The organism is Mesobacillus sp., assembly GCF_057785455.1.
Map to the genome: position 1 here is coordinate 284,409 of NZ_JBYNSB010000012.1, position 57,671 is coordinate 342,079.

The following is a 57,671-nucleotide window of genomic DNA, read 5'->3' on the forward strand; positions in this document are numbered from 1 at the left end:
CAAGCGGGGATGTGACCGTGCCTCCATCCTCGAGCGCCCGCGACAGATTTTTCGGATGCAGGTTTTTATCTTCATATGCCTTTGTGTACATCCTTCCCGGCAATAAGATCGATACATATTGCTCCGCTGCTGCGACATTCGTGAGAAATGAGGTCGCCACCGTTGAAGCGACAAGGCTTCGTCCGGATCGGGCCAGCTTCAGTATTTTTTCAACAATCGAAGCAAGCATGCCTGTCCGCTCCATGATGCCCGCAAACGCCATCGCAATCATCGCGAGCGATACCGTATACATCATTGAATCAATTCCGCCGCGGGTAAAAAGGTCGTCCACCGCCTTATTGCCTGTTTCCAGCACATAACCGCCCTGCAGTGTATTGATTGCATCGGCCACTGTTCCGCCCTGTACCGTGAATTGGGCTATCCAGCCTAAGAAGACACCGACCATCAATGCCGGAAGGGCCGGCACCTTGAATGCTACCAGTAAAATCACCGCAGCCGGTACGAGCAGCAGCCATGGAGAAACAACAAACTTGTCCTGAATGATGTTCATGATCTCGAGTATTTGCTGGTTATCGACATCGGCATTGCTGAAATCCCTGCCTAGGTACCAGTAGACCCCCAGGGCAATCGCCAATGCCGGGAACGTTGTGTAAACCATATGGCGGATATGTTCAAATAGATCGGCACCGGTAATGCCAGCCGCCAGGTTTGTTGTATCTGATAATGGCGACATTTTATCGCCAAAATAGGAGCCGGAAATGATGGCGCCTGCCACCATCGGAGCGGGGATGCCCATACTCATGCCGATTCCCATCCCTGCAACGCCAATCGTCCCCATCGTTGACCAGGAGCTGCCGATTGCCAAAGTTACAATGGCTGTGATAGCACAAATTGAAACGAGAAACATCGATGGACTCAGGATTTTTAACCCATAAAAAACCATGGTCGCGACTACTCCCCCGCCAATCCATGAACCAATGATCATTCCTACTGTAATAATGATTAAAATAGCAGGCAGAGCCATTTTGATTCCTTTATAAATTCCCTCTTCGATAAAATTCCACTTAAAGCCTGCAAACCAGGCAACGAGACCCGCCGCAATCGTCCCGATGATCAGCGGGATATGAGGGCCTCCCTCAAATTTAATGATTGTCAGCGCCATTGCCGCGACCATGACCAAAATAGGAATCATCGCCAGTCCAAATGGCACCTTTTTCTCACCGTTTCGTTCCATTGTCTTCCTCCTTGCTGACTTGGTTGTTATCTATATCTACCCAAATTCCGGCAAAGTAGGCTTGGTTAAAGTTTGGAAATTTCACATAATTTACGTGGGAATTTTTAACTAACAGTCAATTTCTGTCTTATTTCTGTCCATTAAAGGGAATAGTAAAGCAAAAAGAAAGCAGGAGGGCTTGCGATGACATTCAATAACGGAGCCGGAAACAGCGGCAGTGGTGTCGGCGGCGGAATCATTCCACCGTATATTTTTAACGCTGACAATAGTGATAACAAGGTAAAGCTCAACGAGGACAGCTATGATGTCTATGTGAATGACGACCTTGTCGGCCAAAAAAGCCTGAAGAACGAGGGCGAGCATCTGTCCGATATCGATGACTTCCTGAAGCATCAGGGAATCAGCGAGTTCGCCTCCAGCCTCGATGGCGACCATTATCGAATCCGAACTGAAGGCCATGTCAATGACATCAAGGATGCACTGGAGGTTTATTTTAATAACAGATAAGGTGCGCTCTAATTTTTGGAACGCACCTTTTTCGTTTATTTTTTCATAACAGGGATCCAGATCTCGCTCCTGAATTTTTGAGACGAGACGTCCTTGCTTTCGTTCCATAAAATCTCCGGTCCCTTCACCTGTTCATAGCTGGATGATGGAAACCATTCCGAATAGATGCGTCCCCATACACCCTGAAGCGTTTCCGGAAATGGGCCGACCGCTTCGAATACCGCCCAGGTGGAGGCTGGTACCTCGAGGCGTGCCAAATTGTCCGGGCACTCCTTTGTCGTGGCTGCGCCAATAAAGTGGTCTAGCTGCCCTTTTTCCTCCATCCGCCCTTCGAAAAAGTTCACTGAGGCACTAATCAACCCTGCAGGATCCACATTCGAAAGTGCTTTTAATTGCTGGATTTTCGCTTCATCCAGGCTTTGCCACATCTGCGCGATTTCCGGATTGACTCCGTTAAAAATAATCGGAACCCTCTTCATGATCCCAGCAATGCGGAATGCTTCTTTTTCCAGAATTCGATAGTTCATTTCATTTCCTCCCTTAATCGTCAGCTGGAAGGTCATTCGAGGATATGACTTGAGCAAATGCACAGTTTGCCTTGCCTCCGTCGGGGTGACGCCGTGCAAATTCTGGAACGCGCGGGTAAAAGAATCCGGCGAATGATAGCCGTATTTCATGGCGATATCAATCACCTTCATGTCACTCGTCCGCAAATCAAACGCCGCAAGCGTCAGCCGGCGCCTCCTGATGTATTCGGAAAGCGGAACACCGGCAAGAAATGAAAACATCCTTTTAAAATGATATTCCGAACAAAGCGCGATCCGGGCAGCCTCTTTGGAATCAATTTCTTCATTAAGATGAGCCTCGATATAGTCAAGCGCTGCATTGATATTTTTCAGTACATCCATTTCATGACCTCCCTTCTTCTAGAGATTAACAGGATTTGAAGAGCATCATCCGACTATCCGTGCCCGATCCTGCAGGCTAGCTGATATCTCTTCCGAAATACGCCTTCGCCAGCTGCCTGTATCGTTCAGCGTCGATTTCTTCTTTTACCATCTCGCCCTTCTGCCATTGTGTAAAACTGGTCTCCGTCAGCACCATGCTGCCCTCTTCAGTCACTCTTGTCAGCAATGGCTTCTTATTAAAAGGCGAACGAGGGTGCTCGGTAATGATTCGTTTTGATTCATTCAGCTCCTGGATAGCGGAAACAGGCTGCTCCACATCGTATGCATAGCCCTTCTGCCAATCATAGTGCTTGTTTTTCAGCTTCATTTCCAGATAATAGCTCCCAAACTCACTTTCCTCACGGATAATTCGAAAATCCCCATTATAGCTGCTGACTTCTGTACCATCCAGCGGCACCGGCTTGAGCGGCAGATTCCCGCCAAACCCCGTATCGACAATATACTTTTTATCATCGTGAGTCAGGATGATCGCCACATGCGTATTGCCCGTCGGACTGAAACCGTCAATCTCAGGCACATACACCGCGCCGCGGACAAGCTGGACGTCAAACCCATTCTCCTGTAAAAAAAGATAGAAAATCGGATTCAAATCATAGCAGAGTCCGCCTTCATTGTTCACCAGGATTTTTTCCATCAGATTTGTTTCCGTGATTTCCGTCTGATCCCCGGCAATCGCGCAAAGATTCTCAAATGGAATTGCTGAAGCCGTTTTTTCAAGCAGAGTCCCCAGGGTGTTAAAAGAAATGCTTTCATGCTGCGGAAATCCAATCCGCTTGCGGAATAAAGTGTTTAAATCGTTCATATATGTACCTCCCAGACCAATCTTCATAACTTTAGTATACCTCTAAAATCCTTAGGCAAAATAAAGAAAAAACTCGGCGGAGTGTTGGCCGGTTTGGACGATAAAAGAGGCATAGCTGAGCGCCAAAAACCCTCCCTGCTAAAAAGTCAGGAAGGGTTTTCGGGATGCCATATTTTGAGTAATGACTACCTCCAGCATACACATCCAACAATAATCAACAGAATGAATAGAACGACAATCAAGGCGAAGCCTCCGCCATAGCCATAGCCACCGCCGTAGCCGCAGCCATAACCACCATATCCGTAAAAGCCCATAACATTCACCTCCTCGTCGTTACAAACCTTAAGGCCTATACCTATACATATGCAAAATACCCATAGATGTCTGGACACCCGCCTACCGCGCAAAGAAAATCCTGGAACATGGGGACGGTTCTCCTGTTCCATTCTGGAACGCGAGAACCGTCCCCATGTTCCAAAACTTTTTTAGAAAACGCTTGCAATTTTTCGGAATCGGATTTAATATACTTGTATACAAGTATACTTGATTAATAAGAAGGTGTAATAAATGAGTGAGAAGAATGATTTTCTTTATCCTCAAAAATGGCTTTCGAAGGCTTCGACTGGCGACCGGGTTGCGAGCGAGCTGAGAATGCAGATTATTTCAGGTTTGATTGAAAGCGGTGCCATTCTTTCAGAAAACAAGCTGGCTGCTGAATTCAATGTCAGCCGCTCACCGATCCGTGAGGCGCTGAAGATTCTCTCCGCGGAAAATCTGATTCGTCTTGAGCGTATGGGTGCCGTCGTCATCGGGCTGACTGAAAAGGATATCGAAGAAATTTATGATGTCCGCCTATTAATTGAATCATTTGTTTTTGAACGACTGACAAAAATAGATACAACCGAACTCGTAATGGAGCTCAGCAAAATCCTTGAGATGATGAAAATTGCCATCAAATACAAGGATGCCGACGAGTTCAGCCTGCAGGACGTTTTATTCCATGAAACGATCATCCGGGCGATCAACCATTCCTATATTAAGATGATCTGGGACAACACGAAGCCTGTAATGGAAGCTTTCATCCTTTTATCGATGCGCGCGCGGATCGTCGAAAAGTACGAAGACTTCCAGCGCATCATCGATAATCACGAGCTTTATATTGAAGCCATCAAAACGAAGAATCGCGAACTTATGATTAAATCCTTACACCAAAATTTTGATGATGTTCAAGGTAAAGTAGATGACCTTTGGATATCGCAGCAAACGCTTTCCAGGGGAGTTGAGAAAAGTGACTAATTATATGCTGGGTGTCGACATCGGCACCACAAGCACAAAGGCTGTTCTTTTCAGCGAAAAAGGCGAAGTCATCGCCCAGGAGAATATCGGCTACCCGCTTTACACGCCTGATATCTCAACCGCTGAACAGGACCCTGAAGAAATTTTCATGGCCGTCCTGACAGCCATCACAAAAATCATGAAGCATCATTCAAGCAAAAAGCTCAGCTTCGTTTCTTTCAGCAGCGCGATGCACAGCGTCATTGCCATCGATGAAAACGATGAACCGCTGACTCCTTGCATCACCTGGGCCGACAACCGCAGTGAAGCATGGGCTCACAAAATCAAGGATGAGCTGAATGGACATGAAATCTACAAGCGTACTGGAACGCCAATCCATCCGATGTCGCCTTTAAGCAAAATCGCCTGGATTGTGAACGACCGTCCTGAAATCGCCACTAAGGTGAAAAAATATATTGGCATCAAGGAATTCATTTTTAAAAAGCTTTTTGATGAATATGTCGTCGATCACTCGCTCGCCTCTGCGATGGGAATGATGAATCTGAAAAAACTGGCTTGGGATGAGGAAGCATTAAGCATTGCCGGAATCACACCAAATCAGCTGTCCAGGCTCGTTCCGACAACGGAAGTCTTCACGAACTGCAATCATGAGATCGCCAAACAGATTGGCATTGACCCGCAAACTCCTTTTGTCATCGGCGCAAGTGATGGAGTCCTTTCCAATCTCGGCGTCAACGCGATCGGCAAAGGTGAAATTGCCGTCACGATCGGGACAAGCGGTGCGATCCGAACGATCATCGACGAACCGCAGACCGATGAAAAAGGCCGGATTTTCTGCTACGCCTTGACGGAAAAGCACTGGGTCATCGGCGGCCCTGTCAATAATGGCGGCATGATCTTCCGCTGGATCCGTGATGAATTTGCCGCTTCCGAGGTCGAAACGGCGAAAAGGCTCGGCATCGATCCTTACAATGTGCTGACAAAAATCGCTGAGCGTGTCCGCCCTGGAGCGGATGGATTGCTATTCCACCCTTACCTCGCCGGTGAACGCGCGCCATTATGGAATCCGGATGTCAGAGGATCATTCTTCGGATTGACGATGTCCCATAAAAAAGAGCATATGATCCGCGCCGCGCTTGAAGGGGTTATTTTTAACCTGTACACGGTCTATCTGGCTTTGACAGAAGCGATGAAAGAGCCGGTTACACGAATCCAGGCAACAGGCGGTTTCGCAAGATCTGAAGTATGGCGCCAGATGATGTCCGATATTTTCGATGCGGACGTGGTCGTGCCGGAGAGCTATGAAAGCTCATGCCTCGGCGCTTGCATCCTTGGCCTTTACGCCACTGGAAAAATCGACTCATTCGAAGTCGCATCCGAGATGATCGGCAGCACGCATATGCACACACCAGATGAAGACGCAGCCAAAGAATACCGACAGCTCGTGCCCATCTTCATCAGCCTGTCGAGAGCATTGGAACAAGATTATACACGAATCGCAAACTATCAAAGAGGCTTGATAAAATAAGTCCTTTGAACGGGGGAAACCTTTTTCCCCGGCCATGAATGACAGCGCTTTATTTTTCACAAAAGGAACTGCCCCGCTACAAGCGGGAACAAATAAAAACACATCTTAGGGGGAAAACAAAATGCCATTGGTTATTGTCGCAATTGGTATCTTAGCCTTACTTTTACTCATCATGGGCTTAAAGCTGAACACATTCATTTCATTGATCATCGTTTCCTTCGGTGTCGCTCTGGCACTTGGAATGCCTTTGGATGCCATCGTTAAAACAATCGAAGCCGGCCTCGGCGGAACGCTTGGCCACCTGGCGCTGATCTTTGGTCTTGGCGCAATGCTTGGTAAATTGATCGCAGATTCCGGCGGTGCCCAGCGTATCGCGATGACTTTGGTCAACAAATTCGGTGAAAAGAACATCCAATGGGCAGTCGTAGCTGCTTCATTCATTATCGGTGTCGCTCTATTCTTTGAAGTTGGTCTAGTTCTATTAATCCCAATCGTATTCGCTATTTCAAAAGAATTGAAGATTTCTATTTTATACCTTGGTATTCCAATGACTGCCGCTTTATCTGTAACACACGGCTTCCTGCCTCCTCACCCAGGCCCAACAGTTATTGCTGGTGAGTATGGTGCAAACATTGGTGAAGTATTGCTTTATGGTTTCATCATCGCAATTCCAACTGTATTCCTTGCAGGACCAGTTTTCACGAAAATCGCTAAGAGACTTGTACCAGAATCATTCAATAAAACAGGAAACATCGCTTCTCTAGGCGAGCAAAAATCTTTCAAGCTTGAAGAAACACCTGGTTTCGGCATCAGCGTATTCACAGCACTTTTACCTGTAATCTTAATGTCAATCGCAACAATCATCACTTTGCTTCAAAAAACACTAGGTTTTGAAGATAATAGCTTGCTATTGGGAATCCGCTTCATCGGTGAAGCTGGAACAGCGATGCTGATCTCATTGCTTGTAGCTGTCTACACAATGGGTATTGCTCGTAAAATCCCGATCAAAACTGTTATGGACTCTTGTACAACAGCTATTTCGCACATCGGCATGATGCTTCTGATCATCGGCGGCGGCGGTGCCTTCAAGCAAGTCTTGATCGACGGCGGCGTAGGTGACTATGTAGCAGAGCTATTCAAAGGAACATCAATGTCACCAATCCTGCTTGCATGGATTATCGCAGCGATCCTTCGTATCTCTCTAGGATCTGCGACAGTAGCAGCACTAACAACCGCAGGTCTAGTTATCCCAATGCTTGGCCAGACTGACGTCAACCTTGCACTTGTCGTACTTGCAACAGGCGCAGGAAGCTTGATCGCTTCCCACGTAAACGACGCAGGCTTCTGGATGTTCAAAGAATACTTCGGCCTCAGCATGAAAGAAACATTCGCAACATGGACACTGCTCGAAACGATCATCTCTGTTGCCGGATTAGGATTCATCCTGCTGCTTAGCTTGTTTGTATAATTGGAAAAGGTCAGCCCCATTTGCGGGGCTGACCTTTTTTGGAACATGGGGACGGTTCTTGTGTTCCATTCTGGAACATGAGAACCGTCCCTGTGTTTCACCTGTGTTTCACCAGCATCTTTACTTCATACATGGAATTATCCGCCTTTATGAACAGCTCTTCCATTTTTCCCAGAGAGGTGGTGGAGAACGCGTACCCTGTTGACATCTGCATTTGGAATGCGGTTTTGCTGCTGATGTTGAAATAGATGATTTGTTTTTGCAGATCACTCAGCAGCGTTTCTATTTCAGCAGGCGTGGTATTCACAAGCATCACCGCGAATTCGTCACCGCCAAGCCTTGCCACAAACACCTCCTCATTTGAAAAACAATTCAGGAGTTTAGCAGTTTCGACGATCAGGCTGTCCCCTGCTTTATGGCCAAATTGGTCATTGACCGCCTTCAGCCCGTCAACATCACAAATAATGATCCCAATCGGTACATTTTCATCATGATTGTATTTCGCCATTTGATTCTCGAAATATTCTCGATTATAAACATCGGTAAGGGAGTCATGCGTAATTTTATACTCAAGCTGCCGCTGAAGCTCGACCTTTTCATTGATATTTCGAATGATCCCCTGCATCGCAATGATTTCACCATTTTCATAAAGCGGAGTTGCGTATTCCTCAAACCATATGTATTCCCCATCATCGTTTCTCCATCTCTGGATGATCGGTTTGCTGTAATCAACCTCACCAGATACTTTCGACATCAAAGTGTGAAGGTCAGCCGGATGGATTCTTTCATAAGCAGTATAGGCATTTCCCATACTTTCCTTCACCAAACCGGGACCCAGGACCTTTTCTATAGCAGGACTTAAATAGCGGTATTTAATATCCGGCTTTATTTCACAGTAATAAATAATATCCTTGGAGTTCTCTACCAGATTCAATATGGTGGTCAAATACCGATAGCGCAGTCTCAGCACATCCCAGATTCTTTTTATGAAAAAAAGCATGACTAAACCTGATATTAGCAAAATCACATTCACAAAGAAGACCCTTTCTTGTTTAGAACTATTAATAATATCGGCACCAAATTCCAATATTTTACTAAAAAAAGAAACATGGGGACGGTTCTTCTGTTCCATTCTGGAACATGAGAACCGTCCCCATGTTTCTAACCATTATATTTCACTCTTTACCGGCTTGGCCGATGCTGCTGATTTTTTCATCAAAGGCAGGAGCACCAGGATTCCGACCATCAGCATCACGGCGGATGCTTCATACATATAAACAATGGATGTGTGGGCTTTGATCCAGCCGGATGCTGACATCGTGACGACCATCGCGCCCATGAACAGCGGATTCAAGATCCCATTGACCCTTCCAATAAAAGATTCTTCGGTATTCTGCAGGATCATCGTGTTGATCCCAATGTGGATACATGGCATGAACAGGCCGGAGAAGAACTGCATCGTCAATGTCAGCCATAATGCGGTTGACAGCCCCATGCCGACAAAGCCGAACGCGCTTGCCGTCAAACCGATGGCCAGCAGCATTTGCGGTGACACCTTTCTCGAGATCGCAACAGTGATTCCGCCGCCAAGGATCATCCCGATTCCGAATGCCGCCATCAGCCATTGCAAGTCTTCCTTAGGAAGGCCAAGCCTTTCGGTGATTAAAAATACCCCAAGCGGCTGCGTCAAACCAATCGCAAGCCCTGCCGCCAGGAACGATCCGCCCAGCAGCGTTAAATGCCTGCTGTTCAACACATAGCGAAAACCGTCCTTCATTTCCTCACCCAGCGAGGTTTCCCGCTTCTCTTCCTCCACTTCCCTGTCTGCAGGAAGCATCAGCAAAACAGCTGCCGAGCATAGGAACGCCACACCCATGACCGCAACTGCGGCCATGATGCCGAACTGCTCGTAAACGAAGGTTCCAAGCACCGGTCCGAGGATCATGAACAGCGCAAACACCGTCTGGTACATCGACATCCCCATCTGGATCAGCTCAGCCGGCACATGCAGCTTGAACAGCTTCATGCCCGCAGGCTGTGAAAACTGCGACAAAATCGACGATACCAATGTCGCAAAGAAAATCACCTTCCAGCTGCCGAAAAACAATGTCAGCAGCACGATAAACACCGATACCGCACTCAATATATCACACCAGATCATTGTGCGCTTCGGCCGCCATCTGTCCGCAAACGTCCCGCCAATAAAAGAAAACAGAAAGATCGGAGCGAACTCAGCCACCGAAATCATCGAAACCGCAACCGGGTTCTCATTCGTTTTTTCAATTACATATAAAAGGATCGAGTAGTTGCGCACCCAAATTCCGATTTGCAAAAATAACACCGAAAGCAGGATCACCCGGATCACCCGGTTCTGAAACAAAGCACCCATGCCCACTTTTTGTTCATTCGTCATTTCCGACATAAAAAAAGCCCCCTATTCCATTTCTGGACAGGGAGCTGCTTAAATTTCGATTACAAAAGAACAGCACAGCCCAATCCAAGGCCGTACCATACATTCTCGTTTGTGATCAAAAGGCAAGCTAATCCCCATCCAGAAAAGTTACTCGTATTTACGATTCATTTTCTAAAAAACAGGATTAGTAGATCATCGCCTCAAGTCACCCTTTCGTCATAAGTATACTCATACTACACGAAACAAAAATGGAAAGCAATAACATATAGGGTATTTTTAGAACATGGGTGGAACATAGGGACGGTTCTTGTGTTCCATTCTGGAACACGAGAACCGTCCCCATGTTCCAGCGGTTTTACACGAACCAGCGGATGTAGACGCCAACTGCGGTGAAGGCTAATAAGATTACGACAATATAGATCATGGAAAGGTTTGTGGTGTTTTTCTTTGTGGCTCCGTCATACCCTTCATCGCTTTTGCCGGTCAGCATGACGGTAAAGAGCAATGCAGCGACGACGATCAGCCCCACTAATATCAATCCAACAGTCATTCAAGGCACCTCATTTTCTATTACATTACCATTATTATAATCGAATTCATGCAAGAAAGCAGGGGGACGGTTCTGCTGATTGAAAATTTCAGCCGAACCGTCCCCCTGCAATTTTTATATATTCGCGACGCGTTCTTTCCTCGCCCTTACAATGAAAATCGCCCCGCTGATGACAAGCATCGTAACGAGCGCAATCGGCACTAAGCCTTTTGGCAAATGGAAGCTTGTGATGTGCTTGATTAAGTAGTCAATACCAACCGCAACGAGAACCCCGGCGAGCGGAATCTGCAGTCCGATGTTTGTCATGTAGTTCGGCACAGAGCTTGAAATGACAGCGACAAGCAACAATACAGCAATCCCGATCACATACATGCTTACCACCGTTATAATGATGAATTGCAAAAACGTAAGATCATACCACGAAACAAAATGGCTAATAATCGAACTTACTTTTACATCAAAGAACTGTGCCGTATCATTGCCTCGATACAGCGTGAAAAAGATTGCCAGCTGTGCAGTAATCACTGTCATGACGGCAATAAAGGCAGCGATGAATTTTTTATAAAATAAGGACCTGCCTGTCTTCGTCGTATATTGCAGCAGTGTCATCCTGTTGCGGCGGTCTGCCATATACAGCGGCGTGACGACGATCATGACGCTGATGATGATCAAAATCGTCATGTTGCCCGACAGATTTTCATAATTCTCAAGGATTTCATGCGGAAAAATCGCATAGGCAGCGCGGCTTGACAGCAGTTCATCGACCCGAAGCTTCTGGCCGTTTCCGAGATCTCTTCCATAGGAACCATAATGTTCAGGATGTTCAAACCAATCAATCATCCAATCCCTTGCCTGCAGCTCCCAGAAGACATCAACACCATCTTCAAACATGACCTGCGAATGGAGCTGGGACTGTTTTTCATTCTGCTCCAATTTGGCACCCTTAAATTCTTCATATGTACCAAGGCCGGCAGCCTCTATTTCTGGATTTGATTGTAAGTAGGCGTCAGCATCTGCCACTCTTTCATCGTACGTTTTTTTAAAATCCTCAAGCTCTTCCTCATCAAGTGTATCGCCGTATTTCACGAGCATCTGTTCAGCGACTTTGAACGTATCGCCGGCCGGCCTTCCATTCGGGAAAAATTCAAAATCAAACACGATGAACAGCTGATAGAAAACGGCACTGACAATCAATAGTGAAAGCGCTATTTTCCATGTCAGGATTTTCTTCAGTTCGTTCCAGATGATCCTCATCGTCCCACTCCCTCCTATAAATTCCGTTGATAAAATCTTCTCATACTGAACCATGCGGCTAAAATGAAAACCAACAGCCACAGGCTGACCGTGATGACTTCATAGTATTTAAATGTGGTATAAGCGCCGCTTTCCATCCACCACTTTTTCACGCCCAGCACGAGCGAGGATGGGTTGAACACTGTATAGAGCGAAAGGTTCGAATCCATTGGCATTTTTCCTGGTAAAAGCAGCCCCAGTCCGAGCGCCACCGCAAAAATGATAAACACAAAATAGCTGTTCCGCACCCAGATCGACAGCACAAAAGTAATCAGCGTGAACAGCAGCTGTAAAACCAAAACCAGCCCGAGACTTAAAAACAGGTACTCAATGAATGTCAGCTTCCACCAGCTGATGAATGGGTTGCCGTCCGGTTCAATCATAAAACCAGTACTGATCGGCACATGCCAGAGCCGGGAGTAATCCACCGCAAGGAAATATGCGCCCAGCGTTCCTCCAACCAACACCCCAGTCAAAATCAACGAAGCAAGCAGCGCTGATGATAATTTATCCCACATCAGCCTCCTTCCCCTTCTGGTCGAGAACGCGACAAGGTCCGAGCCCTGGTCCTGTTCAAAGTGCGCAAGGAACGCCGTGAACAGCACAACGAGAATCATCGCCTCAAAAATCATCAAGCCAAACAGTGTCTTGAATACAAGCGAATGGGTCCTGAAAATCGTTCCCGGATGAAAAAGATGCAGATGCTCCTGTCCCTTTATAATTTCCTCCAGTCGTGACTCCAGGGATTTATATTGTTCGCGGATCGTTACCGCCGCTTTCCCGCTGAAGCCGTACAGCTTGATTTGAGTTTCCGCATTTTTCAAAAGGCTCAGGGTTTTATAATCGGCCTCTAGTCCCTCTGCCGTCGAAAACAGACTCTTTTGCACACTCAGCTCCACCATTTTTTCCATTTCCTTTTCCGGAAAAGCCTCTGGATTCGCTGCCGTCTGTTTGAAAAACTCTGATACATCCTTAAATTCCGTACCATTCCGCTCATTCCAGCTGGCCAATCCGCTTTCATAGGAGGCCTTCAGCTTTCCGCGGGTATCTTCGTCCATCAACGTGCCATACTCATCAATGACCTTATTCAGCAGCTGGACGTCCTCTTTAGGAGGTGTACTGCTATAAATGATGAAGATATTAAATCCGATAAAAAACAGCAGTAGCCCGACCACAATTGGCGAGGTCAGAACCTTTTTCAGCTCAAGTCGCAGAATCATAGGCTAAACCTGCGCCGCTTCATCTTGATAGGTATGGAGGAAAACGTCCTCGAGGTTCGGCCGGACTGCCCGCCACTCAGCCCGGGCAGGCTCTTCGGTCAGGAAGCGAATATACATTCTCCCGCCCTCCTGTTTTTCAGACAGGGAAAAATACTTCTTCCTGAACACAGCCGCATCCTCGTACTCAACCTCAGTTTCAAAGACGAGCCCATCAAGTTTTTTACAAATATTCGAGACAGTGTCCTGATAGAGCACCTGCTGGTCCTTGATCATGATGATTTCATTGGCGATCGACTCGACATCGGAAACGATATGCGTCGAGAGAATGACAATCCGGTCGCGCGCCAAATCTGTCAGCAGATTGCGGAAGCGGACGCGCTCCTTAGGGTCCAGGCCGGCCGTCGGTTCGTCGAGAATCAGGATTTTCGGGTCATTCAGCATCGCCTGGGCAATGCCGACGCGCTGGATCATCCCGCCAGAGAACTTCTTCATCTTTTTGTGAGCCACATCCTCAAGAGCCACCGTTTTCAGCAGCTCCTCCACCCTGCTTTTTGCCGTCTCACGCTCAATCCCTTTCAGAGCAGCAAGGTAAAGCAGGTAAGCTGTCGGACTATAATTCTTGTAATAGCCGAATTCCTGCGGCAGGAAGCCGAGAATTTCGCGGTACCCTTCGTCCAGCTTGATGATGTCCTTTCCGTTGTATAAAATCGATCCGCTTGTTGGAAAAAGCAAGGTAGTGAGCATCTTGATCAGCGTCGTTTTCCCGGCTCCATTCGGCGCGAGCAATCCATAGACGCCATTGCGGAATTCCAGATTGATATCTTTTAACGCATTGAACTTGCCAAAGTTCTTCGTCACATTTTGAACAAGCAGCATTACATGACCTCCTCGACATTACGCAATGTAATGAAAAATTTTAACCGGCGAACGTAAAGCACCAGGCAGCCGGCAGACACAGCGATATACACATACACCGGGATCTGGCTCAGCACCGCGTCGTACAATTCACTGTTAAAGTAAGCAAGCGCGACATTCGCCAGCACCCAGCCTGCCACCGCCGCATAACCTGAAACCCTCGATTTCACCTTCTGGATGATGTATAAAAACGCGGTTGAAAAAATACCTAGAGAACTAATTGAAATCAGCAAAGCTTCGACTATGCTGAAACTCTGGTAAAACAGGAACAAAATCAGGATTGAGGCGATGTTCAGCAGGATCGCCAGGATACTGAACACAAGCATCCGGAACGCCGCGAGCTGAAAAACATGGTATTTGCACGTCATCTCGACGGCAAAGGTGTCCCGGCTGCGCAGGTTCACGAGGAACAGCACCGCCACCAGCATGTAGAGGATCGGCGACATGATGAAAAGATAGGAATAAAGTTTGTCAGCTTCGACAGCACCTTCCATTACTTGAAAAAGTCCGAACACCATCGCAGCCGATGCCATCAGCATCGTAAAAATAATCTCGGTCGCGTCCCGGAACAGATAGCGGAAGCCAAGCTGCCTGTACATTTCCAGTAAATATTCGTGGAACTTCTTTGGTTTTACGAGACCGCTAGAAACGATGAATTGAATCTCACTTTTCATCGTCTGCTCATCAGGGTAGTCGACTTTCCATTTTTCATCCTTCAACTCGCTCCGCCTCCATTTCTTCCTTTAATTTTTTCATGACGGCATAATACCTCGTCTTCACCGATGACTCAGGCCTTTCCAGCAATCTCGCAATCTCCTGGAAGGTGTGATCGGCAAACAGCTTCAGGCGCATCACCTGCTGGGAGAAGGAATCCAGCCCATTGATGAACGCACCCGCCTTCTCGATCACTTCCCGATACTCGAGCTCCAGGGTAAAATCATGATCCTGCGGCACATCCACGTCCTCCATCGAGTCAACAATCCGCTCATACCGGTAGCTGCGCGAACGGAAATAATCGACCACATGATTCGTCGCAATTTTATACAACCACGTCTTGAAAGAAGCCCTGTCAGAGTCAAAGCCCTGGATCGACCGCAGCATCCCTATGAAAATTTCCTGTGTCAGGTCCAGAGACAGCTCCTTGTTGAACGTCTGCTTGTACACAAACGCATAAATCTGCTGATAGTAGAGCGAAACCAGCTCATTCGCCGCCCGCTCATCCCCCTTTCTCTGAACCCTCCGAATCCACGCCTTCTCCATAACCAACCTCATCCCAGTAAAAATCCCTTCAGCCATATATTCGTAATAACAAGAAAAATAGTTTTAAAGTTTTTGAAAAAAATTTTGGTGGAACATGGGGACGGTTCTTCTGTTCCATTCTGGAACACGAGAACCGTCCCCATGTTCCTGCCATGTTCCTGCCTTCCATTATAAAACAAATAAGGGACGGGTCCCCTGATTGTTTTTCAATCAGGAGAACCGTCCCCGTGCTTCAGAGCTCTATTATTCTTCGAATTTGATGACGATGCGGCCGTTGATTTTGCCTTGTTCGAGGTCATCGAATACTGTGTTGATTTCGTCCAAGGTTGCCGTTTCTACAATTGTTTTTACCTTGCCGTCTGCGGCAAAGTCCAATGCTTCCTGGAGGTCTTTTCTTGTGCCGACGATGGAGCCGACGATGCTGACGCCATTCAGGACTGTATCAAAAATCGGCACTTCCATCACTTCTGGCGGCAATCCGACAGCGACGCACTTACCGCCGCGTTTTACTGCCCGGTATGCTTCACCAAATGCCCGCTTGGATACGGCTGTACAAATCGATGCCTGGACACCGCCAACCTCGCTCTGGATGAACTCAGCAGAATCCTGCTCTTTAGGGTTCACCGTCAGGTCCGCCCCTAAATCCTTCGCCAGCTGCAATTTTTCGTCAAAAGTATCGACCGCAACGACTTTAAAGCCCATTGCCTTCGCATACTGGACTGCCACGTGGCCGAGTCCGCCGATGCCATAGATCGCAACCCAGTCACCCGGCTTAGCCTCGCCGACCTTCAGCGCTTTGTACGTTGTCACACCTGCGCAGAAGATTGGTGCGGCTTCGACATAATCAAGTGAATCCGGAACCTTTACGACATAGCGTGCATCCGCCAGGCAGTACTCTGCGTAGCCGCCATTCACGGAATATCCGGCATTTTGCTGCTGATGACATAATGTTTCGCGGCCTGTCAAACAATATTCACACTGGCCGCAGGCTGAATATAGCCATGGAACACCAACACGATCCCCAACTTTCAGGTGAGTGATGCCTTCGCCTACCTCGACGATTTCTCCAACGCCTTCATGGCCCGGGATGAGCGGCAGTGTCGGCTTGACCGGCCAGTCTCCGTGTGCGGCATGCAAATCTGTATGGCAAACGCCACAAGCTTTTATTTTAACAAGGATATCATTCTTTCCAACCTTCGGGATTTCTACATTCTCGATGGAAAGCTCCTGCTTGAATTCTTTTACAACTGCTGCTTTCATAACATTTTCAGTACCGCAATTTTGACACATGTGTTCCACCTCTATCTATGAAATGTGACTACGAGTACATTTTGCCGGATAAGGGTTATTTGGACAATGCTGCCCGGGAATGGTTCGAATATCTGACATGACTTTTCAACAGCTTATTGAACGGAGAATTATTCCGCTTGAAAAACTCTTCTCTTTGTGATTTTCGTCACACCTTAACCCGAAAAAAACTCCTGACTGAAAAATCAATCAGGAGAACCGTCCCTTTGCGAATTCGTCGGCTGGCACTGGCTTGCTGAAGTAGTAGCCTTGTGCCTCGTGGCATTTATGCTGTTTGAGCAGCTTGAGCTGTTCCTGTGTTTCGACTCCTTCGGCGATTACAGATAAGCCTAGGTTGTGCGCCATCAGGATGATGGTCGTGGCAATATTTTCATCACTCTTGTTCTTGGCGATATCCTGGATGAAGGAGCGGTCGATTTTTAAATAGTCGATTGGGAATCTCTTCAGATAGTTCAGCGAGCTGTAACCGGTGCCGAAATCATCAATCGAAATATTCACTCCGAGTTTTTTCAGCTCGTGTAAAACAAAGCTTGCCGCCTCAACATCCATTGTCATGCTTTCGGTCACTTCAATCGTCAGGCATTCAGGGTCGACACCTGTTTCCTGCAGCGCTTCCCTGACCATCTGGATGAGATTCGGCTGGTAAAACTGGCGGATGCTCAGGTTCACGGAAATCGACAAAGGATCCATGCCCTGTTCACGCCAGCTTTTCAGCTGCAGCAGGGCGGTCTTGAGAACCCACTCCCCAATTGGCACGATCAAGCCCGTCTCTTCGGCAATCGGGATGAATTGATTTGGCGGTATATTCCCGCACTTTTCATTGTTCCAGCGAAGCAGTGCCTCCGCCCCAATGACCTTATCCGCGCATAGATTGACGATTGGCTGATAATGCAGCTCGAACTCATTCCGCTCCAAAGCTTTCCTCAGCTCATTCTCAATTTGTAATTTTTCGAGGGCTTTTCTATCCAGCATTAAATCATAGGTCTGATAATTATTTCTTCCCTGCTTCTTCGCCTGGTACATCGCGACATCCGCTTTGCTCAGCAGGACTCCGACATCCTCCCCGTCATCCGGATAAAAGCTCATACCGACACTTGTGGTCATGTAGATCTCGGTGCCATCGATCACAAACAGCTCAGACATCGTATGTAAAATCCTTTCGGCCACCGCTTTCGCATTTTCCTTCGTCGTATGCTCGAGGAGAATCGCGAATTCGTCTCCTCCCTGCCTCGAAATCAGCGCTTCATCCCCAACGCATTTCTTAAGCTTCTCAGAAACATATTTTAATAACCTATCACCCATTGTATGGCCAAGCGAGTCGTTGACGATTTTGAACCGGTCAAGATCAAGGAACATCAAGCATAGCTTTTCACCTTGGTCTGCCTTTGTATCTCCCACGGCAGCCAGCACTCTCAAATCGAAAAGCCGGCGGTTTGGAAGGCCTGTCAGCGAATCATGGTAAGCCATGAAATTGATTTTTTCCTTGGCTCGATAATGCTGGATCGCCAGGCTGGTCAAATCTGTCGCTTTCTCAATGATCTCCCTGTCCTTTTCTCGTGGAGAGGTTGACTGACAATAATAGATCCCAAATGTCCCGATCACTCTTTTATCATCGTCAAACACCGGCGAGGACCAGCAGGCCTTCAAGCCATATGCTAACGCCAGATCACGGTAATCCTTCCAGAGCGGATCAGTCCCTATGTCGGTCACCACTACAGAACGCTTACGGAAAGCTGCCGCCCCGCAGGAGCCAATGTCCGGCCCAATCGGGATGCCATGAACTGCATCATTATAGGCCTGAGGCAGGTTGGGGGACGATCCATGCAACAGCCTTTTGCCTTCCTGGTCAGCAAGCATAATCGAACATTTTGCTCCATGCGTGAATTTCTCGATAAAGTGGATGATATGATCAAGGGTCGACTGAAAGGAATCGCCCCTTGCGATCATCTCAAGAATCCGGTTCTGTCCGCTTAAAAGAGCCTCAAGCTCCCTCGTCTTCGTGATATCCTGCGCGCAGCCAACCACTCCATGTATCTCATTGTTCACATTGATCGGAAGGGCAGTAAGCTGTAAATAGAGATGCTCTCCCTGTTTGCTGACAATCTTCGTCACGAAGCGTTCCCGTTCTCCCAGAGTCACACGCTTAAAATGCTCGACCGTATCCTCCAGGTAGTCCTCGTGAATGATCGATACGAAGTTCATTTGCAAAGCTTCCGCAACCGAATAACCCGTAATCGCAACTGCCTCATCATTGAACAAAGTAAAATTCCCATTCAAATCCAGCACATAACAGCCATCATGATTGTAATCAAACAGCGATCTATAAACATTAATAAAAGAATCATTATTTAAATCAGGCCTCATACCGCATCACCACCCCCACAAACAATCACACTTCACCGCACTAACGCACTGGGGGTCAGACCCCCGGTGCGTTAATGCGGTGAAGTTCAACAACATTAATAGATTAATATTTCCAATATCTATATATATCGGGTCATTAGTCCTGTTTCTACACTGGAATATGTTTACATATTGAGCTGCTGTTCATTTCTAAGCATAGGCGAAGGGGGAGCGGTGGCGGAACATGGGGACGGTTCTCGTGTTCCAGTTTTTCGCCGGGGAGCATGTGGGAGCATAGGGACGGTTCTCCTGCTTAAGTTTCCTGCCAATCTGCCAATCTTACTTTTTTGTGAATTTGCGTTTAGGCAGTTAGCTTGCCGGGTATATAAATATGTTATTAAATTTAGTTATCGAATTGAAAGTTAAGTTAGAAAGGAAATACATATGGGAATCCTGATTGTGGACGACAATGAAGCGAATTTATTCGTAATTGAGAAACTATTAAACAGGGCTGGCTATACAGACCTCCTTTCTTTTACCTCAGCACATGACTTGTTTGGCTACCTTGAATCGGACAACCCTTACATCGTCGCAGAGCAGGTCGATGTGATCCTGATGGACATCATGATGCCCGAGATTGACGGAATTGACGCTTGCAGGCGTCTTCAGCAAATCCCTCATATCAAAGACATTCCTATCATTTTTGTAACAGCACTCGAAGATTCCGCCAAGGTCGTGGAGGCACTCGATGCAGGCGGGATGGACTATTTAATGAAGCCGATCAATAAGACCGAGCTGCTGGCCCGGATCCGCGTTGCCTTAAGGCTAAAATATGAGAAAGACTGGCATAAGAAGCAGGAAGAGAAAATCGTCAATGAGCTTGAACTTTCAATGCAGGTGCAGACCAGCCTCCTTAGCGAGCCAGTCTATAAGGACAATCTCCTGATCAAGGCTTCCTATAAACCCGCCTTCAAGCTGGCCGGGGATCTGTATTACTGGCATAAAATCGACGAAGACCGGTACGCTGCCATCCAGCTGGACATGATGGGTCACGGGATATCATCGTCGCTTGTCTGCATGTTCATCTCCTCTGTCCTCCGTGATGCGATCAGGTCAAATCCAGATCCTGAGTATGTCATCGGCGAATTGAACAAATGGATGAACTCTTTGAATTTACATAATCAAAAAATACCTTATTATTTCACCGCTATATATTTAACGCTTGATACCTCTCAGCGAAAAATCGAATACATCAACGCCGGCCATCCGAGTGGGCATGCATTGATTGATGGCGGGGAAATTATTGAGCTGAAAAGCAATACATGTGCCGTCGGCTTTTTCCCAGAAATAAAGGCTGCGAAAAACACCATTCATTACAACGATTCGCTTCAGGTGCTGATTTGTACCGACGGTGTCCATGAAGCAATCGATAAATACGAAGAAGCAGGTACTGAATTCTTAAAAAGCATCTCACATACCTTAATCGCTGAAGCAAGAGATTCAGAGCCTCTCGATTTGATCCTGACTCCTGAGCAGAAGGACGAGGGGACGGATGATATGTGCATTGTGTTGATTCAGGTTACGTAGACTAGGGGAAGCTTTCAATCTCGTTTTGGATGCTTTTTTAATGGTTCGGGCCCATTGGAGTCCCTTTGGACAGCTTTTGTTCCTGGGGGGCTTTTACTGTCCGAATGATGTTTGCTTTCGGACAGTTTTTGTTTCTGGGGGGGGGTTTCCTTGTCTGAATGGCGCCTGCTTTTGGACAGTTTTTGTCATGCAGACCCTTTTCCTGTCCTTTTGACACCCTCTCACGGACAACTTCCCCAGTGTAAGCACTCTTCCTGTCCTTTTGAAGCCCCCTAAAAGACAGCTTCCCTAGCGTAAGCACTCTTCCTGTCCTTTTGAAGCCCCCTAAAAGACAGCTTCACCAGCGTAAGCACTTTCCCTGTCCTTTTGAAGCCCCATAAAAGACAGCTTCCCCAGCAAAAGCACTCTTCCTGTCCTTTTGGAGCCCCCCCTCAAGGACAGCTTCAGCCGTGCTCCCTCTTTCCTGCCCAAATAACCACCAGGATGCCAATTGTCATCATCAATTCCATCATTGAAACTAGACCCAAGTTCCATCTAAAAAAAAGCAGCAATCCTGATGTGACCCCTAAAAGTTAGAGTTTTATATTAAGCAGCTAATTGGCTGGTATGAATACGGTATTGAACCGGGCTCATGCCGGCCAATTTTTGCTTTATGCGTTTGTTATTATAATAATTGATATATTCTTCAATCCTCTTTTTTAAATCCTCAAATGGGCATAGTGCTTCCCCATAATACATTTCCTGTTTCATTAATCCGAAAAAGTTCTCCATGGGGGAATTATCTAAACAGTTTCCTTTTCGCGACATACTTTGGAATACCTTATGTTCCTTAAGCGTTTTAACCCATGTATTATGTTGATAATGCCAACCTTGATCGGAATGTACAGTAGTTCTGAACCTTGAATCTTTGACAATTTCTAGTGCTTCCTCGAGAGGTCTGAGGGCTAATTCTAAAGTAGGGCGCATACTCATCCCATACGAAAGAATTTCACCATTGAACATGTCCATAATTGGACTAAGGTATAGTTTCACACCGTCTGAACACTTAAATTCTGTAATATCTGTTGTCAATTTTTGATGGCACACGTTTGTGTGAAAACGGCGATTAATACGGTTCTTGGCAATAGTTCCTACAACTCCACTGTGGGAACTGTATTTTCTGGATTTCCTACTGAACTTTTCGCATTGGAGTCCAAGTTTATTCATGATGCGATAGACCTTCTTGTGGTTCACCTTTACCCCAGTATTCTTCAATTCTAATTTGATGCGTCTATAACCATAGTTTCCGTTATTTTCCTCAAAAATGGATTGAATAGTTTCCTCCAGCTGCTGGTTTGGATTTGTCCTCTTCATCATTTTTATATGATAATGGTACGAGGATTCAGGCATCCCAACTACCAGTAACACATCTTTTAGTTTGAAGGTTTCTTTGAGTTCGAATGATAACGCTGCTTGTGCTTTTCGAGATAGCCTTCCGGATCCATCTGAAAAGCTCGCAACTTTTTTAAGTATTCTACCTCTAAACGAAGAAGTTCGTTTTCCCGTTCTAATTTTTGTTCATATGTCATTTCTTTTTCTTCGATATGTTTACTTTTTTTATTCTTAGCTTTTTCAGACATGGATGGCCGTCCTTTCAGTCTATCCAGGGCTTCAGTACCACCCTCAAGAAGAGCTTTCTTCCATGAGGCGATCAAAGGAGGATTCGTTAACCCAAATTTGAGGGCCGTTTCCGTTTCTGAAGAACCTGTTCTCTTCATAAAGCTTAATACTTCAAGCTTGAATTGAACAGAATAAACTGTTTTATTTCTCTTTCTTCTTAATCCTTCCTCTCCGAATTTCTCATAAGATTTTACCCATCTCAGAATTGGTGTACTGTTCTTCATGCCATACTTTTTAGCTAAAAATTTATAACCTGATTTCCCACTTAGATACTCTTTAACTAACTTTAACTTAAATCCTTCGCTATATTTGACCACAAAAAACACCCCAAAAGTTAAATTTCACTCTAACTTTTGGGGTGCAGTACATCCTAAAATTCAGGATTGCTGCTTTTTTTACGGTAAATCTTTTCTTTTGTATTAAATCCTTCGAGGAAGGCCAGGTCTGTCCGGGGGGATTCCTTCGTGCCTAGGCCGAGGAAGCCGCCGGGGCTGAGGCTGGCATCGAACAGGCGAAACACCTGCTTCTGCAGCTCCTGATTGAAATAGATCAGGACATTGCGGCAAATGATGAGATGGAATTCGTTCAACGATCCATCGGTCACCAGGTTATGCTGCGCAAACACCAGGTTCTTTTTCAGGTCGTCGTTCAGATATGCAGCTTCACAATCGGCGCTGTAATATTCCGAGAACGACCTTGTCCCTCCGGCGAGCATATAGTTTTTCGTATATGCCTGCATTTTATGGAGCGGCATCGTGCCGGACTGTGCTTTTTTCAGGACAATCTCATTCATATCGGTAGCATAGATTTTCGCCCGGTCATACAGGCCCTCTTCCTCGAGGAGAATTGCCATGGAGTATACTTCCTCACCGGTTGAGCACCCCGCATGCCAGATGCGGATTTGAGGAAGGTCCTTCAAAAGCGGAATCACTTCCTCCCGCAGCGCTTTAAAAAAGCCAGGATCCCTGAACATTTCCGTCACATTGATGGAAAAATCCTTGAGTATTTCAGATAATACCCGTTCATCGCGGATAATTTTTTCTGTAAGGCTAGTGATGCTTGTCAGCTTCTCTGCATTCATTCGGTGATTTGCCCTCCTCAGGATCGAGGAGCGCATATAATTCCTGAAGTCATAGCCTGTCAGGCGATAGATGGCCAGCAAAAGCAGCTCAAGCTCTAAGTCTTCCTTATTCATGTTCGTCACTCACCATCCTGCTCTCACATGGCCTTATGAAAGCCAGACTCGCATCGCTGAAAGCAGCTGGTCCAGCTTCATCGGCTTGCTGATGTAATCATTCGCCCCTGCAGCGAGACACTTATCGCGGTCACCCTTCATCGCCTTCGCTGTCAGCGCGATGACCGGCAATTCGCTGTATTGCTCGCGGCTGCGGATTTTCCTGATCGTTTCGTATCCGTCCATGACTGGCATCATGATGTCCATCAGGACGATATCCACCTGCTCCAGTCCATTCATCATCTCAAGGCACTGCAAACCATTTTCTGCGGTAATGACATTCATGCCTTCCTTTTGAAGAGCGTTTTTCAGGGTAAAAATGTTCCGGTAATCGTCGTCTGTAACGATGACGGTTTTCCCAGTCAGAACGGTCGTCTTTCCGTCTTGCACTGCATTCCCTGCCTGCTGTTGTCCTTTGCCAGACTGCTGGTAGCCTTCCCCAGTCCGCTGTTCATCCTGTTGAAGTCCACCGTCAGCACCATAACTCTCCGACGCCAAACTAGCTAGCGGTTTTTGTTCCAAAGATGCCGCGACCTGGCTGTGGACCTCGTATTCGTTAACGGAAGGGTAGCCTTCAGGCAGGTTCGGAAGAATGACCGTGAACGTGCTTCCCTTTCCTTCCTGGCTTTCAACCTTGCAGAGGCCGCCGAGCAGCTGCGAAAATTCCCTGGAGATGGACAGACCAAGACCGGTCCCGCCATACTTCCTCATGGTTGCGCCATCCACCTGCTGGAATGCCTCGAAAATCATCTGCTGTTTTTCCTTTGGAATGCCTATGCCCGAATCGGTGACAGTGAACTTCACCCATGTATCCGAGTGGCCTGCAAGTGGGCAGCCAAGCGTTTCCCGTTCGTCCGCCTTCTCGATTTTTACAGACACCGAGCCTTTTTCGGTAAATTTGAACGCGTTGGACAGCAGGTTTTTCACGATCTGCTGGAGTCGCTGTTCATCCGAATAAATAATCGGCGTGATATTATCGGATAATGTCACGGTAAAATCGATTTGTTTATTCTTGGCGACCTGGTGGAATTGACGCTCCATGCGGTCGGCAAATTCAGTCAGGAATACTTCCTCAAAATTCACTTCAAGCTTTCCTGCCTCCACTTTTGACAGGTCAAGGATATCATTGATCAGATTCAATAGATCCTGTCCTGAAGAGTGGATGACCCTCGAAAACTCTTTTTGCTCCTCAGACAGTGCATTCTCCTCGTCGTCGAGCATCATTTCTGATAAAAGCAAGATACTGTTCAGAGGGGTCCGCAGCTCATGCGACATATTCGCCAGGAATTCCGATTTGTACGTTGAGCTTTGCTGCAGCTCTCTTGCCTTTTGTTCCAAGTCTTCCTTCGCTGCCTGCAGCTCTTCTGATTTCAGCTCGGCATCATGCGTGCGTTCCTCCAGCTGCTCATTCATCATCCGCAGCTCTTCTGTCTGCATCTGCAGCTCCTCGGATTGTGCCTGGAGCTCCTCAGACTGCGATTGGAGCTCTTCGGACTGGGCCTGAAGTTCTTCCGTCTGCGCCTGTGATTCCAGCAGCAGTCGTTCGACTTCCATGCGTCCGAGAATATTCGTGATTCCAATTCCCAGTGTTTCCAGGACATTTTCAAGCAGCTTTTGGCTAGCAGTCGGGAATACGGAGAAGCTGGCGATTTCCACCACGGCCACAACTTCATCCTTCATCATGACCGGCGCCATGATGATGCTTTTCGGCGGTGCTTCACCGAGTCCAGTTGAAATCACCCTGAAATCAGCAGGGACTTCATCAATTACAATGGTCCTTTTTTCAGCGGCACACTGCCCTGCAAGGCCCTCGCCTTCTGCAAAACGGTCTCTGCCCGCCGTTCCCTGATCATCCGCATACACCGCAATTTTTTTAAAAAGAGGCTTCCCTTCCGATTCATCCTTCAGGTAAAACGCCCCGAGATTGCCTCCCATAAGCGGTGTCAACTTCTTGATAAAACTCTTCGCGAGCCCTGCAGAATCGACATATCTGCTGTAGAGCTTAACGATATCGGCAGAATGGGATTGGACCCAGTTCTGCTCGACGATTTCTTCATTATATTTCTTTTCCTTTATCGTAAGATCTTCGATGGAAGCTGCCATCGCGTTATAGACTCTGGCGATTTCCCCGAATTCACCCTTTACTTCCGTATTCATACGGGGGATAGAGGATAAATCATCGTAATCTACATTTTTGATTGAATTCGTAAAGGAATTGATCGTTCCAACAGTACTCCTGATTACCCAAAGCATGACACCTGTAATCAGGATAATCGCAAGCAGGATCAAGCCAATCAATGCTTTTACAAGATTGTCATAGGTTTGAGTCGACTCTCCCAAGGCCTTCTGCATCAAGCCTTCCTGGAAATCCTTAAATTCCTCGATCTTGTTGAACAAAAGGTCACGGTTTGCCGCTTCCGCACGATACATAGCCTGCAGCTCACCAAGGCTCGAACCTTTTTCCAGGCCATCAAGGATTTCATTCTCCAGCGCGTTATAATCCTTATAGGCATCCTGCACCTGAGAAATCAGAACCTTCGATTTTTCCCTGTTCAGTATAGCCTGAAGCCCAACAAGTTCTTCGGTAACATCAATTTCCCTGATTGAAGCCATTCTGCTCTCTTTGTCGCCACTGTTATTCGTAACAACCTGCAGAAGATTCCTATCATTCTGGTAAAGCTGCTGCCTGATCTCCATGACAGAGCTCACCTTAAAATAACGATCCTCCACAATCTCCACCATATTCGACTTAATGGAATTCATCATTAAAAGAATGGTAAACAACAAGAGGAACAAAAAGAACACCGTCAGCCCCAAACCGACATACTGCTTCCTTTTAAAGCCCAATCAACTCTCCCTCTTTCCTGCTAAATAATTAGCTTAAATCATTCAATAAATATACCAAAAAAACGCCCCACAATCTATTAACAACCCTTCCAGCAGCACATTGCGTGGAACTGTGAAGCACGGGGACGTATCTTTTGCTTCCTTTTGGAGCATGGGGACGGTTCTCCTGCTTCCATTTTCCATGTAACTTGGGGTCACATTTAAGAGAATGATACGTTTTTGCGACCGGAGCACGATAAGGTTAAATCCAGCCCCCTACAAATGGGCGAATATCCAATTTTAAAATGTATACAAGGTACTTTCCTTAGGCGCTTTTTATAAACTGAAGAGGAAGAGTTTTTAAAACATTATGAGGTGAGGAAAATGAACGAGGAACTCCAAAGGCTATTCAATAATCTAATACAAATCGAGCATGTATCAACAACATTGTATCTGGCTATGTCCGCTTATTTGGGACAGCAGAATTATACTGGCATGGCCCACTGGCTCAGGCTGCAATCGGAAGAGGAAAGAACCCATATGCTGACACTAATCGATTTCGTCGTTGACCGTGATGGCACAGTCCAGCTGGCAAGCCTGCCTGCGCAGCCAAGCAGCTTTGGTACACCACTGGAAACTTTCCAGAAGGTTTTGGAGCATGAACAATTTGTGACAAACGCTTACCGCCAGGCTTATAATTATGCCCTTCAGGCTGATCCTCAGGCAGCCCTGATTATTCAGGACTTTTTAAGGGAACAAATTGACGAGGAAGCTCAGGCAAAAACAATTATCGACCGACTAAGGCTTGCTGGCAATAATCCTTCAGCACTTTTGCTGCTGGATCAGGAGTTAGGGGCCAGAACCAATGCAACAGCTCCTGCAGCAGGATAAAAAAATGCCATTAGAAAGTATTGAATAGATAGCCTGCTCCTACGAATACTAGTGGATAGTATATTTACAGGGGTTGGTATAGTGAATACCATTGATAAGATGGATCAGCTTTCTGCTGAGCATGCTGAATGGTTCAATAGGGTTTTGCAGGTGTGGAGCAATGAGGTGCTGTTTTCCTGGCGCTGGTGGCTCGGCATTGGCTTAACGCTGGCAGCCTGGCTCTTATGGATAATTTATCATAAAAGAGAAAGCAGATACAGACTACTGACAGCTGGGTTCTTTGTTATGACCATCTCGATTTCTCTCGACGCGATTGGGATTGAGCTGGGGTTATGGTCATACCGATATGAAGTGACTCCCTTCATTCCAGCCTACGTGCCATATGATGCTGCACTGATGCCCGTCGTCATCATGAGTCTAATTCAATTCAGGCCTGCTCTCTCTCCCTATCTGAAGGCCGCAATATTTGGGACCTTAACAGCCTTGATCGGAGAACCGGCAATTACAGCGCTGAATATTTATCATCCAGTCAACTGGCATTTTTACTATTCCATTCCAATCTATGCCCTTATTTTTCTAATCGCACACTGGATTACCACAAGGGATGATTATAAGCGAATACATCATGAGTAAACAAAAAATGACGTGCCAGCTGTACACGTCATTTTTTATATTATTTTTGAGATGTTATTAAATGATTGACTGAATCCTTACTAGGGAGCGCTGAAATTGCCCCCTTGCCAGCTGCGGTCAGCGCTCCGCTGGCATTGGCAAATTGAAGGATTTCAGAATGCTGTTCTTTCAAGATCCATTCCAGGTTCTCTGGTGTCGCTCCCGCCTCTAGGAGCTTGTACAGGAATCCGCCAATGAAAGCATCCCCCGCACCTGTCGTATCCTGGACCTCAACCTTATAGCCAAGTGACTCCCACTTCGCGCCAGTCCTGACGTAAAGGTCTGCACCAGCAGCACCTTTTGTATATACGACTGCCTGCACATCCCCTGTAAAAAGAGATTGAACCGCCTCTTCCACATCAGTGATTCCTGTGATGAATTCCAGCTCTTCATCTGATATCTTCACAAGATGAGCCAGTGGCAGGAATTCAAGGATCGCTGACCGGCAATCTTCTGGATTGTCCCAAAGTGGCAGTCTAACATTCGGGTCGAAGCTGATCAGTCCTCCCTTTTCCTTCATCAGGCTGATCGCACGGCTATGTGCCTGCTTCATCGGACTCTCAACGAGATCAACGGAACAGAAGTGCAGAATGTCGCCGTTACCAAACCATTCAGCCTTCACATCTTCCTCGCTAAAAAGCAGATCCGCCGACGGCTTGCGATAGAAGGAAAAGTCCCGTTCTCCGTTTTCTTTCAGGGAAACAAACGCCAAACCAGTGTTTGCCTCGCCCGTGCGAAGGATCTGATTGGTCTGGACTCCCGCGTTTTCAAGCTGTTCAATCAGAAAGTCACCGAAAGCGTCCTGCCCTAGCTTCGTTATCATGGACGCCTCCGCACCATACTTGGCAACAGCAGCCGCCACATTCGCCGGCGCCCCGCCAGGAGCCCGTTCAAACGAAATGACATCCTTCAATGCGGAACCACGCTGAAGGGGAATAAAATCAATTAACACTTCACCGATTGAAAATAATTTCGCCATGAACTCACCCCTAAAAAGAAATGCCTTGCGCCAGCTCGTGTTTTTGATAGCCGGCCTTTAGTTTGCCATTCCCGAACACTTTAATCCCTTTTGATTCACTCTTTGGAAAAACGCGGGCAGAGAAAACGACTTCCCCGTCATTGATGAAGATTTCCGCAATGCTGCGGTCGACGAATGCCTGAACCTTCACTTTTTTATCGAAAGTAAGCTCGGCGCTTCGCACAAAACCATATTCGCCGCCAAAGGCTTCATCAAATTTTTCCCGGTTAAGGCTGACTGTTTGTGCAGTCCGGTCAAATTCCAGAACAAGGCCCTCACTTTCTGACGCAAACAATTCCAATCCAAACTCATCGGCTTCAATCTCGGTAAAATCAAGCTCCAGCTCATACTGGTCACCATTATGATCGATTTCCCAGCTTCCAGCATCAATCACCTGGTTAGCCTTATTCACGATTGTTTTGCTTCCGTCCACAATAGCAAAATCAGCTTCTGTATTCTTTCTCAGCTGCATCAATTCCTGTGCAGGTTTCTGCAGCAGTCTGCCGTTTTCAACCGAAAGCTGGCGCGGTATAGACAGACAGTGCGCCCAAGATTCCTCATCAGTAGGGTAATCCACTTCACCCATACCAGCCCAGGCCAACAGCAGACGCTCATTATTTTTACCAGCAAAGGTTTGCGGGGCATAAAAATCAAAGCCCTTATCCAGTTCCTGATAGTGATTGACTTCAAAGGAAAGCGTGTCGATATCCAGCTGGCCCAAAACATAAATCACATTATAAAGATTATGATAATCGTGTCCTTCCGCTTTTAAACCCTGAGGCGAAACCACGAGTACATCATGGCCGTCCAGCTCAAAGAAGTCAGGGCATTCCAGCATGTATACAGAGTTTGGCAAATCCAGCTTAAGGTTCAGTTCCCCTTTGAAAGTCCAGTCAACCGCATTCGCCGACTCATAGACAATGATTGCGCCCGTGAGATCTGAACGCTGCGCACCCAGCAGCATGTAGTAGCGGCCATCTCGCTCAAAAACCTTAGGGTCGCGGACATGCCCTGTAAAGCCTTCTGGAACTCCTTCAATAATTGGATTGTGTTCATATTTCGTAATCGTGCCCTCTTTGTCCATGATCGCCAGGCACTGATTCGCCGATCTTTCCACCGGCCCATATTTAATATTCCCGGTATAGTACATATACAGCCTGCCATCCACCTCAAGTGCGGCACCTGAATACGCACCATGTGATTCATAATCCTCCACCGGCACGAGCGCCACTGGCATCCTTTCCCAGTTCACCAGGTCCTTTGATTTGGCATGGGCCCAATGCTTCATGCCATGCATCGCATCAAACGGGTACCACTGGTAAAACACATGGAATTCACCATTGAAATAGGCAAGCCCATTTGGGTCATTGATCAATCCGTACTGCGGATGGATATGATAAGCAGGCTTCCACCTGGACTGTGCCGATTTTTCCCGGAGCATCTCCAATTCATTTACCTTTGCGTCAAAAATTGTTCTATATTTTGGTTCCGAGTATCTTGTCATGTTGTTCCCTCCCGCTGAAATAGCGATGAGAGGAATCGCTTCCTCTCACCAGGGTTGTATTTTGGAAAACCGTATTAATCTAACGCCGGTTTTTTCACTTTTAAATAAACAATCGTTAAGACTGCACCAACTGCAAGTGCAAGGACATTGGCGATCACATAATTGACATGGCCTCCGCCCTGTGCAGCGACGATCGCAAAACCTGGGACAGCAGTTGCACCGAAGCCAAGAGCCTTGATTCCAGTCAGGTACACATACGCACCGCCAATTGCGCCGCCAATGCAGCCCATGATCAGCGGGAATTTATAGCGAACGTTAACACCGAACAATGCCGGTTCGGAAATGCCAAAAAGTGTTGATGCGAAAGCTGAAACGCCGATTTGTCTCACCTTCTCGTTTTTCCATAAGCCAAGCGTATAGCCAAGAACCGCTCCGCCTTGTCCCATCAAGGCAACAGACATCAACGGCATGATGAAGTTAGAACCAGTATCAGCAATCAGCTGTGCCTCAACAGCACCGATTACGTGGTGAAGACCAGTGATAACAATGACCTGCTGGATGCCGGCAAACAGCATGAAGCCGACGATTCCAAGATTATCTACAGACCACATCAGACCATTTGTGATTCCTTCAGAAAGCAAACGCCCGAATGGACCAATGGCCGAGAATAATAGGAAGCCTGAAACCACGATTGTTAAAAATGGAGCAAGGAATAGCTTGATGATATCCGGAACTTTTCTGCTGAAAAACTGGTCAAGCTTCGCGACGACGAATCCCATCATCAAGGCGATGATGATGCCGCCCTGGAAGGCTACTAGTGATACTTTCAAGCCAAAGAGACTGATGACTTCTGGTTTGACAGAGCCATTCCCAACAGCATAAGCATTCGCAAGATCTGGATGGAGCATGATTGCCCCAAGAACCAAACCCAATACTGGATTTCCGCCAAAACGCTTGGTCGCAGAATACACAACGAGCAATGGCAGTATCGTAAAGATTCCCGTAGACATAATGGAAATGAAGCGGTTAAACCCTGCGATAGCTGGATACATTTCCACAACGGATTGCGCTCCAAAAATTCCTTTTTGGCTCAGGAGGCCGGTGACACCCATCAATAAGGCGGCAGCCAGCAATCCCGGGATGATTTCAACAAACACATCTGATAAAGCTTTAATTCCTCTTTGGAAACCATTCTGCTTCTGCGCTGTCTGCTGTTTTACATCGCCCAGTGACATCCCCTGAATGCCTGCCTCTTCAGTAAAGACAGCGTATACATCGTTGACAGTACCTGCTCCAATGATGATTTGAAGCTGGTCACCTGCTACGAACGACCCTTTTACATGATCCAGCTGACCGATTGCTTTGGTGTCAGCCTTATCGTTATCGTTCAGGACAATGCGCAGCCTTGTCGCACAGTGCGCAGCACCTTGAATATTTTCTTTTCCGCCGATTAAACTAATGATTTCTTTAACGGTAGGCAGGTATTTTGACTTGATTGCAGAATTAGCCATGTTCTAATTCCTCCCTTTTTCTTGTCGGAACCGGTTCCATTTTTCTTTAAAAAAATATCGCGTTCCCGTTCAGGTGTTGTGTTACGCTGAACGGGAACCGGTTCCATAAGGTCATTCTAATACAGCCTCTCCAGTTTGACAACACTTTTTTGAAAACGTTATCAGTTTTACAATTTTCTCACGCTTTCTCCTTCGATAAAAGTAAAGCCGGAAACCTGCAGCGGCGGGACTTCTTCCCTGTGCGTCATCTTGATGATGGTATTTGCTGCCATCACTCCGGTTGTCTCATTATTAAATTGGATCGTGGTCATGGATGGATGAATCACTTCGGATATATTGTACCCGCCGAAGCCGGCCAGCGATATATCCTCGGGTACCTTTTTCCCCAGCCGCAAAAGAGTTTTCAAGGCTCCAAAGGCAATCGTATCGGTTGCGCCTATGATGGCAGTAGGTTCAAAGCTCAGCAGCAACTCCTGGGTGACCCTGGAGGCATCCTGAAAATTGAACTCGGTCTGGGAAGCCTTCACATTGGTTACCCCGCATTCTGCCAATCCGTCAAATATTCCCTGCTTCCGCTTCTGCCCTACGGCGATGTCACTCTCGGTAACACCAAGATAGGCAACAGCTTTGTGCCCTTTTTCAGCGATGTATCGGCCCATTTCATAGCCTGCCCGGTAGTCATCATTAATGATGCAATTGAATTGCTCCGCTTCCTGGGCAACAATCAGCACAGGAATATCAATCGAACGAATCGTTTCAATATGCTTGTCCGTAACCCCTGTAGCAATCAGAATAATCCCATCGACCTTCTGGCGCGAAAGACTGATCAGACTTTCGATTTCCCTGTCCACATGCTTGCTTGTACTAATGATCAGCGTCGTATAATCCCGTTTCCTCAGCTCTTCATCAATCGCCATCAACACAGTTGATGTCACATACGAATCCAAAGTAGGCGCAATCACGCCAATGAAGTTCGTCTTCTTCGCCTTCAGACTCTGGGCAAACGAATTCGGCTCATAGTTCGTTTCTTCAATGACCTTCCGAATCCTTGCCTTCGTCTTCTCACTCACATTGCCACCATTCAAATAACGCGAAACCGTACTCTTCGCCACCCCAGCCAGCTCCGCAATATCATTAATCGTAACACTCATAACAAATCACCCAACCCCCGCCAAAACATCAATGCCTCCATTATATAGCAACCCTTCAGCCATGTGGAAGCACGGGGACGTATCTTTTGCTTCCTTTTGGTGGAACATGGGGACGGTTCTCCTGTTCCAGATGGAACGCGAGAACCGTCCCCGTGTTCCAGCCTATTTCCCGCTGCCAGTCTGCTCTGTTTTTGCTTCAGAAGATTTTGCCGGCTCCTCAGGCACTTCCTCGACAAAAATCAAAACCAGGACAACTGTCGTGATGATGCCGAGAGCAAATGCCATCCACGGCTTCTCCCGATAGGATATCCCCTTTTGCTTCTGATAAAATAACCAGATACCGGCTAAATAAATCGCCACGCCAATCAAACCAAATGCCGAAGCAAGTGATGAAAACAGCAAAAATAATAACCCAAAAATAATTAATGACCATTGGATAATTTTCATATAATCCCCCTCAGGAATACTTTACCAATTATTGTATTATTAGAAAAGAACAATCAGAGGGTAGCTTCTTCTGCTTGTTTTTCACAGAAAAAACAAGCACGAGAACCGTCCCCCTGAAACATTTTTGCGAGTCAATCGTATAAGATGGCATCCTATCTTTTGGAGGTTCTTGAATGGAGATTAAAGAGAAGCACAGAATTGAGCGTTTTCTTGAAAAAAATATTGCCGTATTGGGGATTACGGGATTATTGGTCCTGGTGGGATCCCTGGGTTTGGTTTGTGCTCATTAATGATATAGTCGCTTCAATATTTGCAGGGAGTGCATTTTTATTTGCTGCCATTACCTATATTGTCATATCCACTATCGTCTTCTCGAGCAAAGCGAAGTCGTTCTGGCACTTTGTTTTTTCACAGGAAATGCTCTCAAATCTTGTCATTATTGCAATAATCGTGCTGGCTGGATACCTTGGAAGAGGGCAGCTAATGGATTATCCTCATTATTTCAAAAAGGAATTCCAGACCTACACCGGAGTCCCAAAAGAAATCGAAATCTACAAACGATCTGGTAAAGGTGCAGGAAGCAGCACGGAATTCACGGTTGATTCGGGCGAAGTCTTGGTTTACTGGGGCATACTCAGGGACCTGGATCCTGACCACAAATATAAAATTGAGTACCTGCCTAACAGCAAGGATATTGTTTACATCACTGATCTTGATACCGGGCAAAAATGGGAGCATAGATAAGCTGCTTGGGATAAAAGATTATCATGGGTAAAGGGTTATACTGGTTAGACTCAATTTTTTTACAGTAGGTTGAAATTTAATACCAGTTGGCGGAGATTTAATACCAGTTGGAAAACTTTTAATACCAGTTGATGCAGATTTAATTCCAGTTGGCACATTTTTAATACCAGTTGAAACAATCTCACTCAGATGGATCTTTCTAAATTTGTTCCGCTGGTTGGATTTAAGTAAGAACTTAGCGTTGGAAAAACAAGTAGAACAAATGCTTAATTCTGCTTGTCAAAAATCAAATCGTACATCTGTTTCTTCATTAGGGTTAAAAAATACCGCCGTTTGGCAGTATCTCACTTACTTAATTCCTAATAAATTTCATAGGATAACTTACTATAAAGGAAAGAACTGTATATAAAATCAGCCAAATGAGGAATGATTCATTGTATACTGTCAACATCAAGACAGCGAATACCATAAATGTCAATAAGGGCATTACAACCCATTTCCTAACCAATAAAAAGCCGATAATTGAAACTACAACAACGACAATAGGAAAAATAAATAATATCAAACTAATTTCCATACATACCATCCCCCTCTATTACCATAATTATACAACAAAAAAGTGTAAATTTACACTTTTAGTTGTATAATTATTTTTGAACTAAAAAACAACATACTTTACGAATACAGCCTTTCTAAAAAAACTACCACCAAAAACAGAGGAGCACAAAATGGATAAACAGCAAACAAGTCTTAAGCCGTTCCTGTCCTTAATTTTATCAACAAACATCCCAAAGGCGGCGCTTTTCACCGGTCTGGCGGCAAGTGTCTTAACGACGATGGCCGGCCTGGCGGTCCCAATCCTGACGAAAAACCTGGTCGATGGCTTTTCCATTGAAGCGATCAGCATTCCGCTCATCATCGGAATTGCCGCCGCCTTCGTCCTCCAGGCGCTGATCAGCGGCGTTTCCATCTACCTGCTCAGCTACACCGGCCAAAAGGTCGTGGCGAGGCTCCGCGAACGGATGTGGGCAAAACTGATCCGGCTGCCCGTCCGCTATTTTGACAAGCAATCGAGCGGCGAAACCGTCAGCCGGATCGTCAATGACACGAGCATTGTCAGGGAGCTGATCACCAGCCATTTCCCGAACTTCGCAACCGGCATCATCTCCATCATTGGCGCAATCATCATCCTGCTTTTGATGGATTGGAAAATGACCTTGCTGATGCTCATTTCCGTGCCGCTCACATTGATGATCATGATGCCGCTCGGCAGGAAAATGGCGAAAATTTCGCGCGGACTGCAGGACGAGACCGCCGTTTTCACTGGACATATCACGCAAACACTTAGCGAAATTCGCTTGATGAAGGCATCTACCGCGGAAAAAATTGAAGAGGATAATGGGTACAGCGGGATTGATAAGCTGTTCAGCTTCGGATTGAAGGAAGCACGGATTTTTGCGATGATTGGCCCGATCATGCAGCTGATGATCATGGTCGTTATTGTGCTGATCATCGGCTATGGCGGGATGCGCGTCGTCAGCGGAACCATGTCGACCGGCTCACTGATCGCCTTCCTGCTCTATTTGTTCCAAATCATCATGCCGATCACGTCGTTTGCAATGTTTTTCACCCAGCTGCAAAAAGCAAAGGGCGCAACCGAGCGGATCATCGAAATCCTTGACCAGCCACTGGAAGAAGGCCAGGGTGGAATCGAAATGGACATCAGCAGCCTGCCGATTACCGTTGACAACGTTTCTTTTGCCTACAGTGAAGAGGAACCGGTGATCGAAGGCGTATCACTTGAGGCCCAGCCAGGACAAATGATTGCATTCGTTGGTCCGAGCGGCGGCGGCAAAACGACGATGTTTGGCTTGCTTGAACGCTTTTACGAGCCGACTGCCGGTGAAATCAAAATTGGCGGCACACCGATTCATCAGCTGTCGCTTGATTCATGGCGCAGCCAGATTGGCTATGTGCCGCAGGAAAGCGCGATGATGGCCGGAACCATCCGCGAGAATTTGTATTATGGCCTTGAGGACGGCGATAAGATTCCCGACGAACGCCTGTGGGAGGTTGCGAAAATGGCTTACGCCGACCAATTCATCGCTGACTTTCCGAAGGGGCTCGATACCGAGGTCGGCGAGCGGGGAGTCAAGCTTTCCGGCGGCCAGAGGCAGAGAATCGCCATCGCGCGTGCCTTCCTCCGTGATCCGAAAATCCTGATGATGGACGAAGCGACCGCCAGCCTTGACAGCCAATCAGAAGGCATCGTCCAGGAAGCGCTCACCCGCCTGATGGAAGGCCGTACCACTTTCGTCATCGCCCACCGGCTTTCCACAATCGTCGATGCCGATAAAATCGTATTTATCGAGAAAGGCAGAGTCACTGGGGTCGGCACACATAGCGAGTTGGTTCACTCACACGCACTGTATCGGGAATTTGCTGAGCAGCAACTGGCCAATTCATAGAAATATAAGAGGTCCGTTCACCTAAAACACGAACGGACCTTTTTTGCTATTTTACAAACTGACAATGCCAACGACTATTTTAAATTTCCTGCGATCCTTTTTACCTTTTTTGCTGCCTTCGGACGAATCCCAGATAAAAACCCTTCTGCCAATCCAAAGCCTTACATATATAGATTTGAATTGAATTGGGCCTTTGATGCCCTCTCTTCATATTCCGTTCCGTCCTCCAGCTCCGTCTCCGTCCTAATGAGCCAGTTGTTGCCAATCCCAAACTCTATGTATTTCACAAGTAACAAACCCCTTAATCAAATTATTATCTATTATTCCATCTTCTTACCGATTTCTCCTTCAGCACCTGGGGTGTGGCTCCAAGACAGTAACGCGTTAAAGCACCAGGGGTCTGACCCTCGGTGCGGTGATGCGGTAAAGCGTCTACATGCTCATTTTTTTGATTTGCACGGTTTTGAGTTCTTGCTGGGCGGGTTTCTTTTTAAGAGCGAACCAATAGGCCATTGCGACAAAAATGCTTCCTCCTACTGCATTACCTAAAAAGACGGGGACAAAATTATGTAAAAACTCGATCCAGCTTAGGTGCCCGGAGAAGATGGCAGCGGGGATGACGAACATATTCGCGACCACGTGCTGGAAGCCAATCGCAACAAAGGTCATCGTCGGAAACCAGATGCCGAGAATCTTGCCGCCCATGTCCTGGGCACCGTAGGAAAGCCATACGGCAGCCGCTACCAGCCAGTTGCAGCCAATCCCCGAGAGAAAAGCCTGAAGGAATGTCGCTTCCACTTTATGTTCCGCGATGCTGACTGTCTTCTCGAGAAAAACCCCTGTCTCAGTGAGGCCCGTTAAATGCCCAAAAAAATACGCGATGAAGATGGCTCCGAGGAAATTGCTGAAGGCAATCAAAATCCAGTTTTTCAGCACCATCCGCAAAGTAATTTTATGCGCGAATCCAGCCAGAGGCACCGCCATCATATTCCCAGTCAAAAGTTCTCCTCCTGCCAGAAGGGTTAGGATCAATCCGATTGGGAAAATGGAAGCCCCAATCAAACCACTCAAACCTTCAAGCGGCCCTGTCAGCGGTGCGGTTACCCGAATATAGAGCAAGTAACCCAGCGCGATGAATGCCCCTGCCTGAAAGCCAAGGATCAAGGTTTTCAGCAGCGGGTACGACGTTTTCTTCGTACCCGTTTGAATCGTCATCTCCATGATTTCTTCCGATTTGTAATATGACATGGCTATCATCCTTTAGTTTTACAATTTGTGATGTTTTTCACATACATCTCTTTCATCATTGTACCTCATAACCCTTCTTCCCCTCTGTGAACATTTCTTTACGTTTTCTAAGGCGATACACGAAAAGCGAGACTTTAACACATTAAAGCGGTGGGGGTCTGACCCCCACCGCTTTAATGCGTTGCAGTAATCTCATATGAAAATTATTTCTTCTGTAGCACGGTAGTCTCTTGGGGTTAATCCGACGTATTTTTTGAAGGTGCCGCTGAAGTAGTTTGGTGTGTTGTAGCCTAGTTCTTCGGCTATAGTTTCAATAGTATGGTCTGTATGCCTTAACAGCCACACTGCCCGCTGCATCCGGACAAAGGTGACGTATTCTACAAAATTACGGCCTGTCTCCTGTTTAAAGATTCGGCTGAAATAGGGAACGCTGAGATTAATCTGGTCTGCTACCTGTTTTATAGAAAGATCTTCGGTGCAATATTGCGCAATATATTCTGTACACTTCAGAATCTGGGAATCCTTTGTGATCTCCTCATAATAACGAAGCGATAGCCTTTCATATGGCGAAGTCCGCCTGGCTTTGCAGCCTTCCTTGTATGAATGGTGAAGCATCAACGGTTCGCGATAGACAGAACCAACTCCCATATACAAGTGGATTCCGTATTCCCTTTTCAGCTCATCAATCGCACTCAAAATCCCGTCCTCTCCTTCTTTCCAGTGTTTCAAAGAACCGTATTCCACAGGAATCTGGAGCAGCATCAGCAAATGCTTGCGATAGGAAAGAAAGGAAATCGGATAGCCTTGAAATTTCGTTCTTAAAAAATCCTGAATGACATTAGGTGCTTGCCAGCCCTCCTGTTCCCTATTCCCAGGGCAGAGGATAAAGCCCTGGATAAAGCAAACCACGTTTGGCATTGAGTGCCCGGCAAGAAAATAGTGAGACTGAAGCAGCTCATCCTCTGACTTCACCTCACCACCCAGAAGCCGCCGAATAAAAGCCTCCTGAAAATGCGGGGAAGTAAGATCCTTCGCCTGCTCCCCTTGGATTTGGCTGTAAAATTCATCACTTTCCATGAAGCTTGCATTCTCAGTATCAAGTTCATCTATTGCCCGTTTCAAGGTGCGAATAAATATATGCTTTTTCACCGATTTAACCAGAAGGTATGTAAGCTTGAATTCAATCGCAAGCGGAGATGTGTGCAATAAAGACGGATCAAGCAGCGGAATGATCCGGCAGCCTCCATTCCGTTTCCGGAATCTATGTATTTTTACCCAGTCATGCCATTTGCTAACTTCTAAAATCGCCATATCAGCATGAGTGCTGTCAGCTTCATCTTCTGCCAGCTGGCACATCTCGCTGAATTCTTCAATTACCCAGTCTGTCAGCTTTTTCAGCTCCTTTTCATCGTCGACTGCAAGTCTGATAGAATACATCTTCTCCCCCCTCCTTTTCAAAGAAACAAATTTTTCAAGTTACATCCTTATACAATTTAAGGTATAAAAATTTATAGTATATTAAATATTTGTATATTTCTGATAATTTATTGTAAGGTATTCGCTTTCTCTGTATCGTACAATCAACTCTATAATATCACGGCTCGCCTGAAGGAGGGAATGAGGAAGCGGCAGCTGTCACAATATTAACAAGGGGGTTGTCAAAATGGCAGGGGAATACAGGGAATATAATTATGTTGCGGCCGATACGATCGATGTCAGCGAACTTGAGCCGCTCGACCCGGAAACAAGGAAAATCATGAAAGGTGAATTTAGTACCGGTATTAAACTTACACTCTTCTATTATCTTTTTATCATGGCAATTCCTGTGTTGAACTGGTTCGCTGAAGGCTTCATGTTCTCCAGGATGTGGGGCGGCATGACTTACAGCTGGTTTTTGACCAGCATTGTCGCGATGGCGATGGCTTTTGTAATTGCTTTCATCCATACTGCTCTTTATGAAAAACGTCTTAAGAACAGCCAATCCGATCACTCCACAAATTCTACGAATGAAAGGAGTGCCGTTTAATGGCCATGCTGCTTGAACCGAAATTCCTTCTAACCATCATCCTGATGGGAACCATCGTATACATCACTTATCTTACAAAAAGAAGTGCGACTGCCTCTGACTATTTCGTTGGCGGCCGAAGCTTTGGCTGGTTTACGAACGGTTCGGCTATTGGCGGTGACTATTTAAGTGCGGCCACCTTCCTTGGCATTGCCGGACTTACTTACCAGCTAGGATATGATGGCGCCTATTATGCTTTTTGCTTCTCCATAGGCCTGACACTCCTGGCCATTTTTGTTGCCGGTCCGCTTCGCCGTTTTGGTGCTTACACAGTCGCTGACTTTTTAGCTTATCGTTTTCACAGCCGCCGAGCCCGTCTCGCTGCTGTTGCGGTGGTCCTGGCCATTTCCGGCTTCTATGCGGCCCCTCAGCTGCTTGGTGCAGCTCAGATATTAAGTATGTTTTTTGGGACTAGTTATGAATTCGGCATTATTTTTACATGCTCAGTCATGATTTTCTATGTAGGAGTCGGTGGCATGAAAGGCACGACTCTCAATCAGGCATTGGAACTTTGGATTCGCCTTGGCGCATTCGTGCTCATGGTCGGTGCGGCCATATATGGAGGGCTTCACTATCAGGAAATCCTTGCATCGATCAATGAATTTAAGGGATCCATTGCTGGAACAGCTCCTTTTACAACCGATGGAAAAGATATCCCATTTGACGGTTCAGTCTGGACTGGTACTGGAAACTACTTTCCATCCTTCTGGCAGACGATCTCCATGACGATCGGGCTTTCACTCGGTACCATTGGACTTCCGCATATCCTGCTTCGCTTCTATACAAATCCGAGTGCAAAGGCAGCTCGCCGCTCAGCCCTGATGGCGATCGGGATTGCAAGTCTATTCTTCTTCTTTGCTGTTTATCTTGGTGTAGTTGGCCGTTCCATTTTCTTGACTGGAAACGCTGACCCAGGAGTAGTGAAAGACCTGATTGCAGGAGGCAACAACATGGTAGTTCCTTCCACTGCTCAGGCTCTTGGCGGAGAGTGGCTGCTGGGTCTTGTTATCGCCGGCGCATTCGCGGCCGTCTTCTCGAACCTTTCCGGTCTGTTCATTGCAAGCTCAGGCGCACTGGCCCATGATTTATACGCAACATTCTTCCGTAAAAATATCACGGAAAAAGAGCGTGTCATCGCAGGCAAGGTTTCAATTATCATCCTTGGTATTTTATACGGTGCACTAGGCCTAATGGTAAAAGAAGCATCCATCGGCCATCTGGTCGCACTGGCCTTCACCGTAGCAGCAAGCACGTTCACGCCGATCTTTATCCTGGGCATCTGGTGGAGAGGCATGACGGAAAAAGGAGCCATTGCCGGCCTGGTCATCGGCCTAGCTGCCTCCATGTACATGATTTTCTTTAAAACCACCCTGCCAGAATTCCTGCAATTCAATGTACCAGGAATCATCACCGTACCAATCGGATTCCTTTCCGTCTACATCGTCTCAAAACTAGACCGCAAAGTACCATCCGACGTAAACGAATTCATGAAACAAGTACACTCCAAAGAATCAGAAGCAGCATAAAACCGGAACATGGAACATGGGGACGGTTCTCGCGTTCCACGGAAGCACGGGGACGTATCTAATGCTTCCAAAGAGCACTGGAAATCACGCCACACGTACCTCCTGCTTCTGTCTAGTTTCACCAGAAACCAAAGAAGCCCTGTTGCAGCTCTGCCTAAACGGCCGCAACTAGGGCTTCTTTTTTATGCTTCTATTAGGAATATACCGAAGCAACGGATACGTCCCCCTGCTCCCTCCCATGCCAGCAATAATATTTTTCCTATCACCCTGTCCTTTTCCCCTCCAGCTTTGTATATAGAAGGTGAAAGGAGGTGAGGCAAGATGGCACTAGCAATCTTAAAGGATTCAAGCATCCGCTTGACGTTCGAAACAGGCATGGACGAGAAAGGCGAGCCGGTTTACAAGGGCAAGTCTTACTCGAATATCCGCAAGGAAGCCACAGCTGACCAGATCGACCAGGTGGCGAAGGCTCTTGGCGGGCTCAGCACAAACATGCTGCACTCAGTTGAGCGTAATGACAGCTTCGAAATCGTCTAACAGCTGACCAAAATCTAAACCTAGCGACAGGAGGTGAAAAACATGGCTAAAACATTAGAATTGCAGTTTGTTACCGACCACGGCAAAAACACAAAGCTGAACGTTGACAACCCGAAGGAACCAGTCGATCCAGCAGCCGTCAAGCTGGCAATGCAGCAAATCATCGCATCCAACGCGTTCCTGACAGCAGCTGGCACACCAGTTTCAATTGCAGGCGCCCGGGTCGTCGAGCGTAACGTAACTGAATACGAAATCGCGTAATGAACACGAGCCGGTCTTCTTTCTAGGACCGGCTTTTTTGTGAAAAATAAACACGAAAGGAGAATCGCAAATGGAACAGCTGATTCCGTTCATCAGTGACGTCGGCTTCCCGATCGTCGTGACACTGTATCTGCTCCACCGCATCGAAGCCAAGCTTGATACCGTCGTCCAATCGATCCAGAACCTGCCCGATCGAATGCAGGAAAAAGCCTAAAGTTTCACACAAAAAACGCTCAGGGGAATTGCCCTAAGCGTTTTTAATTTACAGCTTAAATCAGTAACCAAGTTTTTACTGGTTCAACAACTCCAATGCCTTCGCAATATACTCATCTTCCCCCTTTTTGATCGCCTCCAGTGTCCGTTCAATTGGAACGGTTGGCTTGATGCCTACGATATGGGTTTGCGTTTTATCGGCATTCAGTATTTCCATCCCAGTAAACACACCGGAAAAACCTCCTGGAATAAGATAGTTCTGAATATTTCCGTCTGATCCAGCGGTTGGCTGCCCCACAATCTCTGCCAATCCATTATCCTTGATGTAGCCGAGCAAATACTCAGGCTGACTCATTGCACCTGCATAGGTCACAAAGACGGCCTTTCCGCTGATTAAAGGAGTCAACGGATTCACCACATCACTGCCCTCATCGTACGTAAGCTTCTCGCGGTCAGGATAAATACTCTGGCTCACTCGCCAAACGGGCCCCTTGATTGGCTCCGCTGTCAAATGCCCCAGCACACTCATGGATAGTTCCGGAGATGACGGATAACCTCTTAAGTCAAAAATAACCCCTTTTGCCTTGCTCAATTTATTAATATTCTCATTAAACGTTTTCACGTTACCTCTCGACAGGTCAAAATAGAAAATATCATCCTCTAATTCTATAAAGCTTTCTTTCCGGTTAAATTCATCAAGGTTCGAAAACTGCTCTGCTTTTACATGATGTTCAAGAATTTCATCGCCGCGCTTTACCGTAATATCAGCGGAATCCCCATAGCGGAAATACTTTGTTGCCAAATATTCCTTATACTGTGGCGATCCCGGTATTTCAGTTTTCAATTGTTCAATCCGTTCCATGCCTTTTTGATCATTGATTTCGACAATGATGTCCCCAGCTTTAACAGGCGCATCCTCCGCAGCGACTGTCACGACCACCTCATTGCCAATCACGTCAACGATAAAAGGGAATAAGCTGCTTTTTAGATAATCTTTCATAAACACACTGCTCGCATGGCCGTCCTTCGTTTTTTCAATCAGCGACATTAATGATCTCGTATAATCTTCCCTGTTCTTATCATCTGCCACATCTTTGAATGAAGTCTGCAGCTGATTCTGCCAATCTGAATCTGTCACTTCAAAATAGGGGTAAAAGTGATTGAGAATGGTCCACGTTGTAATAATTCCGGCGAATCGGACATCCTCATCCTCGCTCGTCATGGCGGGATTTAGTTTTTTAAGATTATCATTCAATTTCTTCAGCTCAACTCTTGATTCTTTTTTATCACCGATTGTTGTCCCTTTGTCATCGACGTACAGAACAAGCGGAAAATCGCAGTATATTCCATCGCTGATCTGTTTCTTGAGCCTCTCATGGACTTTAGGATACTGGTCAAATAAACGGTCACTTTCGATCTGGTATTCCCCTTTTTCAAGCGTAGCAAAAACCCTTTTGCTGCTGTAAGGTGAATCAGGATCATTCACACTATTCACGCCATAATGCTGCCAGGCGATTACCTTGCCGTCCTTTCCGTACTTTCCATCCTTTGCCTCAACCTCCCAATCCTCCGGTTTTTCATCCTCCAAGTAAAGGCTCATTTTCGGGGCGATCGGACTGAACAGCTTATTCAGCTTGTCCTTCAGCTCTTCTTGATTACTAGCTTTCTTCACCTCACCCGCCCCATAGACAGCAAAGCGTTCCCAATCAAGGTCCGCCGCTTCATCGCTAGGATGGTAGTATCGCACCAATCCATATAATTTTGCGAAAGCAGCGAGGTTTTCATATTTCTGCTCAGCAGTGACCTCAGCCTGTTCCTTGCTCACAGGCTGATCCTTATCCTTGTATTGTAAAAGTCCGATACCTGCCAATAAACCCGCAGCCAGTAAAAAGAAGATAATCACTTTTTTCATTAGAAACCCTCCTATCCCGCAAAGAAATTTACATATTATTCCTTTATACGGACGGAGAGATTAATAGTTTCGCAATAAAAAGACATTTTTTCTTAATCAAACGTTTGATTAAAAACTGGTGGAACACGGGGACGGTTCTCCTGTTCCATCCTGGAACGAAAGAACCGTCCCTATGTTCCACCTGGATATTTATGGTAGGATTATATTAATCAATTACTTTGGAGGTCTAGGGATGTTAAATTTACAAAATGCTGTCGGGGAGATTCAGGCTAAGATTGACTTTTCAGGTTCGGTGCTGGTTCAGCGCGAGGATGAGATCTTGATGAGTTCTAGTTACGGATACTCTAACCGCTCGGGAAAATTGAATAATACCCCACATACCCGATTCGGAATTGCCTCAGGCTGCAAGCTGTTCACGGCGATTGCGGTTTGCCAGCTGGCGGAGCAGGGCAAGCTCGCTTTTCATACTAGATTAAGTGATTGCCTTAACCAAGAGTTCCCTCATTTTAGCAAGGACATCACGATCCACCACCTGCTGACGCACACTTCTGAGGTTCCGGATTATTTCGATGAAGACATGATGGATGATTTTGAGGAGCTCTGGCTGAACAGGCCGATGTACCAAATCAGGAGCTTGAAGGATTTCCTGCCCATGTTCCAGAACGAGCCAATGAAATCATCGCCGGGCGAAAGCTTCCACTACAACAACGCAGGATATATTTTATTGGGATTGATCGTGGAACAGGCCACCGGGATGGAGTTTACCGACTATGTCCAGGAGCATATTTTTAAAAGAGCGGGCATGACCGATTCTGGTTATTTTTCATTCGACGCCCTGCCTGCCAACACAGCTCTGGGCTATATCGACGGTGAGGATGGCACATGGAGGACGAATATTTACTCACTTCCTGTAAAAGGCGGCTCAGATGGCGGTGCCTACATAACTGCCGGGGACATGGCCAAGCTGTGGATAGCGCTTTTCAGCCACCAGCTATTAAACGAGGAAACTACTAAAAACCTGCTAATGCCGCATGCAAAAGTAAATGATACCGGCTCATATGGCTACGGTGTCTGGATCAAATTCCGCGACGCAGAGGTCCTGAAATACCACGTCATGGGCTATGACCCTGGCGTCAGCTTCCACTCGGCTTACTATCCAGAACAGCAAACTATTGCAGTCGTCTGCTCAAATAAGTCAGGCGGCGCATACGATGTCATGACCTCTATAGAAGAAAAACTTACATAAAAGGAGCGTCCCCCAGTAACTGTTCGTTTAAGTCCAATTCGCCTATGAATTGGATTTTTTTATTTGTTGATAGATAAGTTGGTTGTGGAATAACCTTCTCATTGAAGAATAAATATTAACAGATAAAAATATAGATTCGAGAAAATGGGGGATTGGGGTATGAAAGATAGGAAAGAAAAAAAATTTAATGTTCCAGTTGGTTCTAAAAGTGCCATCACTTTTGGTTCTGCTTTAGCCATTACAATATCTTGGAGTGTCCATAAATCAGTTCTATGGGCCATAATTCACGGGTTCTTTAGTTGGTTCTACGTTATCTATTATGTTTTAACCAGATAAGCTTGGAACATGGGGACGGTTCTCCTGTTCCAGAATGGAACGGGAGAACCGTCCCCATGTTCCGCTTAGTTCTGGTCGGCGTACCGCCACCAAAACGCAGTGCCCACTAGTCCGGCGAGGCTTGTGAGCAGGACGATGAGGTAGCTGACTGGTTCGAGGGCTATGGCTCCGCTGCCGTCGATGCCGCTTGCCAGTGCCGGGACCGACCATGGCACGTACTGCCCGTACCCGGTTGTGGCAATGATTTGCGCGATGATCATCGTAAAGACGACGTATCCCAACGGAGACAAATACCCCTTTCCGACCGTCGCAAAAAATCCCACAGGCGCAGACAGTAACAGCGTCAGAATCGAGCAGACGAAAAACACCAGTGCTCCCTGCTTCAAAAGTTCCCCCGAGTAACCTGGAATATCTACCTGATGCCCCACAGCCAATGCTAAAATAAACACAATCGCTGAAAGCAGCAGGCACCATACAAATACGACGATGAACTTGGAAAGCACAATATATTCCCTCAAAATGGGCAGCGCCAGCAGATCCTTTATCGTCCGGTCAGAATACTCCCTGCCAAAAATCCAGCTGGTCACAAACCCGAATGCCATCAAGCCGCCAATCGAAACCGCCTGGGCGATCAGCCCGAAAAACGAAGGCCAATCCGCCGAGCCCGCCAGCTGTGCCTTCGCCGAAATAATCCCCATTTTCTGCGCATTCACCGGATCCTTCAATATATACATGAACAGCCCGCCAACAAAGGGAATCATCAGCAGGGCAAGCATCGTGATGAACGGTACCTTCGAGCGGAAGAATTTTTTACTTTCAACTGAAACAGCAATCGCCAACTCACGCATGGTTTTTCGCCCCATTCTCGATCATCCTTAAAAAATACGTCTCCAGATTCTCCTTGTTCACCTGCAAATGCGTCGGCGGACAGCCTGCCTCGACCAGCATCGCCGCAACTTGATCTGGCTTCCTGACAGCCTCTTCCCCTAACACTTGGATGTAATCTGGATGAATGGAAAAATCGTACCCGTTTTTCCTCAATATCTCTTTCATCAACTCTCGCTGTCTCCCGTCGACCAACAGCGTCTTTTTCAATTCGCGCTCGAGGCTCGAAGCATCCATTTTCCTGACCATGCTGCCATTGTGAATGATGGCAATATTGGTCGCCATCCGTGATACCTCATCAAGATTATGGCTGGAAACAAGGATCGTCACGCCTTCATTTTCCGCCAGGCTTTTAAGCAGCTCCCTCACTTCCACAATTCCAGCAGGATCAAGCCCATTCGTAGGCTCATCGAGGATCAGAATTTCTGGTTTGTGGATGAGTGCCTTCGCAATCCCAAGCCGCTGTGCGTTCCCGAGGGAGAGATGCTTCGCTTTTACCGACGCATATTTTTCCAGCTTCAACAGTCTCATGATCCACGGAATCCGGCTTCGGTCCCGCAAACCGCGGAGCTTCCAGACAATCTCGAGATTTTCCTTCACAGTCAGTTCAGGATAGGAATACGGTGTCTCCACCATGTAGCCAACATGATTCCAAAGCCTGATATTCCCGGAACTCACTTTTTCACCGCGAACAGAGCATTCACCCGAGGTCGGCGCGACCATACCAAGCAGCATGCGAATCGTGGTTGTTTTTCCCGCTCCATTTAAACCAAGGAAGCCGAAAATCTCTCCCCTTTGCACCTGCAAATTGACTCCGTTAACCGCCTTGGTTTTACCATAAACCTTGGTCAAATCAGATGTAACAATAACATCATTCATCCCTGGCTCCCTCCTCCATCAACTGCAGTGCCACTCCACGGATCAGCATTTTCAATGCCTGGTCAAAATGCTCCTCGCCAACCTCCTTCACATGAAGCATGCTGAGAAAAATCGCCCTCAGCGAAGCCGCGGCAACTTGCGGGTCACCCTCAATGTTAAAATCACTGAATAGCTTTTCGGCAATGACATCGTCAAACGAATGGTGGCGGGCAAGCTCCTCGGGGGGAATTTTCCGCATCAGCAGCTCCATTTCCCCATTCTGGATAATATTCATCAAAAACGAATGCCGCACCCGCGAGTACAAACGATAGAGGAATTCAGTAAAGCCCACAGCATCTGTCGATTTTTCCGACCCCATTCCCTCATCCATCAATGCCCCTTGAAACTCCTCCAGCACCTTAAAGAACAGAATTTCCTTCGAGGGGAAAAATTGATAAAACGCCCCCTTTGAGATGCCAGCCATCTGCACAAGCTGATCGACCGTCGTCTTCTTCACCCCATATTTGCCAAGGCATTCCTCAGCCGCCTCCATCAATCTGTTGCGAATTTGCTCCTTCTCACTTTCGGTAAAAGCAGTTGCCATGACGGACCTCCATAACGTATGACTAAATTTGTTTTTATAGTCATAGGTTAGCACGATTCATATTTTTACTCAAGTTCTAAATCCATTTTTTCAAAAAAACTGTTCTTTTTACGTAAAAAAAGCCCAAAGTCTTAAATCGCTCTGAGCTTGTATCATTACAGTTTTCTATTCTTTTTAAGAGGATTGTTTCATGTCCTTTTTAAAAGCATAAAGAGTTAACATTAAACCAGTAAATCCAGCAGCAAACGATGGCGGGATACTCCAGCCAAGATAGCCCCACTGACCTGTGAACAACGAAATGAAGAGAAACAGAATTGGAAAGCCGATTAATACTGTTAAAGAAACAAAGAGTGCAATTTTGTTGTTACTTTTCATAGCGAACCTCCATTCCTATTAGAAAAATAAACTGTCCTCAACGGAACATCTTCTTGTTTATATTTTAACATAAATTTCCTTTTCTTATTAACCTTGAGGGTAAATTTTTTTCCACATATAAAAAAATCGAGCACAAAACCTTTGCGGTTTTATACTCGATTCCCGATGATAATTTTGCAATTTTTTCAAAACCTACTTAATCGGAATCCAAACCTCTGAATAATAATCATGGTCTGCCGCGTTGCCTGCTGTGTAAACCTCAAGCTCAGGGAGTCCGGCATGCTCGTATCCGCTGGCTGGGAACCATTCCGTGTAAATTTGCTTCCACACATTTTGGATTGCATCCGGCATCGCGCCATGCACCTCGAAAATTGCCCACTTCGATGCCGGGATCTCCATCTTCAAATACCCTTCCAGCGTTTCACCCTCATGGGCGGCAGCCACCCAATAGTCCATTAGTTTTTCACTTTTGCTTAGATCCACACAAACACCCAGGACACCTTTCACCGGCCCGTTATTTTTACTAAAAAGAAAATCACAGGTCCCATCCTGGTTCACTTTGTCCCACAGCTTGGGAATCCCTTCAAGATTTTCGCCATTGCCATACGAAAAGCTCTCCTTGATTCCAATCACATCAAAACTTTCTTTTTCCATGAGTTTATACTGCATCGGTTCCGCTCCTTTCAAACTCACCTGGATTCCCAGGCTGCTGTATGATTTCAGCTTTCCGGTGTACTTGCGCGCCTCACTTGGCGCAATGCCATGCTGCCTGCGAAAAGCCTTCGTAAATGCCTCGGGAGTGTCATAGCCATATTTCAATGCAAGGTCAATGATTTTCACATCGCTGCTGCATAGCTCACCCGCTGCCAGTGTGAGCCGCCTCCGCCGCAAATACTCACCAACAGAAATGTCCGTCAAAATCGCAAACGTCCGCTGAAAATGAAAAGGCGACGAATTTGCCTGCTGCGCAATCTCCTCAATCGTGATGTCCTCGAGCAAATGCTCCTCCATATAATCAATCGCCCGCTGCAGGGCTTCAATCCATGCCATATCGATCACTCCCTTATAAAAACTTTACCAAGGATTCCGTCCGAACTCCTGTCAATTCATGCTCACTTTTGGCAGGATGTTTCTATTTTAAAAAAATTCGTCACAAAACAGCCACAATCCTCCCTGCCCCACCATGTCCTTTCCCCCCTCCCTTTTTGTATATAGACGGTGAAAGGGTGGTGCATTTATATGTCAATTAAAAATGGCAAAATCGATAACTTTGAAAAGTACTCACAATTTAGCGACCTAAAAGAATTCAACAATCATTTTGAAATGTGGATGGCGGATAAGAAACATTATTTTACCAAGGGTGAGCTCATCGGGCTGAAGAGGCTGACGCGTTTTGCGGCGAAGGTTCCAGGCGTAGCGAATGCAAGAATCGGAACCGTGCTGAAGGCAATCTACGAGGAATACGGAGAACTCGGGATGATCTCCCGCTCCACTTTTAAAAGAATGATCATCAAAGCAACCAAAATTGGCATTCTCACAGTCTACGAAACTGAACGCAAAAACGGCTCACAATCCAGCAATCTCTATGTCTTCAATCGCTTTCCTGTTAATGAACTGCTTACCGAGGAAAAATTGAGCCAGCCTAGTAAAACTATCATTCCTTCTGAAACTAACATTATAAAAAATAAAAAACGTGAAACAGCGCCTGTTGGAAATGAACCAGTTGAAGAACCTGCACCTAAAGGACAACCGGAGCCAGAAGACCACCAATTCGTCAGCGACCGCGTGCCCGCAGCCTTCACTTCGCTGGTGAAATATTTCTTCCCAAAGGCAAAAGCAATCGAAGAATACTGGAGAATGAGTCAGATTTCCGCCTACCGCAACAACTACGAGCACGAACAAGAAACCATGCTATCCATATCACTCGACTCCTTCAAACAGCTCGTCCGGAAAATGAAAACAACCAGCAGGCCCATTAAAAACCCAATCGCCTACTACACCGGCATCCTAAATAAAAAATACCAAGAACACTACTTCGCTGAGCTACTCGAAATGGGATTTTGAGTGAAGCACGGGGACGTACCTTTTGCTTCCATCTCAAGCTAGGCGGAAGCGCGGGGACGTACCTTTTGCTTCCATTTCAAGCTAGGCGGAAGCGCGGGGACGTACCCTTTGCTTCCATTCCCTGAATATATGGTAGAAGCACAGGGACGTACCCTGCGCTTCCAGATTCCAGATTCCAACAGAAGCCCCAGCTCCCTGCGCAACCTCATGTTCAAAACAGACGCACTAGATACGTCCCCGTGCTTCTTGTTCCCGGGCTTCTCGTTTGAGTAGCTGCCACATTGGGATGTAGGTGATGCAGAAGACGAGCAGGGCTGCGAGCTGGAGGTTGATGTAATACATAATCCCGCTGCCAAAGAAACTTAGGATAGTTTTGGATTCTGTTGGGCTGGCCAGGTAGAAGAAGTTTGTATCAAGGATGATATTTAGGAAGAAGATTGGCACCGCGACGATGTTTACGACGAGATAACTGAACAGGATGGCTTTGCGGGGGACTCGGAATCGCTCGAAAAGGATAAAATACAAGACAACTAAAGGAATGGCTGAATGGTGAAGGAAGTATTCAATAAAGTGGAAATGAGGAAAAACGTAGGACATTTCAGGCGTAACCATGGCTAAAATCGCGGGAAGTGAACCAGTAAAATAAAGAACATAAAAACCCTTAATACTTTTCCTCAAGAATACATACATCGCTAAAAACGAGCTCATCGAACACAGATGCAAAGGAAGATCACCGACATCCCATTGGCCGGTGAGTATAAGCCATAAATGCGCGGAAATCTCACACGCAGGCAAAGTCCAGAATATCGTCCATTTCAGCACCTGTTGGTGGCGTTTGAGCTTTTTCCGAAAAAGCACCATTACGAGACAGATCGCAAAGAAAATCCCAAGCGTAATCAGGTGCATAGCCGAAAACAATTCAAAGCCCTGCATTCCGTTTACAGAAAACATTATGTCATCACCCCTTGCTGTATAGTGAAATGCTGTTACCTATAATACTATGCATTTGATAATGATTTAGACGCAGAGGGACGGGTCTTATGCTTATTTTTGGGCTGAATCGCTATACTGTATATAATTTTTCCAGTTACTCGTCTTTGTGTAGAACTCAACGCTCAATTTTACCGTGGCAAAACTTAAACATCCTTAAGTTGACCTATGCTAAAATGTAAAACAACCAATCTGCCAAAATATGTTAGAGGTGATATCGCTTATGTCTAAAAGGCTATTTCCAATCATTCTCCTGGCGGCTGCAGCCCTCATGCTTTCGGGCTGTTCTGATCGCCAGTATGTTAACGAGTTAGAAAAGAAATATGGAGTAGAGTTCGAAGCTGTTGAAAATACAGAATTAAGTCAGGATCTTTTCACTAAGACGATGAATACCCTACGCCCGACAAAAGAAAAGATATTTCTGGTTAAGGAGAATCCAGCGATTGTTTTTAAAGCAAGCGGAAGTCCTACTGAGATTGTCTGGGAGGATTATCTGGAAGCACGATGGGGAGAAGAGCTGAGACAGGAGTTCAATGACACGTTTCAAGCGTCTTTGCCTAAAGGGAGTTTATATAGGGTAACGGTGAGGCCGGATATTTACGATAAATATGACTGGACCCCGACTACCAAGGATTTAAGCGCCAGGGAATACCTAGCTAAGTTCGAGGAAACAGCCGTTGACGTCGAAATCGTCATCCCTGTAACCGGAGAGCTGAATTTAGCCGACTATTCCCAGGGTCTGTATGATCTCTTTTATCGTTTTGAGAATGAGGTCGATAATAAATACTTTCTTGATATCGCCTTCGTAGAACAACCCGCCATCAAAGAAGCGGAACAAACCTTCAATTTGCTGTATCATATCTCCGAATATGAGGACTATAAAGTATTCGGCATAACACAGCTCATGTACCGCTACGCAAGGAACAGCGACCCAGAAGACCAAAAATACTGGATCGAAAAACCAGAAGACATCGAACAATACTTCCGCAAATATGGACAATGAAGCATGGGGACGTACCCACTGCTTCTTTCTGACATGGATGGAAGCACAAGATACGTCCCCATGCTTCTCCCCTGGATGGAAGCACAAGGTACGTCCCCCCGCTCCCCTTTGCTTCACATTTTTTTATTCGGGATTCGCTCATTTCCACCTTCTCTATGTGGTAAAATAGAACCAAAAACGCGAAGGGGGATGATGGGATGATTCAATCTTTTGTCCTGCCCGATGGCAGGCTTGATGATCGGAAGGTTTATAAAATCGAGCCGGTTTACCAGGGGATGAATGGTCGATTTGTGGAGCGATTTTACATTAATCCTGCGCAAAGCTACATTTTCAAGCCCTTGACCCACGACGATCAAATCGGGAAGGAATTATGGGTTCACAATCATGTCCTGAAGCAGCTGCCTCCTGTTTATCCGAGATTAAAAGCTTATTCGATTAACCTCGACAGTCATTGGATCATTTTTGAGGACCTGGGCAGGATTGACCACCGGTTCTCTGAAGAATCCGTTTTGGGCGTGACAAAGCTGATGGCGGATTGGCACAGGATTCCGGGAGACATTTTTCATGAGTTCCCGCAAAAAGGTCCGAAGCCTTTCATTGAAGAAGTAGTTGAGCACCTTAGGCAGCGCAAGGACGAAGTTAAAATTCTGGCCAGCAAGCATCAGATTTCTGCAAGTTTTATAGAATCGTTGCTTTTAAAACTGGATAATACCTCTTTTGAACACCAAGGCGTACTGTCCCACGGAGATTTGCATTCAGGAAACTTCGGTTATTCAGGTGAACGACTCGTCATCATTGACTGGGAGCATGCCCATTTGAATTCTCCTTATTGGGACTTATATCATCTGCTCGATATCTCTCATCCAATTTTTCCGAAAAAAATAAGCAAAAACCTTCGCAATGCAGCCCTTGAATTATATATGAATGAATCCGGCCACTACATCAATCCAACCCTCAGGCATATATTCAAACAAGGTTATTATTTATTTTCATCTGCTTTCTCGCTTTGGATGCTTTTACTGATCGAGGCGGATTTGGAGCGGAAGGAAGCAAAATGGTCGAGAGAACAGCTGACACAGCAGCTAACCGAGACCGTCTCCAGCTTCAAACAATGCAGCGGCGAGCTTCAGGCCTCGTCCATATTAAATAAGGTGGTTACGAAATGACAAAAGTAGGACTCGTAATGAGAAAAATCCAGTTCAGCGAGGCGCAAGGTCCGCGAATTTTTGCTGAACGCCTGAGGGCTATTGGAAAGGAGCTTGGTGTAGAAATCGTCTTTATTTCGCCCGAACGCCATGTCAGCGGCTACGACTGGATCCAGGGATATGAGCATGAAAAAGGCGATCTCGTAAACTATGACATCGTCCTCGACCAGCTCCATTCGCAAAAAATCGATCATGTTATCTACACTGTTTCCGGTTTTACATACCTGAAAATGTTCCTGGAAAAGAGCGTCCTCTTCCCTCACAGTTTCCCGGACCCGGCTTTGACCGGCTATGAGATGATGAAGCCCTTCTATCAGATTGTTGACAAGGCTATCGTTCAGACGGAATTTTTAAAAAGAGAAATGGCCCGCAACTTCGGGGTGGATGATATTAGCGTGATTCCAATCGGTTTCAATGAGGAGCTGGCGCGGAAATATTATGACCCGAGTCAGGTCATCGACAATCGCATCCTCTGGATCGGCCGCGACGAGGAAAACAGGAGACCAGATTTGCCAATCGAATACGCGAGGAGAAATCCAGACAAGGATGTGTACATGGTGTTTGGCGGCGAGCGGTACCGCGAGAGCATGAAGAAATATAACATTCCGGATAACGTAAAACTGCAATTCGCCTTAACCCAGGATGAAATCTTCGAATTGATGAACTCCGCCAAGGTTTACTGGTCATCATCAAAGTTCGATACCTTCGCCATGCCGCTGACAGAAGCACTCGCCATGGGAAAAATGGTCGTAAAACCAGAGCACCCATGCTACGACCACATCAGCGCCCAGCACTCCTTCGCCGGCAACGAAAAAAACTGGTTCGAGCTCGTCAACATGGCAGCCGCCAACCCATCAAAAACATCACAATCCAACCGCGAATACGCATTCCAATCCTTTTCAGGCAGCATCATGAAAGAAGGCTACAGAAAGTTCTTTAGCGAGTGGATCTAGGGAAGCACCGGTCGCGAAGCACGGGGACGTACCCTGTGCTTCTTTTTCATCCCTTGGCGGAAGCATGGGGACGTACCCTGTGCTTCCTTTTCACTGCATAATTGGAAGCAGGAGATACGTCCCCGTGCTTCATTGAATGGAAGCAGGAGATACGTCCCCGTGCTTCCTTAAAGAAGGAGTTTAATTGCCTTTACTTGAATATGTATCTAAAAAGAGGTGATGAAGTGAAGAAGTTCGTGCCATTTTTCTTATCCATCTTATTCGTATTGGGTGCCTTCCCTTCAGTTACTAGTGCCTGTTCTTGTGCGGGCGTACCATCTGCAGAGACTGAACTGAAGCGGTCAAAGGTTGTTTTTAGCGGGAAGGTCATTGAAATTAAAGATAAAAAGGTGAAAGGCTACATATCGAAATCGGTCCGCTTTGAGGTAACAAATACATGGAAGGGCATCGAGGAATCGCAAGTCATTATTACCACCGGCCAGGGCGGCGGGGACTGCGGATTTGCATTTCACATCGGCGAGGAATATCTGGTTTATGCGAACGAATCGGATATGTATGGTGAAAAAGCTCTCATCACCTGCATTTGCGACCGAACCGGGTACCTGGGTTCACTGAGTGAGGATTTGAAGGTTCTAGGTGCGGGAACGCCTCCAACACAAGAAGTGGACCTGAGCGAAACACAAACCGGCAGTAAATTATATATATGGGCAGCTATAGTTATAGCTACAGCCATTGGCGGACTCGTATTTTTCCTAATCAGGAAAAATAAAAAATCCGAATAACCTGGGGTGTTTAGAAATGAAACTTATAGTCGGGATCATACTTATTTTCATGAGCGTCGTCCATGTCATTTACGGGGAAAAAATGCAGACCAATATTTTAAAGAAATTAAAGGCAGACAGCATTTTGATAGGCTCCTTCCGTTCGATGTCTTTGCAAGGAGGCCTCATTCTTTTTGCTGTAGGGCTGATGGAAATCATGGTTTACTTGGACATCATTGAACTAATCGGGATCGCTGTATATATCCCTTTAGGCATCGTTTCATTAAATATGATCGCCGTCTTGGTCGTAGCTCTGCTAAAACACCGCGATTTAATCACAGCGACAGTGCCTCAATTCATCATCTTTTCATTCATCATCCTCCTGCAGGCGTTGAGCATAGCTTGAAGCACGGGGACGTACCCTTTGCTTCTTATTTTTGGCATGGGAGCGCAGGGACATACTCTTTGCTTCTTTTTTCCCTGCTGAAATGGAAGCAGGAGAAACGTCCCCGTGCTTCTAAAAAAATCGGAAAAGGAGATAAACTCCAGTGATTAAAGAACTTCGACACTCCATCAAGCAATTATCAGAGAATGAAGCTAAAAGTATATTGTTGCAGACGATGATCAATTTAAAGCAGGTTGGGGATTCCGCTGGAAATCCTGAGCAAAAGATTGAGCACATAGCATCCTGGTACAAGGAAATGGAGTCTCTCCTCGAAGGCGCTAAAATGGTTGAACGGCCTTATAAAACCGTCCATCTCGTATGCGGGGAATCAGCGGCCGGTTCCTTGCGATTTACCTTTGGACGTGAGCATAAAGCAATTGGGTTTCCAGACTTCTTTGCTGTTGGGCCGATTGAAAACCTGCATACAGAAGAGGGACGCAAGCGCCGTTATGAGTGGTTAAGGGACCACCTGAATTTCCCGGATGATTTTATCGAGGAAGAATATGAACACAGAGTTTCAAGCACCCTGAAAGAAATCGGGGCTATTCCTGCCCATACTCCCATTGTCATCTGGACGGCCGAAAACGCCGATGAACAAACAGGAATACGATACCTTGTGAATTTGTTAAAGGAAAAACCAAATGAGATGTACTTGATCAATACGACAACCGCTTACCAGGATTTATTCAACACTGATGAGTACCAATATTTGTACTCCCATACCGGCGGGCCCCATCCAGAGGAGCTTGTGCAAATCTACAAGGAGAAATCTTCTACACCATTGAGTTTAGAGGCACGGCGAGAACTGGAGGATGAATGGCTGAGCCTGGCAGAAACAAAAGAAGTCCTGCGTATTTGGAAAGACGGCGCCATTACACCGATGAACGAGGACTACTTCGACGAGCTCATCATCACCTCAGCAGAAAGACTACATAGAAAACAACCATCAAAGGATTTTATCAAATCAGCCCGGATCATCGGCGAAGTCTACGGACATATCGATCAACACGTAGGCGACACCTTTTTAGAAGATAGACTAAGAACCTTAATATACAAAGGAGTTTTCGAGATCAAAGGAATTCCAAAAACCATGAGATCCTACAGCGTTAAGCTGAAGTGAAGTACAGGGACAAGTGAAGCACGGGGACGTACCCTGTGCTTCTTTTTTCACGGTTCATTAGAAGCAGTAGATCCGTCCCCGTGCTTCTTCAGTGTTAGTGGCCCTTAGGAAAGGAAATTAATTTTATGGATGGAATCGAAAATTCTTCAGCTATTATTTCAAAATTACACTTTTGAATGATAGAATTTAATAGTTTGAGAGCTAGCAGACAGAGACTACTTGTTGATTGGAGCAGAATTCTGATGAT

General features: G+C 46.4%; 55 protein-coding genes and 2 pseudogenes (1 of these 57 only partly in view). 23 read left to right on the forward strand and 34 right to left on the reverse strand.

The features are described from left to right. Positions 1-1,234: the 5' portion of a Na+/H+ antiporter NhaC gene (nhaC, locus tag AC3EBE_RS03995; RefSeq protein ID WP_488593714.1), read on the reverse strand. 218 nt of this gene lie to the left of the window's left edge; the window shows 1,234 of its 1,452 coding nt (coding positions 1-1,234); the start codon lies at positions 1,232-1,234; its stop codon lies beyond the left edge, outside the window. 183 nt (positions 1,235-1,417) lie between these two features. Here nhaC and AC3EBE_RS04000 point away from each other — a divergent pair, with 183 nt between their 5' ends. Further along, complete coding sequence (locus tag AC3EBE_RS04000; RefSeq protein WP_488593715.1) at positions 1,418-1,741, forward strand: hypothetical protein; 324 nt, start codon at positions 1,418-1,420, stop codon at positions 1,739-1,741. A gap of 35 nt (positions 1,742-1,776) precedes the next feature. Here AC3EBE_RS04000 and AC3EBE_RS04005 read toward each other — a convergent pair whose 3' ends face one another. From AC3EBE_RS04005 to AC3EBE_RS04015, 3 genes are all read right to left on the reverse strand, one after another. Continuing rightward, a complete protein-coding gene (locus AC3EBE_RS04005; RefSeq protein ID WP_488593716.1) occupies positions 1,777-2,649 on the reverse strand; it encodes an AraC family transcriptional regulator in 873 nt (290 codons plus the stop codon). A 76-nt stretch (positions 2,650-2,725) separates the two neighbouring features. Further along, on the reverse strand, positions 2,726-3,511 hold the full coding sequence (locus tag AC3EBE_RS04010) for an arylamine N-acetyltransferase family protein (RefSeq protein WP_488593717.1): 786 nt from the start codon (positions 3,509-3,511) through the stop codon (positions 2,726-2,728). Positions 3,512-3,696: 185 nt separating this feature from the next. Continuing rightward, positions 3,697-3,825, reverse strand: coding sequence for a YjcZ family sporulation protein (locus tag AC3EBE_RS04015; RefSeq protein ID WP_488593718.1), 129 nt, complete (start codon positions 3,823-3,825; stop codon positions 3,697-3,699). 253 nt (positions 3,826-4,078) lie between these two features. Here AC3EBE_RS04015 and AC3EBE_RS04020 point away from each other — a divergent pair, with 253 nt between their 5' ends. The 3 genes from AC3EBE_RS04020 to AC3EBE_RS04030 all read left to right on the forward strand — a co-directional run bounded on the left by AC3EBE_RS04020 (position 4,079) and on the right by AC3EBE_RS04030 (position 7,803). Further along, positions 4,079-4,807 carry a GntR family transcriptional regulator gene (locus tag AC3EBE_RS04020; protein ID WP_488593719.1) on the forward strand — a complete coding sequence of 243 codons (729 nt, stop codon included), beginning with the start codon at positions 4,079-4,081 and terminating at the stop codon, positions 4,805-4,807. After that, on the forward strand, positions 4,800-6,335 hold the full coding sequence (gene gntK / locus AC3EBE_RS04025; protein ID WP_488593720.1) for a gluconokinase: 1,536 nt from the start codon (positions 4,800-4,802) through the stop codon (positions 6,333-6,335). The genes AC3EBE_RS04020 and gntK overlap by 8 nt, the downstream gene beginning before the upstream one ends. 121 nt (positions 6,336-6,456) lie before the next feature. Beyond that, a complete protein-coding gene (locus AC3EBE_RS04030) occupies positions 6,457-7,803 on the forward strand; it encodes a GntP family permease (protein ID WP_488593721.1) in 1,347 nt (448 codons plus the stop codon). A 97-nt stretch (positions 7,804-7,900) separates the two neighbouring features. Here AC3EBE_RS04030 and AC3EBE_RS04035 read toward each other — a convergent pair whose 3' ends face one another. From AC3EBE_RS04035 to AC3EBE_RS04080, 10 genes are all read right to left on the reverse strand, one after another. After that, positions 7,901-8,803 (reverse strand): sensor domain-containing diguanylate cyclase, encoded by a 903-nt coding sequence (locus AC3EBE_RS04035; RefSeq protein ID WP_488593722.1) that lies wholly within the window; start codon positions 8,801-8,803, stop codon positions 7,901-7,903. Positions 8,804-8,971: 168 nt separating this feature from the next. After that, entirely contained in the window at positions 8,972-10,225 is a 1,254-nt protein-coding gene (locus tag AC3EBE_RS04040) for an MFS transporter (protein ID WP_488593723.1), read from the reverse strand. Positions 10,226-10,571: 346 nt separating this feature from the next. Beyond that, a complete protein-coding gene (locus AC3EBE_RS04045) occupies positions 10,572-10,766 on the reverse strand; it encodes a hypothetical protein (protein WP_488593724.1) in 195 nt (64 codons plus the stop codon). Positions 10,767-10,880: 114 nt separating this feature from the next. Beyond that, positions 10,881-12,020 (reverse strand): hypothetical protein, encoded by a 1,140-nt coding sequence (locus AC3EBE_RS04050; RefSeq protein WP_488593725.1) that lies wholly within the window; start codon positions 12,018-12,020, stop codon positions 10,881-10,883. A gap of 14 nt (positions 12,021-12,034) precedes the next feature. Beyond that, positions 12,035-13,279 carry a hypothetical protein gene (locus AC3EBE_RS04055; protein ID WP_488593726.1) on the reverse strand — a complete coding sequence of 415 codons (1,245 nt, stop codon included), beginning with the start codon at positions 13,277-13,279 and terminating at the stop codon, positions 12,035-12,037. 3 nt (positions 13,280-13,282) lie between these two features. Continuing rightward, complete coding sequence (locus AC3EBE_RS04060; protein WP_488593727.1) at positions 13,283-14,155, reverse strand: ABC transporter ATP-binding protein; 873 nt, start codon at positions 14,153-14,155, stop codon at positions 13,283-13,285. After that, on the reverse strand, positions 14,155-14,868 hold the full coding sequence (locus AC3EBE_RS04065) for a hypothetical protein (protein WP_488593728.1): 714 nt from the start codon (positions 14,866-14,868) through the stop codon (positions 14,155-14,157). The genes AC3EBE_RS04060 and AC3EBE_RS04065 overlap by 1 nt, the downstream gene beginning before the upstream one ends. 34 nt (positions 14,869-14,902) lie before the next feature. Next, positions 14,903-15,454: an RNA polymerase sigma factor gene (locus AC3EBE_RS04070; protein WP_488593729.1), complete on the reverse strand. Its 552-nt coding sequence runs from the start codon at positions 15,452-15,454 to the stop codon at positions 14,903-14,905. Between the two features lie 243 nt (positions 15,455-15,697). Continuing rightward, positions 15,698-16,714, reverse strand: a complete 1,017-nt coding sequence (gene adhP, locus AC3EBE_RS04075; RefSeq protein WP_488593914.1) for an alcohol dehydrogenase AdhP — start codon at positions 16,712-16,714, stop codon at positions 15,698-15,700. A gap of 237 nt (positions 16,715-16,951) precedes the next feature. Next, positions 16,952-19,126: an EAL domain-containing protein gene (locus AC3EBE_RS04080; RefSeq protein ID WP_488593730.1), complete on the reverse strand. Its 2,175-nt coding sequence runs from the start codon at positions 19,124-19,126 to the stop codon at positions 16,952-16,954. A 423-nt stretch (positions 19,127-19,549) separates the two neighbouring features. Here AC3EBE_RS04080 and AC3EBE_RS04085 point away from each other — a divergent pair, with 423 nt between their 5' ends. Next, positions 19,550-20,692, forward strand: a complete 1,143-nt coding sequence (locus tag AC3EBE_RS04085; protein WP_488593731.1) for a PP2C family protein-serine/threonine phosphatase — start codon at positions 19,550-19,552, stop codon at positions 20,690-20,692. Positions 20,693-21,277: 585 nt separating this feature from the next. Here AC3EBE_RS04085 and AC3EBE_RS04090 read toward each other — a convergent pair. Genes AC3EBE_RS04090 through AC3EBE_RS04105 form a run of 4 tightly spaced genes read right to left on the reverse strand, consistent with a single transcriptional unit; the run spans position 21,278 to position 26,432 of the window. Beyond that, a complete protein-coding gene (locus AC3EBE_RS04090; protein WP_488593915.1) occupies positions 21,278-22,204 on the reverse strand; it encodes an IS3 family transposase in 927 nt (308 codons plus the stop codon). Further along, positions 22,105-22,668 (reverse strand): helix-turn-helix domain-containing protein, encoded by a 564-nt coding sequence (locus AC3EBE_RS04095; protein ID WP_488593732.1) that lies wholly within the window; start codon positions 22,666-22,668, stop codon positions 22,105-22,107. Before AC3EBE_RS04095 ends, AC3EBE_RS04090 begins: the two co-directional genes overlap by 100 nt. 53 nt (positions 22,669-22,721) lie before the next feature. Further along, the gene (locus AC3EBE_RS04100) at positions 22,722-23,546 is read right to left on the reverse strand and encodes a CheR family methyltransferase (RefSeq protein WP_488593916.1); all 825 of its coding nucleotides are present in this window, start codon (positions 23,544-23,546) and stop codon (positions 22,722-22,724) included. A 33-nt stretch (positions 23,547-23,579) separates the two neighbouring features. Beyond that, complete coding sequence (locus AC3EBE_RS04105; RefSeq protein WP_488593733.1) at positions 23,580-26,432, reverse strand: ATP-binding protein; 2,853 nt, start codon at positions 26,430-26,432, stop codon at positions 23,580-23,582. A gap of 363 nt (positions 26,433-26,795) precedes the next feature. Between AC3EBE_RS04105 and AC3EBE_RS04110 the strand changes: the two genes are divergently transcribed. Beyond that, positions 26,796-27,302: a ferritin gene (locus AC3EBE_RS04110; protein ID WP_488593734.1), complete on the forward strand. Its 507-nt coding sequence runs from the start codon at positions 26,796-26,798 to the stop codon at positions 27,300-27,302. Positions 27,303-27,383: 81 nt separating this feature from the next. Further along, complete coding sequence (locus tag AC3EBE_RS04115; RefSeq protein ID WP_488593735.1) at positions 27,384-27,935, forward strand: CBO0543 family protein; 552 nt, start codon at positions 27,384-27,386, stop codon at positions 27,933-27,935. 40 nt (positions 27,936-27,975) lie between these two features. Here the strand turns inward: AC3EBE_RS04115 and AC3EBE_RS04120 are convergent, their stop codons facing one another. The 5 genes from AC3EBE_RS04120 to AC3EBE_RS04140 form a co-directional block, all read right to left on the reverse strand. Then, positions 27,976-28,953, reverse strand: a complete 978-nt coding sequence (locus tag AC3EBE_RS04120) for a carbohydrate kinase family protein (RefSeq protein ID WP_488593736.1) — start codon at positions 28,951-28,953, stop codon at positions 27,976-27,978. Positions 28,954-28,963: 10 nt separating this feature from the next. After that, positions 28,964-30,496 carry a glycoside hydrolase family 32 protein gene (locus AC3EBE_RS04125; RefSeq protein WP_488593737.1) on the reverse strand — a complete coding sequence of 511 codons (1,533 nt, stop codon included), beginning with the start codon at positions 30,494-30,496 and terminating at the stop codon, positions 28,964-28,966. Positions 30,497-30,570: 74 nt separating this feature from the next. Next, a complete protein-coding gene (locus AC3EBE_RS04130; protein WP_488593738.1) occupies positions 30,571-32,007 on the reverse strand; it encodes a PTS transporter subunit EIIC in 1,437 nt (478 codons plus the stop codon). A gap of 167 nt (positions 32,008-32,174) precedes the next feature. Further along, positions 32,175-33,158, reverse strand: a complete 984-nt coding sequence (locus tag AC3EBE_RS04135) for a LacI family DNA-binding transcriptional regulator (RefSeq protein WP_488593739.1) — start codon at positions 33,156-33,158, stop codon at positions 32,175-32,177. Between the two features lie 162 nt (positions 33,159-33,320). Further along, positions 33,321-33,605 (reverse strand): hypothetical protein, encoded by a 285-nt coding sequence (locus AC3EBE_RS04140; protein ID WP_488593740.1) that lies wholly within the window; start codon positions 33,603-33,605, stop codon positions 33,321-33,323. Positions 33,606-33,815: 210 nt separating this feature from the next. Here AC3EBE_RS04140 and AC3EBE_RS04145 point away from each other — a divergent pair, with 210 nt between their 5' ends. Both AC3EBE_RS04145 and AC3EBE_RS04150 read left to right on the forward strand, forming a co-directional pair. After that, positions 33,816-34,349, forward strand: coding sequence for a hypothetical protein (locus AC3EBE_RS04145; protein WP_488593741.1), 534 nt, complete (start codon positions 33,816-33,818; stop codon positions 34,347-34,349). 196 nt (positions 34,350-34,545) lie between these two features. After that, a pseudogene (locus tag AC3EBE_RS04150) lies at positions 34,546-34,662 on the forward strand (IS1595 family transposase); the annotation flags it as partial. A gap of 39 nt (positions 34,663-34,701) precedes the next feature. On the opposite strand, the gene AC3EBE_RS04155 reads toward AC3EBE_RS04150, so the two are convergent. Then, positions 34,702-34,935 carry a DUF2651 family protein gene (locus AC3EBE_RS04155; protein WP_488593742.1) on the reverse strand — a complete coding sequence of 78 codons (234 nt, stop codon included), beginning with the start codon at positions 34,933-34,935 and terminating at the stop codon, positions 34,702-34,704. 142 nt (positions 34,936-35,077) lie between these two features. Here AC3EBE_RS04155 and AC3EBE_RS04160 point away from each other — a divergent pair, with 142 nt between their 5' ends. Next, the gene (locus AC3EBE_RS04160) at positions 35,078-36,817 is read left to right on the forward strand and encodes an ABC transporter ATP-binding protein (protein WP_488593743.1); all 1,740 of its coding nucleotides are present in this window, start codon (positions 35,078-35,080) and stop codon (positions 36,815-36,817) included. 117 nt (positions 36,818-36,934) lie between these two features. On the opposite strand, the pseudogene AC3EBE_RS04165 reads toward AC3EBE_RS04160, so the two are convergent. The 3 genes and pseudogenes from AC3EBE_RS04165 to AC3EBE_RS04175 all read right to left on the reverse strand — a co-directional run. Beyond that, a pseudogene (locus AC3EBE_RS04165) lies at positions 36,935-37,104 on the reverse strand (DUF3977 family protein); the annotation flags it as partial. 145 nt (positions 37,105-37,249) lie between these two features. Then, positions 37,250-38,065, reverse strand: coding sequence for a formate/nitrite transporter family protein (locus AC3EBE_RS04170; protein ID WP_488593744.1), 816 nt, complete (start codon positions 38,063-38,065; stop codon positions 37,250-37,252). Positions 38,066-38,257: 192 nt separating this feature from the next. After that, positions 38,258-39,502 carry a helix-turn-helix transcriptional regulator gene (locus tag AC3EBE_RS04175; RefSeq protein ID WP_488593745.1) on the reverse strand — a complete coding sequence of 415 codons (1,245 nt, stop codon included), beginning with the start codon at positions 39,500-39,502 and terminating at the stop codon, positions 38,258-38,260. 226 nt (positions 39,503-39,728) lie between these two features. Between AC3EBE_RS04175 and AC3EBE_RS04180 the strand changes: the two genes are divergently transcribed. The 5 genes from AC3EBE_RS04180 to AC3EBE_RS04200 all read left to right on the forward strand — a co-directional run bounded on the left by AC3EBE_RS04180 (position 39,729) and on the right by AC3EBE_RS04200 (position 42,668). Next, positions 39,729-40,091 carry a DUF485 domain-containing protein gene (locus AC3EBE_RS04180; RefSeq protein WP_488593746.1) on the forward strand — a complete coding sequence of 121 codons (363 nt, stop codon included), beginning with the start codon at positions 39,729-39,731 and terminating at the stop codon, positions 40,089-40,091. Then, positions 40,091-41,656 (forward strand): sodium/solute symporter, encoded by a 1,566-nt coding sequence (locus tag AC3EBE_RS04185; protein ID WP_488593747.1) that lies wholly within the window; start codon positions 40,091-40,093, stop codon positions 41,654-41,656. Before AC3EBE_RS04180 ends, AC3EBE_RS04185 begins: the two co-directional genes overlap by 1 nt. Before the next feature lie 321 nt (positions 41,657-41,977). Next, positions 41,978-42,193 carry a DUF1659 domain-containing protein gene (locus AC3EBE_RS04190; RefSeq protein ID WP_488593748.1) on the forward strand — a complete coding sequence of 72 codons (216 nt, stop codon included), beginning with the start codon at positions 41,978-41,980 and terminating at the stop codon, positions 42,191-42,193. 42 nt (positions 42,194-42,235) lie between these two features. Then, complete coding sequence (locus AC3EBE_RS04195) at positions 42,236-42,454, forward strand: DUF2922 domain-containing protein (RefSeq protein ID WP_488593749.1); 219 nt, start codon at positions 42,236-42,238, stop codon at positions 42,452-42,454. A 70-nt stretch (positions 42,455-42,524) separates the two neighbouring features. Beyond that, on the forward strand, positions 42,525-42,668 hold the full coding sequence (locus tag AC3EBE_RS04200; RefSeq protein WP_488593750.1) for a YvrJ family protein: 144 nt from the start codon (positions 42,525-42,527) through the stop codon (positions 42,666-42,668). Between the two features lie 75 nt (positions 42,669-42,743). Here AC3EBE_RS04200 and AC3EBE_RS04205 read toward each other — a convergent pair whose 3' ends face one another. Beyond that, positions 42,744-44,579 carry a S41 family peptidase gene (locus tag AC3EBE_RS04205; protein ID WP_488593751.1) on the reverse strand — a complete coding sequence of 612 codons (1,836 nt, stop codon included), beginning with the start codon at positions 44,577-44,579 and terminating at the stop codon, positions 42,744-42,746. A gap of 232 nt (positions 44,580-44,811) precedes the next feature. On the opposite strand from AC3EBE_RS04205, the gene AC3EBE_RS04210 reads away from it, so the two are divergent. Continuing rightward, on the forward strand, positions 44,812-45,825 hold the full coding sequence (locus AC3EBE_RS04210; protein WP_488593752.1) for a serine hydrolase domain-containing protein: 1,014 nt from the start codon (positions 44,812-44,814) through the stop codon (positions 45,823-45,825). A gap of 401 nt (positions 45,826-46,226) precedes the next feature. Here AC3EBE_RS04210 and AC3EBE_RS04215 read toward each other — a convergent pair whose 3' ends face one another. From AC3EBE_RS04215 to AC3EBE_RS04235, 5 genes are all read right to left on the reverse strand, one after another. Beyond that, on the reverse strand, positions 46,227-47,024 hold the full coding sequence (locus AC3EBE_RS04215; RefSeq protein ID WP_488593753.1) for an ABC transporter permease: 798 nt from the start codon (positions 47,022-47,024) through the stop codon (positions 46,227-46,229). Then, the gene (locus AC3EBE_RS04220) at positions 47,002-47,925 is read right to left on the reverse strand and encodes an ABC transporter ATP-binding protein (protein WP_488593754.1); all 924 of its coding nucleotides are present in this window, start codon (positions 47,923-47,925) and stop codon (positions 47,002-47,004) included. The genes AC3EBE_RS04215 and AC3EBE_RS04220 overlap by 23 nt, the downstream gene beginning before the upstream one ends. Continuing rightward, positions 47,918-48,508, reverse strand: coding sequence for a TetR/AcrR family transcriptional regulator (locus AC3EBE_RS04225; RefSeq protein ID WP_488593755.1), 591 nt, complete (start codon positions 48,506-48,508; stop codon positions 47,918-47,920). Before AC3EBE_RS04225 ends, AC3EBE_RS04220 begins: the two co-directional genes overlap by 8 nt. A gap of 174 nt (positions 48,509-48,682) precedes the next feature. After that, entirely contained in the window at positions 48,683-48,883 is a 201-nt protein-coding gene (locus tag AC3EBE_RS04230; protein ID WP_488593756.1) for a hypothetical protein, read from the reverse strand. Between the two features lie 192 nt (positions 48,884-49,075). Beyond that, on the reverse strand, positions 49,076-49,933 hold the full coding sequence (locus tag AC3EBE_RS04235; RefSeq protein WP_488593757.1) for an AraC family transcriptional regulator: 858 nt from the start codon (positions 49,931-49,933) through the stop codon (positions 49,076-49,078). Positions 49,934-50,122: 189 nt separating this feature from the next. Here AC3EBE_RS04235 and AC3EBE_RS04240 point away from each other — a divergent pair, with 189 nt between their 5' ends. Beyond that, the gene (locus tag AC3EBE_RS04240; protein ID WP_488593758.1) at positions 50,123-50,947 is read left to right on the forward strand and encodes a hypothetical protein; all 825 of its coding nucleotides are present in this window, start codon (positions 50,123-50,125) and stop codon (positions 50,945-50,947) included. Between the two features lie 225 nt (positions 50,948-51,172). Here the strand turns inward: AC3EBE_RS04240 and AC3EBE_RS04245 are convergent, their stop codons facing one another. After that, on the reverse strand, positions 51,173-51,898 hold the full coding sequence (locus AC3EBE_RS04245) for a YwaF family protein (protein ID WP_488593759.1): 726 nt from the start codon (positions 51,896-51,898) through the stop codon (positions 51,173-51,175). Between the two features lie 262 nt (positions 51,899-52,160). Between AC3EBE_RS04245 and AC3EBE_RS04250 the strand changes: the two genes are divergently transcribed. The 6 genes from AC3EBE_RS04250 to AC3EBE_RS04275 all read left to right on the forward strand — a co-directional run bounded on the left by AC3EBE_RS04250 (position 52,161) and on the right by AC3EBE_RS04275 (position 57,424). Continuing rightward, complete coding sequence (locus tag AC3EBE_RS04250; protein ID WP_488593760.1) at positions 52,161-52,940, forward strand: hypothetical protein; 780 nt, start codon at positions 52,161-52,163, stop codon at positions 52,938-52,940. 197 nt (positions 52,941-53,137) lie between these two features. Continuing rightward, complete coding sequence (locus AC3EBE_RS04255) at positions 53,138-54,106, forward strand: phosphotransferase family protein (RefSeq protein ID WP_488593761.1); 969 nt, start codon at positions 53,138-53,140, stop codon at positions 54,104-54,106. Then, complete coding sequence (locus tag AC3EBE_RS04260; RefSeq protein WP_488593762.1) at positions 54,103-55,098, forward strand: glycosyltransferase; 996 nt, start codon at positions 54,103-54,105, stop codon at positions 55,096-55,098. The genes AC3EBE_RS04255 and AC3EBE_RS04260 overlap by 4 nt, the downstream gene beginning before the upstream one ends. A 224-nt stretch (positions 55,099-55,322) precedes the next feature. After that, positions 55,323-55,880 (forward strand): LPXTG cell wall anchor domain-containing protein, encoded by a 558-nt coding sequence (locus tag AC3EBE_RS04265; protein ID WP_488593763.1) that lies wholly within the window; start codon positions 55,323-55,325, stop codon positions 55,878-55,880. Positions 55,881-55,896: 16 nt separating this feature from the next. Next, the gene (locus AC3EBE_RS04270; RefSeq protein WP_488593764.1) at positions 55,897-56,265 is read left to right on the forward strand and encodes a hypothetical protein; all 369 of its coding nucleotides are present in this window, start codon (positions 55,897-55,899) and stop codon (positions 56,263-56,265) included. Positions 56,266-56,407: 142 nt separating this feature from the next. Next, on the forward strand, positions 56,408-57,424 hold the full coding sequence (locus tag AC3EBE_RS04275) for a DUF1835 domain-containing protein (RefSeq protein WP_488593765.1): 1,017 nt from the start codon (positions 56,408-56,410) through the stop codon (positions 57,422-57,424). The last annotated feature ends 247 nt before the right edge of the window (positions 57,425-57,671 follow it).

Excerpts from the sequence above, each read along its gene's own strand:
- AC3EBE_RS04225 (WP_488593755.1), bottom strand. The coding sequence starts at position 48,508 with ATGGCAACTGCTTTTACCGAAAGTGAGAAGGAGCAAATTCGCAACAGA.
- AC3EBE_RS04190 (WP_488593748.1), top strand. The coding sequence starts at position 41,978 with ATGGCACTAGCAATCTTAAAGGATTCAAGCATCCGCTTGACGTTCGAA.
- AC3EBE_RS04245 (WP_488593759.1), bottom strand. The coding sequence starts at position 51,898 with ATGTTTTCTGTAAACGGAATGCAGGGCTTTGAATTGTTTTCGGCTATG.
- AC3EBE_RS04005 (WP_488593716.1), bottom strand. The coding sequence starts at position 2,649 with ATGGATGTACTGAAAAATATCAATGCAGCGCTTGACTATATCGAGGCT.
- AC3EBE_RS04175 (WP_488593745.1), bottom strand. The coding sequence starts at position 39,502 with ATGTATTCTATCAGACTTGCAGTCGACGATGAAAAGGAGCTGAAAAAG.
- AC3EBE_RS04080 (WP_488593730.1), bottom strand. The coding sequence starts at position 19,126 with ATGAGGCCTGATTTAAATAATGATTCTTTTATTAATGTTTATAGATCG.
- AC3EBE_RS04085 (WP_488593731.1), top strand. The coding sequence starts at position 19,550 with ATGGGAATCCTGATTGTGGACGACAATGAAGCGAATTTATTCGTAATT.
- AC3EBE_RS04065 (WP_488593728.1), bottom strand. The coding sequence starts at position 14,868 with ATGAAAAGTGAGATTCAATTCATCGTTTCTAGCGGTCTCGTAAAACCA.
- AC3EBE_RS04070 (WP_488593729.1), bottom strand. The coding sequence starts at position 15,454 with ATGGAGAAGGCGTGGATTCGGAGGGTTCAGAGAAAGGGGGATGAGCGG.
- AC3EBE_RS04130 (WP_488593738.1), bottom strand. The coding sequence starts at position 32,007 with ATGGCTAATTCTGCAATCAAGTCAAAATACCTGCCTACCGTTAAAGAA.
- AC3EBE_RS04270 (WP_488593764.1), top strand. The coding sequence starts at position 55,897 with ATGAAACTTATAGTCGGGATCATACTTATTTTCATGAGCGTCGTCCAT.
- AC3EBE_RS04020 (WP_488593719.1), top strand. The coding sequence starts at position 4,079 with ATGAGTGAGAAGAATGATTTTCTTTATCCTCAAAAATGGCTTTCGAAG.
- adhP (WP_488593914.1), bottom strand. The coding sequence starts at position 16,714 with ATGAAAGCAGCAGTTGTAAAAGAATTCAAGCAGGAGCTTTCCATCGAG.
- AC3EBE_RS04180 (WP_488593746.1), top strand. The coding sequence starts at position 39,729 with ATGGCAGGGGAATACAGGGAATATAATTATGTTGCGGCCGATACGATC.
- AC3EBE_RS04160 (WP_488593743.1), top strand. The coding sequence starts at position 35,078 with ATGGATAAACAGCAAACAAGTCTTAAGCCGTTCCTGTCCTTAATTTTA.
- AC3EBE_RS04260 (WP_488593762.1), top strand. The coding sequence starts at position 54,103 with ATGACAAAAGTAGGACTCGTAATGAGAAAAATCCAGTTCAGCGAGGCG.
- AC3EBE_RS04050 (WP_488593725.1), bottom strand. The coding sequence starts at position 12,020 with ATGAGGATCATCTGGAACGAACTGAAGAAAATCCTGACATGGAAAATA.
- AC3EBE_RS04055 (WP_488593726.1), bottom strand. The coding sequence starts at position 13,279 with ATGATTCTGCGACTTGAGCTGAAAAAGGTTCTGACCTCGCCAATTGTG.
- AC3EBE_RS04035 (WP_488593722.1), bottom strand. The coding sequence starts at position 8,803 with ATGCTTTTTTTCATAAAAAGAATCTGGGATGTGCTGAGACTGCGCTAT.
- AC3EBE_RS04045 (WP_488593724.1), bottom strand. The coding sequence starts at position 10,766 with ATGACTGTTGGATTGATATTAGTGGGGCTGATCGTCGTCGCTGCATTG.
- AC3EBE_RS04125 (WP_488593737.1), bottom strand. The coding sequence starts at position 30,496 with ATGACAAGATACTCGGAACCAAAATATAGAACAATTTTTGACGCAAAG.
- AC3EBE_RS04195 (WP_488593749.1), top strand. The coding sequence starts at position 42,236 with ATGGCTAAAACATTAGAATTGCAGTTTGTTACCGACCACGGCAAAAAC.
- AC3EBE_RS04060 (WP_488593727.1), bottom strand. The coding sequence starts at position 14,155 with ATGCTGCTTGTTCAAAATGTGACGAAGAACTTTGGCAAGTTCAATGCG.
- AC3EBE_RS04170 (WP_488593744.1), bottom strand. The coding sequence starts at position 38,065 with ATGTCATATTACAAATCGGAAGAAATCATGGAGATGACGATTCAAACG.
- AC3EBE_RS04255 (WP_488593761.1), top strand. The coding sequence starts at position 53,138 with ATGATTCAATCTTTTGTCCTGCCCGATGGCAGGCTTGATGATCGGAAG.
- AC3EBE_RS04230 (WP_488593756.1), bottom strand. The coding sequence starts at position 48,883 with ATGAAAAGTAACAACAAAATTGCACTCTTTGTTTCTTTAACAGTATTA.
- AC3EBE_RS04210 (WP_488593752.1), top strand. The coding sequence starts at position 44,812 with ATGTTAAATTTACAAAATGCTGTCGGGGAGATTCAGGCTAAGATTGAC.
- AC3EBE_RS04205 (WP_488593751.1), bottom strand. The coding sequence starts at position 44,579 with ATGAAAAAAGTGATTATCTTCTTTTTACTGGCTGCGGGTTTATTGGCA.
- AC3EBE_RS04000 (WP_488593715.1), top strand. The coding sequence starts at position 1,418 with ATGACATTCAATAACGGAGCCGGAAACAGCGGCAGTGGTGTCGGCGGC.
- AC3EBE_RS04010 (WP_488593717.1), bottom strand. The coding sequence starts at position 3,511 with ATGAACGATTTAAACACTTTATTCCGCAAGCGGATTGGATTTCCGCAG.
- AC3EBE_RS04155 (WP_488593742.1), bottom strand. The coding sequence starts at position 34,935 with ATGGTATGTATGGAAATTAGTTTGATATTATTTATTTTTCCTATTGTC.
- AC3EBE_RS04215 (WP_488593753.1), bottom strand. The coding sequence starts at position 47,024 with ATGGGGCGAAAAACCATGCGTGAGTTGGCGATTGCTGTTTCAGTTGAA.
- AC3EBE_RS04015 (WP_488593718.1), bottom strand. The coding sequence starts at position 3,825 with ATGGGCTTTTACGGATATGGTGGTTATGGCTGCGGCTACGGCGGTGGC.
- AC3EBE_RS04030 (WP_488593721.1), top strand. The coding sequence starts at position 6,457 with ATGCCATTGGTTATTGTCGCAATTGGTATCTTAGCCTTACTTTTACTC.
- AC3EBE_RS04185 (WP_488593747.1), top strand. The coding sequence starts at position 40,091 with ATGGCCATGCTGCTTGAACCGAAATTCCTTCTAACCATCATCCTGATG.
- AC3EBE_RS04220 (WP_488593754.1), bottom strand. The coding sequence starts at position 47,925 with ATGAATGATGTTATTGTTACATCTGATTTGACCAAGGTTTATGGTAAA.
- AC3EBE_RS04140 (WP_488593740.1), bottom strand. The coding sequence starts at position 33,605 with ATGAAAATTATCCAATGGTCATTAATTATTTTTGGGTTATTATTTTTG.
- AC3EBE_RS04100 (WP_488593916.1), bottom strand. The coding sequence starts at position 23,546 with ATGAATAAGGAAGACTTAGAGCTTGAGCTGCTTTTGCTGGCCATCTAT.
- AC3EBE_RS04040 (WP_488593723.1), bottom strand. The coding sequence starts at position 10,225 with ATGTCGGAAATGACGAATGAACAAAAAGTGGGCATGGGTGCTTTGTTT.
- AC3EBE_RS04235 (WP_488593757.1), bottom strand. The coding sequence starts at position 49,933 with ATGGCATGGATTGAAGCCCTGCAGCGGGCGATTGATTATATGGAGGAG.
- AC3EBE_RS04250 (WP_488593760.1), top strand. The coding sequence starts at position 52,161 with ATGTCTAAAAGGCTATTTCCAATCATTCTCCTGGCGGCTGCAGCCCTC.
- AC3EBE_RS04110 (WP_488593734.1), top strand. The coding sequence starts at position 26,796 with ATGAACGAGGAACTCCAAAGGCTATTCAATAATCTAATACAAATCGAG.
- AC3EBE_RS04240 (WP_488593758.1), top strand. The coding sequence starts at position 50,123 with ATGTCAATTAAAAATGGCAAAATCGATAACTTTGAAAAGTACTCACAA.
- AC3EBE_RS04120 (WP_488593736.1), bottom strand. The coding sequence starts at position 28,953 with ATGGCGAAATTATTTTCAATCGGTGAAGTGTTAATTGATTTTATTCCC.
- AC3EBE_RS04200 (WP_488593750.1), top strand. The coding sequence starts at position 42,525 with ATGGAACAGCTGATTCCGTTCATCAGTGACGTCGGCTTCCCGATCGTC.
- AC3EBE_RS04135 (WP_488593739.1), bottom strand. The coding sequence starts at position 33,158 with ATGAGTGTTACGATTAATGATATTGCGGAGCTGGCTGGGGTGGCGAAG.